45 protein-coding genes and 1 riboswitch (1 of these 46 running past the window's edge) are annotated in these 57,671 nt (G+C 47.1%); of the genes, 24 read left to right on the top strand and 21 right to left on the bottom strand.

From position 1 onward, the window contains the following. On the bottom strand, positions 1-2,480 hold the 5' portion of the coding sequence (locus KV201_RS18525) for a transporter substrate-binding domain-containing protein (protein ID WP_226060177.1). Its footprint begins 331 nt before the window's first position; only the first 2,480 of its 2,811 coding nucleotides appear in the window; the start codon lies at positions 2,478-2,480; its stop codon lies beyond the left edge, outside the window. 150 nt (positions 2,481-2,630) lie between these two features. Between KV201_RS18525 and cmoA the strand changes: the two genes are divergently transcribed. The 7 genes from cmoA to KV201_RS18490 all read left to right on the top strand — a co-directional run bounded on the left by cmoA (position 2,631) and on the right by KV201_RS18490 (position 10,872). Further along, the gene (gene cmoA / locus KV201_RS18520; protein ID WP_006081747.1) at positions 2,631-3,362 is read left to right on the top strand and encodes a carboxy-S-adenosyl-L-methionine synthase CmoA; all 732 of its coding nucleotides are present in this window, start codon (positions 2,631-2,633) and stop codon (positions 3,360-3,362) included. Then, the gene (gene cmoB / locus KV201_RS18515) at positions 3,359-4,354 is read left to right on the top strand and encodes a tRNA 5-methoxyuridine(34)/uridine 5-oxyacetic acid(34) synthase CmoB (protein WP_006086784.1); all 996 of its coding nucleotides are present in this window, start codon (positions 3,359-3,361) and stop codon (positions 4,352-4,354) included. Before cmoA ends, cmoB begins: the two co-directional genes overlap by 4 nt. A gap of 34 nt (positions 4,355-4,388) precedes the next feature. Continuing rightward, a complete protein-coding gene (locus tag KV201_RS18510; RefSeq protein ID WP_226060176.1) occupies positions 4,389-5,132 on the top strand; it encodes an ATP-dependent zinc protease in 744 nt (247 codons plus the stop codon). Between the two features lie 341 nt (positions 5,133-5,473). Next, positions 5,474-6,976, top strand: a complete 1,503-nt coding sequence (locus KV201_RS18505; protein ID WP_226060175.1) for an inactive transglutaminase family protein — start codon at positions 5,474-5,476, stop codon at positions 6,974-6,976. Positions 6,977-6,978: 2 nt separating this feature from the next. After that, positions 6,979-7,923, top strand: coding sequence for an alpha-L-glutamate ligase-like protein (locus tag KV201_RS18500; protein WP_226060174.1), 945 nt, complete (start codon positions 6,979-6,981; stop codon positions 7,921-7,923). Then, on the top strand, positions 7,898-9,760 hold the full coding sequence (locus KV201_RS18495; RefSeq protein WP_107947679.1) for a M3 family metallopeptidase: 1,863 nt from the start codon (positions 7,898-7,900) through the stop codon (positions 9,758-9,760). Before KV201_RS18500 ends, KV201_RS18495 begins: the two co-directional genes overlap by 26 nt. Positions 9,761-9,963: 203 nt before the next feature. Further along, on the top strand, positions 9,964-10,872 hold the full coding sequence (locus tag KV201_RS18490) for a LysR family transcriptional regulator (protein ID WP_226060173.1): 909 nt from the start codon (positions 9,964-9,966) through the stop codon (positions 10,870-10,872). Between the two features lie 183 nt (positions 10,873-11,055). Here the strand turns inward: KV201_RS18490 and KV201_RS18485 are convergent, their stop codons facing one another. The 9 genes from KV201_RS18485 to KV201_RS18445 form a co-directional block, all read right to left on the bottom strand. Next, positions 11,056-13,473 (bottom strand): putative metalloprotease CJM1_0395 family protein, encoded by a 2,418-nt coding sequence (locus KV201_RS18485; protein ID WP_226060172.1) that lies wholly within the window; start codon positions 13,471-13,473, stop codon positions 11,056-11,058. A gap of 5 nt (positions 13,474-13,478) precedes the next feature. Further along, complete coding sequence (locus KV201_RS18480; protein WP_006081755.1) at positions 13,479-13,742, bottom strand: hypothetical protein; 264 nt, start codon at positions 13,740-13,742, stop codon at positions 13,479-13,481. A 102-nt stretch (positions 13,743-13,844) separates the two neighbouring features. Further along, positions 13,845-14,960, bottom strand: a complete 1,116-nt coding sequence (gene thiH / locus KV201_RS18475) for a 2-iminoacetate synthase ThiH (protein ID WP_226060171.1) — start codon at positions 14,958-14,960, stop codon at positions 13,845-13,847. Then, positions 14,957-15,721 carry a thiazole synthase gene (locus KV201_RS18470; protein ID WP_006081757.1) on the bottom strand — a complete coding sequence of 255 codons (765 nt, stop codon included), beginning with the start codon at positions 15,719-15,721 and terminating at the stop codon, positions 14,957-14,959. The genes thiH and KV201_RS18470 overlap by 4 nt, the downstream gene beginning before the upstream one ends. 1 nt (position 15,722) lies before the next feature. Further along, on the bottom strand, positions 15,723-15,926 hold the full coding sequence (thiS, locus tag KV201_RS18465; protein WP_006081758.1) for a sulfur carrier protein ThiS: 204 nt from the start codon (positions 15,924-15,926) through the stop codon (positions 15,723-15,725). Between the two features lie 16 nt (positions 15,927-15,942). Continuing rightward, entirely contained in the window at positions 15,943-16,839 is an 897-nt protein-coding gene (locus KV201_RS18460) for a HesA/MoeB/ThiF family protein (protein ID WP_226060170.1), read from the bottom strand. Beyond that, a complete protein-coding gene (gene thiE, locus KV201_RS18455) occupies positions 16,832-18,745 on the bottom strand; it encodes a thiamine phosphate synthase (protein ID WP_226060169.1) in 1,914 nt (637 codons plus the stop codon). The genes KV201_RS18460 and thiE overlap by 8 nt, the downstream gene beginning before the upstream one ends. A gap of 2 nt (positions 18,746-18,747) precedes the next feature. Beyond that, the gene (thiC, locus tag KV201_RS18450) at positions 18,748-20,853 is read right to left on the bottom strand and encodes a phosphomethylpyrimidine synthase ThiC (protein WP_226060168.1); all 2,106 of its coding nucleotides are present in this window, start codon (positions 20,851-20,853) and stop codon (positions 18,748-18,750) included. 201 nt (positions 20,854-21,054) lie between these two features. After that, a riboswitch (TPP riboswitch) is annotated at positions 21,055-21,153 on the bottom strand. Between the two features lie 167 nt (positions 21,154-21,320). After that, positions 21,321-22,652, bottom strand: coding sequence for a hypothetical protein (locus KV201_RS18445; protein WP_226060167.1), 1,332 nt, complete (start codon positions 22,650-22,652; stop codon positions 21,321-21,323). Between the two features lie 495 nt (positions 22,653-23,147). On the opposite strand from KV201_RS18445, the gene KV201_RS18440 reads away from it, so the two are divergent. After that, positions 23,148-23,831, top strand: coding sequence for a hemolysin III family protein (locus KV201_RS18440; protein WP_226060166.1), 684 nt, complete (start codon positions 23,148-23,150; stop codon positions 23,829-23,831). A 132-nt stretch (positions 23,832-23,963) separates the two neighbouring features. Here KV201_RS18440 and KV201_RS18435 read toward each other — a convergent pair whose 3' ends face one another. The 3 genes from KV201_RS18435 to KV201_RS18425 all read right to left on the bottom strand — a co-directional run bounded on the left by KV201_RS18435 (position 23,964) and on the right by KV201_RS18425 (position 26,315). Then, positions 23,964-24,572, bottom strand: a complete 609-nt coding sequence (locus tag KV201_RS18435) for a tRNA-uridine aminocarboxypropyltransferase (RefSeq protein WP_226060165.1) — start codon at positions 24,570-24,572, stop codon at positions 23,964-23,966. Positions 24,573-24,720: 148 nt separating this feature from the next. Further along, positions 24,721-25,251 (bottom strand): NUDIX hydrolase, encoded by a 531-nt coding sequence (locus KV201_RS18430; RefSeq protein WP_226060164.1) that lies wholly within the window; start codon positions 25,249-25,251, stop codon positions 24,721-24,723. Positions 25,252-25,523: 272 nt separating this feature from the next. Then, positions 25,524-26,315 (bottom strand): tRNA (adenine(22)-N(1))-methyltransferase TrmK, encoded by a 792-nt coding sequence (locus tag KV201_RS18425; RefSeq protein ID WP_226060163.1) that lies wholly within the window; start codon positions 26,313-26,315, stop codon positions 25,524-25,526. 267 nt (positions 26,316-26,582) lie between these two features. Between KV201_RS18425 and KV201_RS18420 the strand changes: the two genes are divergently transcribed. The 3 genes from KV201_RS18420 (at position 26,583) to KV201_RS18410 (ending at position 30,463) form a co-directional block, all read left to right on the top strand. Beyond that, the gene (locus KV201_RS18420) at positions 26,583-28,691 is read left to right on the top strand and encodes a glycoside hydrolase family 97 protein (RefSeq protein WP_226060162.1); all 2,109 of its coding nucleotides are present in this window, start codon (positions 26,583-26,585) and stop codon (positions 28,689-28,691) included. 370 nt (positions 28,692-29,061) lie between these two features. After that, positions 29,062-29,976 carry a helix-turn-helix domain-containing protein gene (locus KV201_RS18415; RefSeq protein WP_226060161.1) on the top strand — a complete coding sequence of 305 codons (915 nt, stop codon included), beginning with the start codon at positions 29,062-29,064 and terminating at the stop codon, positions 29,974-29,976. Positions 29,977-30,013: 37 nt separating this feature from the next. Beyond that, complete coding sequence (locus KV201_RS18410; RefSeq protein ID WP_226060160.1) at positions 30,014-30,463, top strand: carboxymuconolactone decarboxylase family protein; 450 nt, start codon at positions 30,014-30,016, stop codon at positions 30,461-30,463. Positions 30,464-30,547: 84 nt separating this feature from the next. On the opposite strand, the gene KV201_RS18405 is transcribed toward KV201_RS18410, so the two are convergent. From KV201_RS18405 to KV201_RS18395, 3 genes are all read right to left on the bottom strand, one after another. Next, on the bottom strand, positions 30,548-31,555 hold the full coding sequence (locus KV201_RS18405) for a class I SAM-dependent rRNA methyltransferase (protein ID WP_006086803.1): 1,008 nt from the start codon (positions 31,553-31,555) through the stop codon (positions 30,548-30,550). A 321-nt stretch (positions 31,556-31,876) separates the two neighbouring features. Continuing rightward, positions 31,877-32,746, bottom strand: a complete 870-nt coding sequence (locus KV201_RS18400; RefSeq protein WP_226060159.1) for an alpha/beta fold hydrolase — start codon at positions 32,744-32,746, stop codon at positions 31,877-31,879. Positions 32,747-32,881: 135 nt separating this feature from the next. Continuing rightward, on the bottom strand, positions 32,882-33,175 hold the full coding sequence (locus tag KV201_RS18395) for a YciI family protein (protein ID WP_226060158.1): 294 nt from the start codon (positions 33,173-33,175) through the stop codon (positions 32,882-32,884). A gap of 661 nt (positions 33,176-33,836) precedes the next feature. Here KV201_RS18395 and KV201_RS18390 point away from each other — a divergent pair. Together KV201_RS18390 and KV201_RS18385 are read left to right on the top strand one after the other, a co-directional pair. Further along, positions 33,837-35,492 carry an MFS transporter gene (locus tag KV201_RS18390; protein ID WP_226060157.1) on the top strand — a complete coding sequence of 552 codons (1,656 nt, stop codon included), beginning with the start codon at positions 33,837-33,839 and terminating at the stop codon, positions 35,490-35,492. A gap of 288 nt (positions 35,493-35,780) precedes the next feature. Continuing rightward, positions 35,781-38,357, top strand: coding sequence for a glycoside hydrolase family 15 protein (locus KV201_RS18385; RefSeq protein WP_226060156.1), 2,577 nt, complete (start codon positions 35,781-35,783; stop codon positions 38,355-38,357). Positions 38,358-38,751: 394 nt separating this feature from the next. Here KV201_RS18385 and KV201_RS18380 read toward each other — a convergent pair whose 3' ends face one another. Continuing rightward, positions 38,752-39,603 carry a helix-turn-helix domain-containing protein gene (locus KV201_RS18380; RefSeq protein ID WP_226060155.1) on the bottom strand — a complete coding sequence of 284 codons (852 nt, stop codon included), beginning with the start codon at positions 39,601-39,603 and terminating at the stop codon, positions 38,752-38,754. A gap of 80 nt (positions 39,604-39,683) precedes the next feature. On the opposite strand from KV201_RS18380, the gene KV201_RS18375 reads away from it, so the two are divergent. The 3 genes from KV201_RS18375 (at position 39,684) to umuC (ending at position 43,052) form a co-directional block, all read left to right on the top strand. Continuing rightward, positions 39,684-41,075, top strand: coding sequence for an SLC13 family permease (locus KV201_RS18375; protein ID WP_226060154.1), 1,392 nt, complete (start codon positions 39,684-39,686; stop codon positions 41,073-41,075). A 289-nt stretch (positions 41,076-41,364) separates the two neighbouring features. Further along, positions 41,365-41,781: a translesion error-prone DNA polymerase V autoproteolytic subunit gene (gene umuD, locus KV201_RS18370; protein ID WP_226060179.1), complete on the top strand. Its 417-nt coding sequence runs from the start codon at positions 41,365-41,367 to the stop codon at positions 41,779-41,781. Next, entirely contained in the window at positions 41,778-43,052 is a 1,275-nt protein-coding gene (gene umuC, locus KV201_RS18365) for a translesion error-prone DNA polymerase V subunit UmuC (protein ID WP_226060153.1), read from the top strand. The genes umuD and umuC overlap by 4 nt, the downstream gene beginning before the upstream one ends. Before the next feature lie 171 nt (positions 43,053-43,223). On the opposite strand, the gene KV201_RS18360 is transcribed toward umuC, so the two are convergent. After that, on the bottom strand, positions 43,224-44,381 hold the full coding sequence (locus tag KV201_RS18360; protein WP_011846918.1) for a cupin domain-containing protein: 1,158 nt from the start codon (positions 44,379-44,381) through the stop codon (positions 43,224-43,226). A gap of 219 nt (positions 44,382-44,600) precedes the next feature. Here KV201_RS18360 and KV201_RS18355 point away from each other — a divergent pair, with 219 nt between their 5' ends. Continuing rightward, positions 44,601-45,227, top strand: a complete 627-nt coding sequence (locus KV201_RS18355; RefSeq protein ID WP_011846919.1) for a PolC-type DNA polymerase III — start codon at positions 44,601-44,603, stop codon at positions 45,225-45,227. A 158-nt stretch (positions 45,228-45,385) separates the two neighbouring features. On the opposite strand, the gene KV201_RS18350 is transcribed toward KV201_RS18355, so the two are convergent. Both KV201_RS18350 and KV201_RS18345 read right to left on the bottom strand, forming a co-directional pair. Then, positions 45,386-46,432, bottom strand: a complete 1,047-nt coding sequence (locus KV201_RS18350; RefSeq protein WP_011846920.1) for a LacI family DNA-binding transcriptional regulator — start codon at positions 46,430-46,432, stop codon at positions 45,386-45,388. Between the two features lie 105 nt (positions 46,433-46,537). Continuing rightward, positions 46,538-47,266, bottom strand: a complete 729-nt coding sequence (locus tag KV201_RS18345; protein WP_011846921.1) for a DUF3334 family protein — start codon at positions 47,264-47,266, stop codon at positions 46,538-46,540. Positions 47,267-47,623: 357 nt separating this feature from the next. On the opposite strand from KV201_RS18345, the gene KV201_RS18340 reads away from it, so the two are divergent. The 5 genes from KV201_RS18340 to crr all read left to right on the top strand — a co-directional run bounded on the left by KV201_RS18340 (position 47,624) and on the right by crr (position 52,639). Continuing rightward, positions 47,624-49,261 carry a methyl-accepting chemotaxis protein gene (locus tag KV201_RS18340; protein WP_226060152.1) on the top strand — a complete coding sequence of 546 codons (1,638 nt, stop codon included), beginning with the start codon at positions 47,624-47,626 and terminating at the stop codon, positions 49,259-49,261. 208 nt (positions 49,262-49,469) lie between these two features. Next, on the top strand, positions 49,470-49,865 hold the full coding sequence (locus tag KV201_RS18335) for an ACT domain-containing protein (protein ID WP_006086817.1): 396 nt from the start codon (positions 49,470-49,472) through the stop codon (positions 49,863-49,865). A gap of 28 nt (positions 49,866-49,893) precedes the next feature. Continuing rightward, positions 49,894-50,151, top strand: coding sequence for an HPr family phosphocarrier protein (locus KV201_RS18330; protein ID WP_006081819.1), 258 nt, complete (start codon positions 49,894-49,896; stop codon positions 50,149-50,151). A gap of 203 nt (positions 50,152-50,354) precedes the next feature. Further along, positions 50,355-52,058, top strand: coding sequence for a phosphoenolpyruvate--protein phosphotransferase (ptsP, locus tag KV201_RS18325; protein WP_226060151.1), 1,704 nt, complete (start codon positions 50,355-50,357; stop codon positions 52,056-52,058). A gap of 71 nt (positions 52,059-52,129) precedes the next feature. Further along, positions 52,130-52,639 (top strand): PTS glucose transporter subunit IIA, encoded by a 510-nt coding sequence (crr, locus tag KV201_RS18320; protein ID WP_006081821.1) that lies wholly within the window; start codon positions 52,130-52,132, stop codon positions 52,637-52,639. Positions 52,640-52,861: 222 nt separating this feature from the next. On the opposite strand, the gene KV201_RS18315 is transcribed toward crr, so the two are convergent. Next, positions 52,862-54,244, bottom strand: coding sequence for an MFS transporter (locus KV201_RS18315; RefSeq protein WP_226060150.1), 1,383 nt, complete (start codon positions 54,242-54,244; stop codon positions 52,862-52,864). A gap of 304 nt (positions 54,245-54,548) precedes the next feature. Here KV201_RS18315 and KV201_RS18310 point away from each other — a divergent pair, with 304 nt between their 5' ends. Both KV201_RS18310 and KV201_RS18305 read left to right on the top strand, forming a co-directional pair. Then, the gene (locus tag KV201_RS18310) at positions 54,549-56,417 is read left to right on the top strand and encodes a methyl-accepting chemotaxis protein (RefSeq protein ID WP_226060149.1); all 1,869 of its coding nucleotides are present in this window, start codon (positions 54,549-54,551) and stop codon (positions 56,415-56,417) included. A 61-nt stretch (positions 56,418-56,478) separates the two neighbouring features. Next, a complete protein-coding gene (locus KV201_RS18305) occupies positions 56,479-57,564 on the top strand; it encodes a porin (RefSeq protein WP_226060148.1) in 1,086 nt (361 codons plus the stop codon). Positions 57,565-57,671 lie beyond the last annotated feature (107 nt).

Raw genomic sequence — 57,671 nt, 5'->3', positions numbered from 1 at the left:
GGATGACCATGTTGATCATTGATTTGTTTAAAGCCATCCAGATCAATAAATAACAAGGCAAAATGCGCTTGCTCGCGCTGATGGGACAGCAAAGCTTGGGCTAATCTGTCATCGAGCAAGGCGCGGTTAGGTAACTGAGTCAAAGCATCGTGGTTCGCCACATGCAGCAAACGTTTTTCAGCGACTAATCGCTGGGTGATCTCACGATTTAAGCGGCGATTCACTAACAACACTGCCACCATCACTAAGCACAAAATAATCACGCCAAATACGATATAACGCAGCCATAGCAGATATTTAGCGCTCTCTGTCGCGACAGAAAATGACACCCAACGCGTATAAATTTGCTGTTGATGCTGAGCGTCAATCAAGGCTAAGGCTTTGTTAATCAGTGGCACCAGCGGCGCAAACTGAGGATAAACACCAATATGGCTATGCTGATCGGCAAGATCACTCAGCAGCGACATTTTCAGCGTCGGGTAGTGGCTGGTTTTAAGTTCAGACGCCAACGTCACCACTTTATCGATAAACACATCCGCATTGCCATTCGTCACCGCCGCCAATCCCGCCTGCGTATTTGGCACTATCACTAACTTGAGTGAAGGTTCAAGACTCATCAATTGCGCCACCAAATGATAGCCTTCGACCACAGCTACCCTTTGTCCTGCGAGCTGGGCAATATTGAATACCGAGACTTGCTCCAATTGCGACACTAATGCCCACGGCGATGGCCAATATGCCTCACTAAACGCTAAACGCTGCTGGCGCTCCGCCGTTTGGGCGACACTGCCGGCTAAACTTACCTCGCCCTTTTGCAGTGCGTCGATTAACGAATGCCAATCATCAAAGGCAACGGGCGTCAGCTTAAGTTTGAGCTGTTCCTTGAGTAATTTGACGATATCGCTATTGATCCCCGCAAACTCGCCCTGCTCATCCATAAACTCCATCGGCGGCCACTGCTTTAAATAGCCCACTTTAAGCTCGCCTACACTTTCCACATAGGCCTGTTCTGCAGGGCTTAGGCTGACATGGCGCTCAGCTTGGGTAAAAACATGATCTTTGGGATTGAGCATCCATTTATTTTCAATATCGGCAAACTCTTGATTGCTAATATTGTTAAAGCCATTGGCGATCCGCTGTGTCAGGCCCGGATCATCACTGCGAGTCAGCACATAAATGTTGGTGCTAAATTCGAGATTGGGATACTGGCTAAAGTCAGACCAGCCTTTATTGAGCAGTAAATAATGGGATGTCCATGCACCCGAAGCCACAAAACCAACAATCTCGCCCGATCTTGCGCCCGCGACCATGGCATCCATATTGTCGTAATAGCGCAGTGCCATTTGGGGTAAGGCTTTACGTAACTCCACCAGATAAGGCGCCGTCGGCACCACACCAATACGTTTACCTTTTAAGCTGTCTAAATCGGTCAACTGCTGCTGAAAGAGAAACAAGCGGCTCTTAACTGTATATAAGTGCCAAGCCCGATTAAGCCCAGTTTTGACATCATCACTCTCTGGATAACCAATGTGCGCATCGGCAAGACCTCGGCGCACATCATCCACACTGGAGTTCATATCGCCAGAAATAAAATCAACGGCGATACCCGTTTTCTCGGACCACAATTGCCACATGTCCACATACAAGCCATGGGGTAAACCATCGACCCCTAAGTCCACAAAAGGCTCGGCGCCCAGTTGCATGGAAATAACAATCCCAGCTTGTTGACGTTGATAGCCAAGCCATCGTCGCTCCGTTTGCTGGATAAAGTGCGGATCGAGCGCGGTGAAACCTTTATTAATCCTGTCAACTAAATCAAGATTGCCCTTTTTGACCGCAGGAACGAACTGCATCGCCTTTATCTGGATTCGCGCCGTATTGGGATAATTCGCGGCAATCTCTTGGGATGAAGCGGGATCTTTCAAATAACCTTCTAAGCCCGCAAACACCATAATCTCACCAGCGGCAACCCCAGCGAGTAATTTCTCACGACTTTCGTAGCGTTTAAACACGAGCTGAGGTTCGATACGGTGCAATTCTGCTTCGTGGGATGAAGCCGCCACCACACCAATTTGAAAGGGAATGAGTTCTTTAATGGACTTTTTACCCTGCAGGGATTTATGCAGATATAAAAAAGTGCCGACATCGGCGATGGGCTCAGCAAAGTCGAACTCTTGCTCACGCTCTGGGGTTTTCCCCATGCCGATATGCACTTGCGCCTTACCTTGCCGCAGTTGATCAAGGGATTCGTGCCAGTGGCGCGCCACAAAAACCACTTGGGTATGGCTTTGTTTCGCCCACTCTTTCCATAAATCGACCAGTAGTCCGGTCGGCTCACCATCGTTGTCGACATATTGATAGGGAAAGCTATCTTCACCCATCACCACGATTAATGGCTCGTCGGGCAATGGACTTGCCTGCCCTGTTATGCTCAAAAAACAGCTGCACAAGATCACGATTAAGTGGATCACAAACTTCAAGTTGAGCCCTTAGTACTTGATGTACATGTAACGATTTTGTTATCTATGGCGTATTAGACAAAAATTTATCGCAAATTACCAGTATGAGACTTGCTGCTAATCGATCGGATTCGTTAAAATGTCGAGTTGAATTCCCATGAAAAATCTCAGATGAACGTTTCTCAAGACACTATCTACGCTCAAGCGAGCGAGCATATTAGCGATTTCCAGTTTGATAACCGTGTAGCAGGCGTGTTCAGTGACATGATCCGTCGCTCCGTGCCTGGATATACGCAAATTATCAATACCATAGGCGATTTTGCAGATCGTTTCGTCATGCCAAATACTCAAATTTACGATTTGGGTTGCTCACTCGGCGCCGCGACCTTAAGTATTCGTCGCCAAATCCAAGGCCGTCAATGCCGCATTATCGCCGTTGATAACAGCGAATCTATGGTTGCCCGCTGCCAAGAGAACCTGAATGCCTATGTCAGTGATACAGACGTCGATCTGGTTTGCGGTGATATTCGCGATATCGATATTCAAAATGCCTCACTGGTGGTACTCAATTTTACCTTGCAGTTTTTACCGCCAGAAGACAGAGAAACCCTGATAGCCAAAATTTATCAGGGCCTAAACCCCGGTGGGATTTTAGTGCTGTCGGAAAAAATTCGCTTTGAAGATGCCCCGATCCAAACCCTATTGGAAGAGCAACATTTAGACTTTAAACGCGCCAATGGCTACAGCGAACTCGAGATCAGCCAAAAACGCAGTGCGCTGGAAAATGTCATGAAGCCTGACACCTTAACCACGCATCAACAACGCCTAACCAGCCAAGGCTTCAGTCACTTTAGTCTCTGGTTCCAATGCTTTAACTTTGCTTCTATGGTGGCCATCAAGTGATCAGCTTTAGCTCGTTTTACCAACAAATCGCCGATTCAAATCTACAACACTGGCTCGAAACCCTGCCGAGCATTTTAGGCAAGTGGCAACGGGATCATAAACACGGCAACTTGCCAAAGTGGGAAAAAGTGCTCAACAAGCTGCACTATCCTGCACCCGACCAAGTGGATTTTGTCGATAGCGTGACCGTCGGTAGCGGCGAGCAACTTAGCCCTGGCGAAAAAGAGAAGCTAGAAAACCTACTGCGCCTATTTATGCCATGGCGTAAAGGCCCCTTCCACATTCACGGTATCCATATCGATACCGAATGGCGCAGTGACTGGAAATGGGACCGCGTTAAGCAGCATATTTCACCGCTGAAAAACCGTACTGTGCTCGATGTCGGCTGCGGCAGTGGTTATCACATGTGGCGCATGTTGGGCTCAGGTGCCAAACGTGTCGTCGGTATCGACCCTTCGCCGTTGTTTTTATGTCAATTTGAGGCGGTAAAACGGTTAGCGGGCACACATCACCCTGTGCACCTGTTGCCTCTTGGCATTGAAGAGCTGCCACCGCTCGATGCATTCGATACGGTTTTCTCCATGGGCGTTTTGTATCACAGACGTTCGCCTATCGATCACTTGTTACAACTGCGTGATCAGTTGCGAACCGGTGGTGAGCTAGTGTTAGAAACATTAGTGATAGATGGCGACGAAAACGCCGTACTCGTGCCTCAAGATAGATATGGCAAAATGAATAATGTATGGTTCATTCCGTCCGTTGCCGCGCTGATGCTCTGGTTAAAAAAGTGTGATTTCACCGACATACGTTGTGTCGATACCGATGTCACTGCCCTTGCTGAGCAACGCCGTACCGACTGGATGCCCAACGAGTCACTGGTTGAATACTTGGATCCTAACGACATCACCAAAACGGTTGAAGGTTATCCTGCGCCCAAACGCGCCACGATTATCGCGGTGAAGAACCAGCCTAATCAGGATTTAATCAGTTGATCTAATATAAGATTTACCGCTAACAGGAAGCACTATGCTTAAGCAGCTGCTCGCTATTGTCATTGCCACCACTCTTGGGGGATGTGCAATGACAGAACCGACCACCCATGCCACAGTTCCCGTAGATGCTGCCACATTCAATACCCGTTTAGCCCAGCAACAAGACTCGCTGATTGAGGTCATCAATCAGCGATGTCAACCTCAAGATACGGCGCCTCTCGTGCAACTGCACGAGCAAGTGCAGCTACTACAACAGCAAGTCGCGAGTCTAGAAACACCCAAAGCTAAAACCGTTGCCGTGCCCAAACAATGCGCCCGCACGCCCTTAGGTGACAAGTTTATCTTAGGTGAAGTCGAAAGCGTGTTTGTGGATGAACTCAACACGTATTTTGCCACCCGAATCGATACGGGCGCCGAGTCTTCCTCTCTCGATGCGCGCAATATCACCCTGTTTGAGCGCGATGGTAATCAATGGGTACGGTTTGAGGTATTCACTCAGGGGGCAAACACTCCGCCACAACAGTTTGAGGCCAAAGTCGTGCGCTTTGTCCGCATTAAACAAGATGCGAGCGAGAAAGAAGATCGCCGCCCTGTGATCCACGCGCATCTTAAAATTGGTCAATATGCTGCAGAAACCGATCTCAACCTCACCGACCGCAGCCACCTCGATTATCCGTTACTACTTGGACGCAAGTTTATGAAAGACATTGCCGTAGTCGATGTCAGTCAACGTTACGTCCACGGCAAAGTAACACACCAAGTGACTTCGGCGCAGTGAGCACGTTTTGAACTAAATGGCCGAACTCAAGAGGCGTGAGAACCAAGAGCGATGAATGTCAAAGCTAAGCGTCAGGCGTTGACTTTGTATCAGCTTTCTATCAGTCACGCCGCTCAAACTCACCGTTCACAACGAGAGCTTAAAATTATTATTTTTCGACAACTTAACACGCAAAAAAATAGCTCAGCCAACGCAGGCGTCGTGACTATCACACTAGTGACTATCACATCAGTTTTTTAATAGACAATCCCGCGTTGGCATAACACTGAGTAGACGTAGCACTAAGTGACTAAACACTAAGTTGACCTAATACTAAGTTGTCCTAACAAGAAGGATCCATAATGCACTCACGCAACCCTTTCTATATCTTGGTGGCAGTGCTCTTTATTGTCGGCATCGGCGCCAGCATTTACCGCGGCGTCGAGCATAACGTGCCCTTTTTGCCCGGTAAGCAAGTTCAAAGCTGGGCCGTGGAAGCCAAAGTCAGTTTTCAAGGTACGGGTGAGCCTGCAGAAGTGTCTTTCTCTTTACCGCAAGATCCTGCCTACCAAGTGCTGGTCGAAAATGCCAGTTCACCGGGTTACGGTTTAACCATCAATCATAATGACAACGATCGCCGCGCGGTTTGGTCGATACGCCAAGCCCTAGGCACACAGGATTTATATTACAAAGTAACACTGGTGTTGACAGGGCATACCGAAATGCCAGCGACTCAAACACCCGCAGCGCCCGAAGCCTATTTATGGCCCGCGACTGAACAAGCCGCCGCAGAGCAAGTGATTGCAGATGTCTGGGCTCGCAGCGCGAGTAATATCTCCTTCGCCCAACAATTGATGGCATCGATAACCGAGCCTAAACGCAGCCAGAATGTCGAGCTATTGCTCGCAAGCCAAACGCCAACCCAACTGTTTTTACACATGCTACACACTAAGGGCATTCCTGCGCACAAGGTCAGCGGTTTGTATTTAGAAGATCAACGCCGTCGACAGCCCTTATCGCCCTTTGTTGAAGTCTTTCACGACGGTCAATGGATACTGTTCGATTTAGTCAAAGGCAAACAAGGTCGCCCCCAAAACCTGCTACTGTGGGAGCGTGCAGGCCACTCAGTGCTTGATGTCATGGGCGGCGTTAACTCGCAGGTGAACTTCGCTATGCTGCAGGACACCCGTTCTGCCCTTGCGACATCCATCGACATGATGAACAACAATGCGCTCGATTTCTCCCTCTACCAATTACCCCTTGAGGAGCAAAGCCTTTTTAAAGGGATCTTGCTGATCCCCATCGGTGTGCTGATGGTGGTATTTTTGCGGGTGATGATTGGCATTAAAACCTCAGGGACTTTTATGCCAGTATTAATCGCACTGGCCTTTATTCAAACCAGCTTACTCACCGGATTAATTGGTTTTTTGCTTATCGTTTCCTGCGGACTCGTCATCCGTTCCTACCTGTCCCATTTAAATCTACTGCTAATCTCACGGATATCGGCGGTGATCATCGTGGTGATTGGGATCATCGGCGTATTTACACTGCTTTCCTACAAGTTTGGTTTGAGTGAAGGCTTAACCATTACTTTCTTCCCGATGATTATTCTGGCGTGGACCATAGAACGCATGTCGATTCTGTGGGAAGAAGAAGGTCCGAGGGAGGTTATGCTCCAAGGTGGCGGCAGTTTGATGGTTGCCACCTTGGCCTACCTCGCCATGAGCGCAAGCTGGGTACAACATTGGGTGTTTAACTTCCTCGGGATTCACTTAGTGATCTTGGCCTTAGTATTACTTATGGGGCAATACACAGGTTATCGTCTGCTCGAGCTCAAACGCTTTAAATCATTGGCGGGTGCATAAACATGGGGTTCGCTTGGCCGTGGGAGCTACGCAAAAATGGCGTGCTTAATATGAACCAACGTAATATCGATTACATTGGCCGTTACAATCCGCGTAAATTTTATAAACGCGTCGATGATAAGTTGATCACTAAACAGCTGGCCTTGGCGAATGATATTGCGGTTCCTGATCTGATTGCGGTCGTACGCGAACAACACGAGATAACGCATATCCCTGAACGCATCTCAAGCCGAAGTGGATTTGTCGTCAAACCCGCCAAAGGCTCGGGCGGCAAAGGTATTATAGTGATCACTAAGGTCGATAATGGGCGCTACTTTAAACCCAGTGGCCACGAGATCAGCGCCTCTGAGCTTAACCGCCATGTCTCCAATATTCTCAGTGGGTTATTTTCACTCGGCGGTAAACCCGATGTTGCCATTATCGAAGGCCTAATCGAATTCGATCCTGTGTTTGAAGGCTACAGCCATGAAGGAGTACCCGATATACGCTTGATTGTTTTTAAGGGATTTCCCGTGATGGGCATGCTGCGTTTATCAACTGCGGCATCCGACGGCAAAGCCAACTTACATCAAGGCGCTGTGGGTGTAGGCGTTGACATTGCCACCGGAAAAGGGTTACATGCTGTGCAATTTGATAGACAAATTGAGTTTCATCCCGATACAGGTAAAAAACTCACCGACATCATAGTGCCCCATTGGGAAAGCTTGCTCCATACAGCTTCCAGCGCCTATGAAATGTGTGAAATGGGTTATCTCGGCACTGACATGGTGCTAGATCAAAGCAAAGGCCCTTTACTACTTGAACTCAATGCGCGCCCGGGACTGGCGATTCAGATTGCAAATGGAAAAGGTATTTTGCCTCGTCTTAAGCATGTTGAAGCCATGTCATCTCATTCTATGACAGTTGCAGAACGTGTTGCCTATGTTAAAACCCACTTTACTGGTTAGCCTGCTTGGCTTAAGCCTTTATGCTACGAATGCCGCCTATGCGGCGCCAAGTCCTGTTCCCCTCTTGGTTGAGCAATGTCTGCGTTTGCCAAACATTGAGCTCGCGTCAGCCTTCGCCAACGCGCGCTTAACGACGGCGCAATTAACCTTGGCCCAGCGCGCGCTTATTTTTGAGCAACAGACGATTGGGCTTAATAATATCAACGACAGGCTCAACTATTATCGTGGGTTTAACTTACCGAGTGAAGAACGCGAAGGTTTACTGCAATGCCAGTTACACCTCGCCGATACCCTGTCGCAACTTCTCAACCAAGCAGAATTAAGCCAACTGGCTTACGCCTTAGCCCAAGGTAATGCTGAACAAATACTGTTGAGCCAACAGCTTAAACACTTGCTACAACAGCATTGGAGCGCCGAGGAAAAAGCGAAACTGCATACGGCGCAGGCCAGCATAGGCCAAGGGTTAGGCAGCCAACAATTTAGTCTTGCCTTCAATGACAACCAATGCCAACCCGAAGCGACTCAGCAGCAACATCATCTGCATAAAGAAGAGGATAAAAGTGACGAGCCGAAGCGCAGTAGTGCAAAGCAAAGCGATTTTTCGGGCACTATCGTCAGCTACTTACTGACACAGGAAAACGCCGTATGTCGCCAAAATGTATGGCAGGCTTACCAAGCCAGAGCGAGTGAAACCAATCAAACGGCATTACAGCGAATTGCAGAGCAGCGCCAACAAGCCGCCACTGCCGCAGGCTTTACCGATTACAGCGCATTAGCGCTTAGTTCGCAGCAGTTATCATCCCCTGAGTTGGTCAAAGCCTTTCTTGATAGCCAAACCCAAGATTTGCAAGTGGCTCCCTGGGATATTGGACGTACACTGTCACAACAAGCATCAGCCAAAGGCCCCACATGGCAGACCTCAGACGTCTTGAGTCGCAGCTTTAGTTATCTGCAAGTGTTTGGTTTGCAGTTTGAGACCATAGCAACCGCCAACGCCGAGAAAACACCAACCGATCCTAATCGGCCGCATATCGTCAGGGTCTACCACCAGCAAAGATTGTTGGGTGAAATCTATGTGGCGTACAACCATAATCCACAGCAAAGTAGTCAACAGCAGACATTGCGCCAAAGTGTACTCGGCCAGCAATTTGGACAACAGGCGTTGGATCTTAAGCCGCAGTTGAGTAACTACAAAGACATTGAACAGTTAACCGAATCCATCGCAGAAGCAGTGACTTCCCTTGCTAAAGCGAGCCATTTCTACCTCAACAATGCCATGGGGCAGAGTCAGGATAGCCATTTTGTGGCGAGTCTCTGGTTAGCTGAAGTGCTGCGCCATCAACTCTTTCCGCAATTTGAGCAAAGCTATTTACAAGAGCGTGAAACACTGGCTAAAGCTTATTCGAAACAGCTCAAAGTCTTTCGCGCTAAGGTTGCAGTCAACTTTTATCAAGATGTAAATTCACAAGTCTATCCGGATCTCGGTGCAGAGTTTAGTGCTAGCTTCGGCCAAAATTGGCCGCAAACCAAGGATTATCCCTACAGCTTCAATGCTATCGCCAACGAAGGGCCGCTCTACTACCAATCGCTCTGGCAAGTATCGTTAGCCCAGCTGATTGATCAAGCAACATTAGGCTGCCAAGACAAACTTCAATTATTCAATTTGTTAGTCGTCAATGAAGACGCTTTAAACGTAAGTGAACAATTGAATGCCATCATTGGTGCGCCCGTTGATAGCGCTTCGCTGATCCAAAGGATCTCCAATAGCGCCGCTTCGGAGCATACTGGTAATTCTGACAATCAAGCTTTCAACGCCACAGGTTCTTGTGCGTTTTAAAAGTGAATGCATAAGCTGTGTTTGTGACTCGCTCGGGCGCAAACACAGTTAATCGTCATGATTCGCCTCTCGAACACCTCAATAACTTAGCACGACATAGCTAGCAGTATGTCGTGAGAATGACTGACTCTATGATATTTAATTGAAAAAGTCGTAAGAAGTGGCCACTATAAGCCTCAATCTATCGTTTTTTTGAGATTATAATGACTCGAGCTAAATCTACCTTAGAACAATGGCGTATTTTGCAAGCGGTGGTCGATTTTGGCGGCTATGCCCAAGCGGCCGAAAAACTCAACAAGAGTCAATCGTCACTCAACCATGCGGTTGCCAAATTACAGCATCAGTTAGGTATCGAACTACTCGAAGTCAAAGGCCGTAAAGCCTATCTCACCCAGCAAGGCGAAGTACTGCTGCGCCGCTCACGGCATGTCACCCAAGCCGTCAACGAGTTAGAACAGCTCGCGAGTAATCTCGAGCAAGGGTGGGAGCCGACACTCACGATTGCCCGTGAAATTATCTATCCGATGGAAAACTTAGTGTGTGCCCTCAATGCGTTTCTGCCCCACAGCCGTGGCACTCGCATCATCATGCTGGACTCTGTGATCACCGGCACCCAAGAGCTCATTCTGCAGAGTAAAGTCGATATTGCTATCTGTGCAGGGGTGCCGCCCAAAGGGTATTTATCCGAACCTTTATGTGAACAAGAACTCTACCTCGTTTGTCATCCAAGTCACCCACTCGCTGACTTAGGTTCGATTGAAGACGATAAGCTACTGGCACAGTATTTACAGTTAGTGATCAAAGATACCGGCGTGCAATCCAATATCGACATAGGCTGGCTCAAAGCTGAGCAGCGCTGGACCGTTTCTAACTTCCACGAAGCAAAAGTCATTTTAAACCAAGGTATTGGTTTCTGTTGGATCCCATCTTTTTTAGTCCAAGAGGAATTGGCATCTGGCAATTTAGTGCGTTTACATCTTGATGGCAGTCAAAAACGCCGCATCATGTTGAGCCTAGTGATCCCTAATAGAGATCAACAAGGACCAGCATCCAAACTGCTTGCCTCTTTGATTTTAAAACAGCATGGAATTGAACCGACAAATAACAATTAATAGCATGATAACCAAACGAGTTCTCAATTCGAGTGAGCAAGACGCTAAGAGCCTAGTGCTGACGCTTGCTTAGTGCTTAGTGCTTAGTGCTTAGTGCTTAGTGCTTAGTGCGAAAGAATAAATGCAGAGGGGTTGCTTGAAAAAAGAGAATGAACAGCAGAATGGGCATAGTTAAGCCTAATCTTACACACTAAAATCAACATAGCGCGCTGGTTGCTGACCCAGGTATTGCGGCTGAATAAATCCTGCTTCCTGCGAAGCATCATCCTCTGCACTTGACTCACTCTGCAGTGACGCACTGCGATTCTCAATCGCACTGATGCTTGAGGGCGACTCGTTTATCTCGTTGGTATCTTTTGCTGCCAGAGTTGGCAGAACAGTAGCGGATTGCGCATTATTAAGCAGCTCGTTTACAGAGGCTAGATTAGAAGGCTGAATATTGACTTGCTGCGTTACGTCAGCACGGACTGAAGGTCCAATACTGGCTTGTGCAACAGCAACATAATAACGACTTGCGGTACTATCTGGTCTTGGAATAAAACGTGTCGCTAAATCAGCAGAAGTTGATGCTTTTCCAAATGCTAAGGTTGCAGTCGGTGGCTCAATGGTTTCCACTGTCGTTGGGGTATTAACTGAGCCGCTGGCACTCGAAGTTCCTGACGGAGTTTCCGAACTAGTATTAGAGCTAGTATCAGTCGTCACTGCGGTTTTGGCCGTCTGCGCTTCAACCCTTTGAATGAGCTTATCGACTGCATCTGATACTGGTGTTGAGACGGCATTTTGGGGCTGAGCAATATTCCCTAACTCGTCAACGTTCCCCGTTACTACGGGTGTGTGTTCTTGCAACGGCGGTAGCGCTTTAATCTGCGCATCGGCGCCCACTAAGGTTTGGGTTGTTTGCAAGTCTACAATCTGTTGTTGCCGCTCTTCAGCAAGCTTCACCTTTGCTTCATTCATTTTTTGCAAAGCTTCAGCGGCAACGCGAATATCCGCAGATGAAGGATCAACCGGAGCCATTGCCGCCGCGTACACTTGCTTCATTTTGTTTATTGTTGCGAGTGGATCGCCTCCGACAGCAGAAACATCGATCTGCACTTCACCATCGGTAGCATAACGTTGGCCATCGGCACCCTTCTCATACTTAAAACTCGGACTCTGAGCATATTGCCCGCCGACTGTAGCATGGGCATGTTCATGGGCTTTAACCTCAGAGTCTCTGGCCTTAAGTGAATCAACCTGTTGTTGCTGTTGCGCCTGCGCTTTTTCTTGGGCTTGCTTTACTTGCTCCTGAGCCTGCTGTGCCTGTGATTGCGCTTGTGATTGTTGTTGCTTTGCTTGTTCCGCTGCCACAGCTTGCTGTTTCTGCGACGCTTCTTCCTGTGCTTGCTTTTCAAGCTGATTATCGTTTTTAGCAAAAACATCGGCTAAGGCTTGCTGACGATCATCTGGGTTAGACGCTATAGCAGGATCTTCTACCTGACTAACTTGAGCCTTAGCGTCACCGAAAACCTGGGTAAATTGTTCCAACACTGTCGGTTGAGCAACTTCATTGCGAGCGGATTGATCTGCTGCTTGTGCAGAGTTTGACTGCTCAACAGTCCCTGCACGCGCAGCTGAACTATTACTACTTATACTTCCAGAATTTCCAGAACTGTTATCTGAAGACGTAGAGGGGTTAACTGCCGCTGCGCCAGTAAAAACAGTTTGTGGCCCAAACACTGCGGCTAAATCAGGCGTTATGGGAGAAACACTGCCCGTACTCGATGGATTAAAAGCGGGAAGCTCTGTGCTACTCGTGCCAATTGATGAACTCGGAGGCGTAAAAATATCAGAGGGAATACTGCTCGTGACACTAAGACTTGGGCTCGTTGTAGAGATGGCATTTGCGCCAAGGCTACTTCCTATAGTTTTCGTGATTGATGAAAATACCAGAGTCGACACAGGTGCGGCAATTTGTCCCCCACGCACACCAGAAATGGATCTTGGTCCCGTTAATAAGCTAAAACTGGCATCGGCATGTAAACTCGCCCGATCTTTTAACCCATTGACTTGAGTAGCATTGGTTTTAGGAAGAGTAACCTGCGGCCTTGATTCAGCAAAAGGACTGGCCTTTAGTGCTTGGCTTGCGCCATTAAACGCTGGTAGTACAGGCGAAGCAGCATCAATGCCAGCGACATTTGAACTTATGGATGTCGCCGTATTTGTCCCGTTGAATAAAGGCGTTGATGATATAGCTGCAGGCGTTGCAGAAAATGTTTGAGCGCTCGATTGCAATGAACTAGCGGCCAAAGAACTCGCATTAAAAGACACATTTGGTGATGAGTGGAGAGATTGAGAAACGTGAGTTGCTAATGAAGCAATAGGCGCGGCTTGAACCGGAGCGGTTGAGGTTCCAGTAAAATGTGGTTCATAGGCACCACTCGCTTCAAATTTTGCAGAGCCTGCAGTGTGAGCGCTGGCTCCTTGATAAGTGCTATTAGCGTGACTCTGGATTAGGCTCTGGCTTTGAGTCTGGCTTAGATTCGAGCTTAGCGTCTTATCATATGTCGAAAATGAAGAGGATGGCGCTCCAACCTTAGGTGATAGCGCCACAACCGACATGATTTTTACACCTTAATATTAATGATCGAACCTATCGTTTCTGAATCTGTTTCAATCACTTCTGTTGAGGCTTCACCTTGTCTTAATGACTCATTTGCTGCCAGTAATGCCGACGTTTTATCGGGCTGGGCAACATCTCTGGCAGGCTCAGCCGGAGTTGCACTTTGCGTCTGTGTAGGTTTAGCCACATCTATCGTTGCTTGAGTGAGCCCAGATTGAGCACTTTGCAAGCCTTGCAGACCGGATGAATAAGCAGATTGGATTTGCATAACGGTATTCCTGCACGCTGTGATTAATGGGTCAATTATTGACCAGTAACGTGCAAAAGTACAGATTTTATCCGCATTCTCAGCATTTATTTACGTCCAGATTTATCCTGTGATCCAATTAGCTTCCCAATCCTTAAATACGGGATTAAAACCCTGCCGTTGCATCTGTTCGATAACTAGCTCGACACTGCGATCATCGCTTATCTCAAATTGATCGAGTTGACTGTCAGGCGCTTGATAGCCGCCCGGTTGTGTCGAACTGCCCGCACTGATTTGAGTAATCCCAAGTGGTAAAAGATTATCCCTCAACTCAGGGCTTTCCCTTGTCGACATGCTGATGTCAAGCTGTTGATTAAAAATTCTAAATGCGCAAATCATTTGCACTAAACCTAGATCCGATAGCATGACTTTTGGGGTGATCCCGCCAGTACAAGGTCGTAACCTTGGTAGCGAAATACTAAAGCGGGTACGCCAATAGCGTCGTTCTAAATAGTCGAGATGATATCCCATCATTAACGCATCTAAACGCCAATCATCCAGCCCCAGTAATACCCCAAGACCAATTTTATCAACGCCCGCCGCCGCAACTCTGTCAGGTGTTGCTAAGCGATAGGTAAAATCCATTTTTTTCCCCCAGGAATGGTGACTAGCATAAGTCTCGGGTTGATAGGTCTCTTGATAAATCATCACAGCATCTAAACCTAGCGCGACTAACTGGCAATAATGGTCCTCACTCATGGGCTGAACCTCCATCGCCACATGGCTAAATTGCTGCTTTACCAGCGGCAACATTTGCTTGAAATAATCGATGCCGACCTTAGTTTCATGCTCACCTGACACCAGTAAAATAGAATCGAAGCCCCTATCTTTGATAATGGCCATTTCGGCCATCAACTCCTGCTCATTCAAGGTCTTGCGTTTGAGTTTGTTACTCATGCTAAAGCCACAGTAATCACACTCATTAGCGCACAGATTCGAGACGTATAGCGGTAAATACATGCCCAGATTCGCGCCAAATCGCTGCCGCGTTAGCGCCGCAGAGTGCTGCGCTATGGTTTCGATATAAGGTTCCGCCGCAGGTGATAGCAAGGCCAGTAAGCTACGTAAATCCCCTGCTGGACTCACCAGCGCCCGCTCAACATCTTGGGCAGTACAAGAATACAAATCGAGTAACAGTTTATCCCGTGGGATGTTGGCAAATTCCGCTACAAAACTCATTGGTTTAAAAATCCCGTCAGAGGACTGGTATGTACCGCGCCCGTTTGTACTCGGCCAAGCCCAGCTTCAAAGGCCCGTCTACCGCATTGCACCGCCTCTTTAAAGCACTCGGCCATCACTATCGGCGACGCGCTGCTGGCGATGGCGGTGTTGACGAGCACCGCATCGGCGCCCAGCTCCATTGCCCGCGCAGCCTGCGAAGGTGCGCCAATGCCGGCATCGATCACCACAGGCACCCGCGCCTGCTCTATGATGATTTTTAAAAAGCTTTCAGTGACTAAACCTTGATTACTGCCAATCGGACTCGCCAGTGGCATAACCGCAGCGCAGCCTACCTCTTCCAAGCGGCGACAAAGCACAGGATCGGCATGCACGTAGGGCATCACGATAAAGCCTTTCTCACAGAGGATTCTAGCCGCCTCTAAGGTTTCTATCGCATCGGGCATTAGGTACTTAGGATCCGGGTGGATTTCGAGCTTAATCCAATGAGTTCCCAGCATTTCACGGGCAAGCTCAGCCGCAAACACCGCTTCCTTGGCGTTTCTCGCCCCCGAAGTGTTAGGCAATAGCCGTACACCCGCTTGGCGTAACGGCGTGAGTAAATCATCAAGCCCCATTTTAAAATCAATTCTTTTCATCGCAACTGTCACTAACTGCGATTTTGAAGCCGTTATCGCCTCAAGCATCACTTGGCTATTGCTGAATTTTCCCGTTCCGGTAAATAACCGTGATTCAAACTCCACATCGGCAATCGTTAACATACTAGCCTCCCGCTACAGCTGAAAAAAGTTCTAATTTATCTTCATGTTGGCAGAGAATCGATTGCCAGCGATTACGCGGAACCACCTCTGCATTCAACACGATAGCGACCGAATCGAGGGCTATATCTTGCGCGAGGATCACAGCCGCGAGTGAAGTCGGTTCCGTTAATGGCTGCGGGACATTATTTATGTGAATTAAAATCATATCAAACCTCCATACTTTATAGTTTGCTGGGCTTATCGGATGATGAACAAACCTCTTTTGGACCACATACGTCACAATGGGGATCCCGCGTTAATGTCGCCGCTGTCCATGAAAGTGATTTAGCGTCGAAGCGCCAAAAACGTCCAAACAAGGCACTTTTAGGTTCATCACAACTATCCATACTCAGCAAGAGTTGCATGGCCATCAAAGATTGCATTGACGCCATCACGCCCACGCTCGGCCCGAGTACGCCTTGGGTACTGCAGCTCTGCGACACTCTCGTCTGTGCGGGGAAAATACAGTGATAACAACCACCAGAGGGGAACCGCATTTGGTCGACCGCGAACAATTGGCCGCTAAATGCCGCGATTGACGCGCTGACTAAAGGTAAAGCCGCTTCGATACAGCTGCGATTAATGGCTTGGCGAGTCGCAAAGTTATCTGTGCAGTCAAGCACTAGCACTTTTTTGCCCTGTTGTTTTGCCAGTAAAATATCAGCAAAATGAAGAACCGATGTCGCAGCATTAAATGCCGTTTCATAGGCAGTAACAGTGCAATGCGGTGCTATGCCATTGAGCTTTTGCTTGGCAACTCGCGCTTTATTGAGCCCAATATCGGCATCGTTGAATAACAATTGTCTTGGCAGATTTGATACTTCAACTTTATCCATGTCGATTAAGGTCAAGCGACCAATACCTGCACAAGCCAGATACTGCGCCGCCAATTGTCCTAAGCCGCCAAGACCGATAATCGCGACACCAGCGTCGGCCAGTTGTAATTGCCCGGCCTCACCGACTTCTGGCAATAAGACTTGCCGAGAATAACGGATGAAATCTGAATCACTGAGTGTACGAGCGCATTGTGTACCGTCGCAAAGAACCTCTGCGTGAGCAAGCGGTGGGTTTTTACTCATGCTTTGCACCCAACCCATGCTTTACAGCCAGTTCTTCAGACAAGCTACATTGCTCCCAAGCTTGGCTCAGCTCTGCAAACGCTGCGACTGGATCCTTAGCTTTCGTTATTGCGCGCACCACAGCAATATTGCCCACCCCCGAGGCTTTCACCTTTGCCAGATTATCTAAATCAATACCGCCAATGGCGACCAAGGGATAATGGTCTTGGAGTAACGCCACATAATGTGTAAGTTTTGCGAGCCCTTGGGGCGCCGAAGGCATTTGCTTCGTCGTAGTTGGGAATATATGTCCAAGCGCTATGTAGGATGGCGAGTATTGGTGCGCCAATAACAGCTCGAAATAACTGTGGCTCGATATGCCTAGCGCGAGTCCCGCTGCTTGAATGGCCGCTAAGTCAGTAACGGCGAGATCTTCTTGGCCTAAATGTACCCCCAAGGCACGGTATTTTATCGCTAACTGCCAGTGATCATTGATAAAAAGCTGTGCATTAAAATGCTTGCCTAAGGCAATGGCCGTTTGAATTTGAGCTTCTAATTCGGAGCCAATTAACTCCGGTTCGCCTGACTCACATCTACTTAGCGCAGACTTGCCTAAATCAGATTCAGCTGGCGCTGCAGTAGTTAACTCGCTGATGTCAGTTTTTATCCGTAACTGCACAGTTTTAACGCCTGCCGCTAATAAACTTTCCAGCATGGTTAAGTCACTCACCACGGGATAAACACCAAGCTCGGCATCGAGCACTTTAAAACCGTGGGATAAAATATTTTGAGGTGGCGTCGAGGCTATTCTTACCTGAGCGGTTGCCTGATCTGTTGCGGATAAAACTGTTGCAACTAAATCACTTCTAACATCAAGATGTCGATTGAGGTGATGACGAATAAAATTGCCATCACACAGATTTATCTTGGCATAGCGGGACAAGTTATTAGGCCAACCCGTACGGGCCAACGGCCCTGGACCTTGCCCTAAACCAATCGCCGCGCTTAAGCCTTGACTCACATAGGCTTTGGCAACCACCACCGCATCTTGCAATACAAAACCCTGCGCTAACACGGCGGCAATGGCCGATGACAAAGTACAGCCACTACCATGGTTATGACGGGTATTAACCCGCTGGCTGGCTAACCAGAAGCGCCCATTTTGATGCAGTTTAGAGCTCGCGCGCACTTGACGACAAACTAGATAATCCTCGGCAAGCTCAAGATCCCAGCCATTACTCTTGTAAGCGATATCATGAGCGTTAGTCTGAGTTTGAGCATGAGTATCAGCAAGAATGTCAGTGCAACCAAAGCTCACATCGCCACCTTTAGCGAGCACACTGCAATCAAGGCTCTGGGATAAAGCCAGTGCCGCGGCAGCGAATTGCGCTTTCGTTGAAACATCACTGTGAGTTAACCGCCCAAGTTCAAGCACATTGGGCGTGATAAGTTCGATTAAACCTTTGAAAGGCTTAAAATCTAAGGCTGATTTGGCCGCACTTTTTATATCCTGACAGTTATCGACTGCTAATGCATCGCCACAACTGGCGACCATCACAGGATCGACAATCACAGGCACAGATGGATAGTGGATTTTAAAACTCGCGATCCAATCTGCCAGCAATGCCACTTGAGTTTGATCTGCCAGTAAGCCGATTTTAATTGCTTTGGGTGGCAAGTCGGAAAGTAGAGTCGTCAGCTGAGCCATTAACATCGCCGCTGATACGGGCTCGACTAAAATGACCGCCACTGAGCTTTGCGCCGTCACTGTGGTGATCACGCTGCAACCGTGACAGCCCAAATCTTGAATTGTCGCCAAGTCCGCCTGAATACCGGCACCGCCGCCACTGTCTGAACCAGCTATGGTCCAAACAAACGCGGGACGCTCGGTATTCATGGGCGCATTATCCCCATGAATACCCAACATAATTAGGCTTCCTCAGCTTCGGCGACAAGCTTGTCTTTCACGTGATAGATCTCGGCGCCCGAAGCAGCAAATTGTGCCGATTTTAGCGCCATTGCCGCTTCCAACTCCTGCGGCGTCTTGACTGTGACTTGCATGGCTTGGTCAGCAGCTTCAACTTGATCCGCCTTCGCTTGTGCCGCCTCTAAGCCAGCGGCATAGGCGCGCACATCTTGGGTGATTTTCATCGAACAAAATTTAGGGCCGCACATAGAGCAAAAATGCGCGACTTTAGCGGATTCCTGCGGTAAAGATTCATCGTGATAAGCACGTGCGGTTTCAGGATCGAGTCCTAAGTTATATTGATCTTCCCAGCGGAATTCAAACCGCGCCTTTGCCAGCGCATTATCACGAATTTGCGCACTCGGATGACCTTTCGCCACATCGGCGGCGTGGGCGGCAATCTTATAAGCAATCAAACCTTGCTTAACATCTTGTTTATTCGGTAATCCTAAGTGTTCTTTTGGTGTGACATAACACAACATAGCGCAGCCGTACCAAGCAATCATGGCCGCGCCTATGCCGGAGGTGAAATGATCATACCCAGGTGCGATATCGGTGATTTGCGGGCCAAGCGTGTAAAACGGTGCTTCATCGCAGTGAGCTAACTGCTTGTCCATGTTTTCTTTAATGAGCTGCATCGGGATATGTCCCGGCCCTTCGATAATGGTTTGTACGTCGTATTCCCACGCGATTTTGACTAGCTCACCTAAGGTTTCAAGCTCTGCAAACTGGGCAGCATCATTGGCGTCGGCAATTGAGCCTGGACGCATACCATCACCTAAAGACAGGGATACATCGTAGGCGACGCAAAGCTCACAGATCTCACGAAAATGGCTGTAGAGGAAATTTTCCTTATGATGGCTCAAGCACCATTTGGCCATGATTGAACCGCCGCGGGAAACGATCCCTGTAACGCGTTTAGCCGTCATCGGCACGTAACGAAGCAGCACACCAGCATGAATAGTAAAGTAATCAACACCTTGCTCAGCTTGTTCAATCAAGGTATCGCGGAACACTTCCCAGGTTAAATCCTCTGCCACGCCGTTCACTTTCTCCAGCGCTTGATAAATCGGCACTGTGCCGATGGGCACTGGCGAGTTGCGGATGATCCACTCGCGGGTCTCGTGGATATAACGCCCCGTGGATAAATCCATTACCGTATCTGCGCCCCAACGGGTTGACCAGACGAGCTTTTCCACTTCTTCCTCGATGGAAGAGGTCACCGCAGAATTACCAATATTGGCGTTCACTTTCACCAGAAAGTTACGCCCTATGATCATAGGTTCGGCTTCGGGATGGTTAATATTCAGCGGAATAATCGCGCGGCCACGGGCAACTTCGGCGCGGACAAATTCGGCGGTAATCGGTTCGCCGACTAAGGCACCAAAAGCTTCGCCCTTGGCTTTACGATTGAGGATTTCATCCTGTACTTCGGCAAGTGCCATGTTCTCGCGGATCGCCACATATTCCATTTCGGGAGTGATAATCCCTTGACGGGCATAGTGTAATTGGCTGACTCGTTTGCCCTGCAGCGCTCTGCGTGGGCGGACAATGGCACTCGAACCCGCCTCAAAACGCAGATGGTCTAAACCGTCGTCAGCGAGTCTTTGTTGGGTAAAATCTGAGGTCGCGCAGGGTAATTGCTCTGTATCGTTGCGGGCTAGGATCCAGTTTTGTCTTAATTTACCAAGGCCTAGACGCACATTGATATCGGCCTCAGGATCGGAATAAGGTCCGGCGCAATCGTACACTCGGATTGGCGGATTTTTCTCCATGATAGGCGCATCATCTGTTCCGCCGACAAGGGTGTCAGTCTGCAGGATTTGCCGCATGCCAACGCGAATATAGGCACTTGAACCTTCGAGATAAATCTTTTGTGAATTAGGATGTTGCAGTGGCGCTAACGTATCGATAAAGGCTTGGGCCTGCGCGCGGGTTTCGCGGCGACTCGGCGCCTTAGGCACGATTGATTGACTAGACTCAGCCGATTTATTAGGGATTGTCGATTCTGGCGCTGTGATTTCTGTCGCATTGGCAGCTACAGCTGGGTTTTGGTTTGAACTGGACATAAGCAATCTCACGTTAAAAAATGGAGTTGCTTGTCTGGAGAATTGAGTTGTTGATAGCTGGACATGGCAATCAACTTTTGTGGCCAACACTGGCTTCAAAAATTGAGTTACCCTGCTCAATAACAATTAAATCTAAACATTAAGGCTTAAAACATTGCTGAGTTAACAGGTGTTCAAGCCGTCTATTTTGGCGATTTAATATGTGTTATTACGCTTGTTTCCTTCGCAGGTTTTAACCTGATCAGGTTCAACGGATCCCGAATAAACGGTCTCAGCCAAGAGGCACTCCGACAAGATGAGTGCGCAGTATAGACAGAAGCGGCAGCAACAAACAAGGAAAAAAGTAATTAAAAATCTTAACTACCAATCCAAAATAAAGATTCATAATTCATTGTTTTTAATTGATTAAATAAAATTAAACTAAAAAATATATAATAAGCATGAAAATAGATCATAAAAGAAAGTCACTATTTATGGGGTTTGAGCATCATTTTATTTAATCGAGATTGAATGGCATCATCAATAGCTTGATTGATTTTTTTGCCACTGCAGTCAAATGGGAAACCTAAATTTTCGGCGTAAGGATTAACTTGAGTGCCGACTTGTACCACGCGATAACAAGTATCCCCTTTACGCACAATACGATTTGGATCTAAGGGTAAATCTAGACTCGTTGTGCCACCGAAATCATCGGCGTTAGGGACAAATAACACTTCCATCTCAGGGCTCATTTCACTCATATTCGATTTCCGGGTGAATTTATCGGCCTGTTCAATGACGAGATCATCGAGCGCTTGCTCGCGCTGACGTTCAAAATATTGCTGGGTGAATAAACTCATGCTTGAGCTTGTCGCTATTGTGCTCTCACCTTCTGCTGCGGGCGAACTCTTAGCGCCAAGCTGCGGCTTTATTTCTGTGGTATCAAGCGTATTAGTTGGTTTTTTTGCCGTCACTTCCGCGGGCTGTACTTCACTTTGGGCACTTGATTGAGATTGGCTCGATTGAGTGATGTCCGGTTTAACCGTATCTGGCTTCACTTTTCCCTGATCTACTTTTTCAGGCATGACCTTTTCAAGTATTGGCAGAGGCTTAACTTGAGTTGCAGGCGTGGGAACAGTTGTAGGCGTAACAGAACTTGTCATCTCAGTCTTATCCACGGCCTTGCTCTCTGTTTCTAGCGCAGCGCTTTCAGCCTTCTCTACCGCGGGAGCATAAATAAAGTAAGCTTTAAGCGCCGTCACTTTAGGGCCCCGACTTTCAGTTTCTGTTAATCCAAAGGGATTTAACTGTGGGCGCCACAAAATGCAGATAAGTAAAAATAAACACGCATGCACTAAGAGCACAAAAAATAGCAGACTTAATCCTTTGAAATACGGCTGACGAGCACGTAAAACTGATCCCGTCTCCAATGCCTGATCACTGGTTTGTATTATCCTAGACAGTTCAAGTTTTGATTCAGACTCAGCAACCAATTTATCTTGATGTTGATCTTGATGTTCAGTATGGATTTCTTGCAGTACCAAATCTCGGGCCTGCTCTTGATATATAGCATGGGTGTCATGCTCAGTGACTAAAAGGCCTGCACCGCGATTGAACGCTGACGGCACGGCAGTAGTGGTAAAAACAGGCGTTTGGGCAGTATCCAGATCACCGAGGTGATGATCAAATGCAATAAAAGTCTCGCCTTCTGGCGATGTGACCGAAAAAAGCAAAGCACTATCAGTATCATCTCCAATCGCTATTGCTGTAGGAGATACTGTCAATAAAGGCGCGGCTTTGGGTTGACGTTGAAAAGGCAAAATCCATCCTTAGGTTTTGTGTAGTCTCAATTGATTTCGATGATGCTTAACGTGGAACAATTGCACTCAAATCCAATATCGAGTTGCTGAATATTGAAAGAGAATTATCCAATGATTGCATTTACTTGCGAGTGCTCAACGCAGATTAGAGGAGGCAAACAGGGTAAAGTTCAACGCGAATGCAACACGTTACAAGCGCAGTGCTTATGCCAATGCTTAGTAAGACACTTGTCAGTCGAGACAAATAAGGCTGGGAATTGAGATCACAATCGCGCTAAATTGATGGGAAAATGCTTGCTAACTCTTACGTCTTGAAGCGGATAACATCATCAATGCGATACGCTGACGGGAATGCAAGACGGCGTTAAAAATCTAAAGGGCGAAAACAATAGAAGCCAGCCATATATTTAAGCTTACAAGTGTACGCTTAAATATGGTGATTTATTTTTCTAACTGATAGACTCAGTCATTATCGTTTGCGAGTGTGTATCTACTATGTCGAGTCAAAGTGTTATCGAACAACAAAACCCAGCTAAAAACCCTGCTAAGTCTGGGCCGTATAGTATTAAAGAAGAAATCGCTAATAGCGTATCCCATGGCTTAGGCGTCATCGCAGGCATAGTGGCATTGGTACTGATGTTACTCAAAGGGCAAGATCATCTAACGCCAATTCAACTAACGGGCGTTGCCATTTATGGTGCGAGCATCATTGTGCTTTTTCTATGCTCGACCTTATACCACAGCGTTAGCCATTCAGGCTGGAAACATAAACTTAAGATCGCCGATCACTGCGCAATTTACTGTTTGATTGCAGGAACTTACACACCTTTGATGCTGATAAGCCTACAGGGGACGCAATCGATAGTGATTTTAACGGCGATTTGGTCGCTTGCGATTGGTGGGATCCTATTTAAGACGCTATTTATTCACAAATTCAAAAAGTTAAGCTTAGTCTTGTATCTCGCCATGGGTTGGCTATGTGTCACTGTGATGGGCGATTTAACGGCGGCCATGTCGGAGTTAGGTTTTAATCTATTGATCTTAGGCGGGTTATTTTACACTTTAGGTGTTGTGTTCTACGTCGGGAAACGCATTCCATTTAACCATGCCATTTGGCATTTGTTTGTGCTTGGCGGTGCCATGAGTCATTTTCTGTGTATTTATCTGACTGTTATTTAAATGGCTATGATTTACCTGATGGTGATTTAACTGGCTCTTATTTAACTGACGGTGATTTATCTGTGGGTCAAAGCTGAAAGTCGTTAATTATCTATTCAAGCACTTCCTCAAACGTTCTCTCGAACATCGCAATCAAGTACGGCTATTCAATTCAGTAAATAGCGACGCTAATAGCGTCGCTTGTTCTGCTCTGCCACACTGGCGCCAAAGCGCAATAATGCACTCTGCAGTGCACAAGCCTCCTTCTTGCTGATTACGCCGCAATATAAAAGCGGATTCAGGCATAAGTGGCGGCAAACTAACTCGTGCAGCCATTTTAAGATAGGCGCTCTGGCGCAGCATCTTACGCGCCTCCTGCCATGTCGCATCTAAAATCACCACTTGGCTCGGCATTCGCTGTTCTGCTATGAGTGTGGATTGCGCAGGCGCTAACAACATTTGTGCGTTCGAGAGCGTCGACTCAGCTAAATCCGTATCTAAGGCATTTTGATCAATGGGCACAGCGGGCTCAGTATCACTTGCAGGAAACAACAATTTAGCCTGCTGCGATGCCAACATAGCCACTAAATCGTTATCAGGTGCCGTTCTCGACCAGACGATGCTTTTCACCTCTTCAGGAAATGCGGCTAACGCGAGTTGGCCAGTATTTGTTTTGCGGCTTAACTCGCGTTCGTGGGTCAATAAAATAATCTGCATTGCCTTCCTTGCTGCGGCAAAAGAATGAGAAATAACATTAAACATCTAGCGATGTTAGGAACAGGCTCGAAGCTGTATCAGCTTAAAAGATCAGGTTGAAATAACGACGTTTAATCGCTAACCAAACCCTGCTCACTCAGTTATGTGTGAAATAAAATCATATATTAAACACATGATTTTAAAGTGATAAAACTTAAAAACATTCCAACACTATCTGTTTTAGCAGAAAAGTTTCACGCTCTATTGATTGGCCTTTATGGGGATGATTGCGCTGAATGTCTTCATTATGGGCGATAGCTTGATGAATATTAAGCCATTCAGGCCGCATGCCATTTTTTATCTCATGGGCTTCTAATCGAGTCTCACCTAAACCACGCTCGCCCAGTGCGGTGTCGATACGGCACACGTAACAGAATGACTCCATGTGCACTACGTTCGCCCCTTCACGGTACCAAGGCCGAAACTCTTCGTAACGGCCAAAGGGCGCTAACACTTGAATGTCTAGGGCGCCGGTTTCTTCCTGTAGCTCGCGGATCAGTCCATCTTCGAGGCTCTCGCCGTCGTCAATCCCGCCGCCGGGTAAGCTGTAATCGCGATATTTTTGGGTATAAAGCAGCAAAATGTCTTCACCCGATAACACAATCGCGCGGGCAGCTCTGCGATAAAAAACGCGTGCCGTCTGTAGGTTTACCGCTGGATCTTGGGTGGTTCTCAATAAACGCATAGTCGTAGCCATTTGCCGAAAAGGAGTCGCAGCATAAACGAAAATGTGCCAAATGCAGATCAAAAACTGTAGCAGAGGCAATAATCACACTCAGTCCAGTCCGAGTGATTGATAGATTTTAGCGATTACAAGCTTAATTATTAACGGCTTAAGCTAAAATCGTTTTACCCATGATATTAACAACGAGATCGCGATGCATCATCTCTTTCGTATGATTCTCATCGTAGTTGCTCATCTTTGCTGCCCATAGTAATGCCCAAGCGGCAAAATGCTCAAGAGCATTCAAACTCACAATGCTCACTCAAGAGCTGGACCAATTGCTGCTGATAGGCATCAATAATCTCTGGTGTTTGCTTATGCGTGGGCATGCGTTGGTAATGACCAATCACCTGCGACAAATAACGCTGCGCTCGCGGCAAACTTGCTTCATCTAGCATCTGCCACATTAACGAACCTGTAGCACTGATAAGCAGACCATTTGGAGCCGCGATTGTACTGACATGGAGGATTTCGTAGAAACGTTGATTCTCTTCCAATAAATGTTCCGACTTAAGCCCTAGCCCTAAGGCAGTGAGTGATTGCCTGACATAGTAATTATGATGCACGGGACACAAAATGAATTCGAGGTGCCGCTGTGGGTGCAGGGCTAGAATTGCCCGCACTAAGTCCACCAGCAGTTCACCACCCACACCAGCGATGATAATCAACTGTTTATCCTTGTCACTGGTTTGCGCGAGCGGTAAAGCCGCAACATCAAGGCAATGCACTTGCCACTGAGTATGACGACTTAAATTTGGATCCATGTCTAGGTTTAAGTGTGGGTCTAAGTTTGGATCTAAGTGTGAATTTAGGCCTGATATGTCAGCGGGGAAGAAACGCTGTAAACGCAGTTCAAGCGCCTGCATCAGCGAAGGGACACAATCGACAAAGTGTACATGGCGGGCAGCGCTCCTTTCTAGCAACAGCATACCGAGTAAACCATGATCGCAGCAGCAATCCCAAATATGATCGTAATGACCACTGATCATGCTGTTTATCTGTTGTAAACGTTGGCTAATTTTCACGGTTTGACCTTACTGCTGCGGCTCCAAATACTATAAATCCCACTGTAAATCCCACGCTAAATTGCATTTTTAAGCAAAAAGAAAGCGCGCATATTACCCGAGTCAAAAGCAAACCACATCTTTTGTTCGTGCCCTCGCAATGCTTCTCGTCACTTCTGTTACGTCACGCCTTAATGTGGTGAATACGTATGCAGGCCGTTGCGGTTAAAAAGCCATCGCCACTAGTATGCTGTGAGTCACATTCATTATAAAAACAAGGATCAAGGAATGTTCATCAAGACCTGCCCTATTCAGTTAATTGACGGCTCGCGTTCAGCGCGCCAAAAGCTATCGCAAGCGCTATTGAGCCCTACGGTTATCGCCCTTGCGGTTACGAGTCTCTTTAGTGCCAACGTATTTGCCAAAACCGTTACCGTCAGCTCACCCAACCAACAAATTCAAATCAGCTTGAGTGACGATACTGGCCGCCCTGAATATAAAATCGATTTTCACGGCAAGACAATCATAGAACCGAGCCGCTTAGGCTTAGTTTTTCAATCCCTTGGTGAACTCGGTCAAGGATTGCAGATTAACAGCAGCGAGAAAAAAAGTGCCGATGACAAGTGGCAACAACCTTGGGGCGAGCAGGAATGGATCCGCGATCAGCACAATCAACTGACCGCAGTATTAAGCAACGGCAAGGTGCAGCTCGAAGTCGAGTTTAAAGCCTTTGACGATGGTATTGGCTTTCGCTATCACTTAGCCCAACAAGCCTCCTTTCCCGCTAATTCGCCGATCTTAGTTACAGACGAGTTAACCGAGTTCAATGTCGGTCAAGCCGATAAAGCCACCGCTTGGTGGATCCCTGCCCGTGGCTGGAATCGCTACGAATATTTGTATCGCACCACAGCGCTGAAAGAAGTCGATAGAGTCCACACGCCCTTCACCTTTAAACTCGCGAACGGTACGCACTTAAGTATTCACGAGGCCGCCTTGGTGGACTTTGCCGCCATGACCTTAGATCAGCAGCGCGATGGCAAGCTTAAGGCCGATCTCACGCCTTGGTCCGATGGCATTCGCGTCAAAACTCAAGTGGGCTTTTATACGCCGTGGCGCACCATTCAAATTGCCGACAACGCGACTGGGCTACTCAATTCGCACCTTATCCTTAACCTCAATGAGCCCAATAAACTCGGCGATGTTGCTTGGGTAAAACCGGGGAAATACGTCGGTATTTGGTGGGGAATGCACTTAAATGAAAATACTTGGGGTTCGGGTCCAACCCATGGCGCCACCACCAGCGAAACCGAACGCTACATGGATTTCGCCGCTAAATATCAGTTTGATGGTGTATTGGTAGAAGGTTGGAATGAAGGTTGGGACGGTGACTGGTTCCACAATGGCGATCAATTTAGCTTTACTAAGGCCTATGCCGATTTCGATCTGCCCGCCATCACAGCCTACGGGGCGAAAAAAGGGGTGCGTTTAATCGGCCACCACGAGACAGCAGGATCAGTCACCCATTATCGCGATCAAATGGCTGATGCCTTTGCCCTGTATGAGAAGCACGGTGTGACCCAAGTCAAGACGGGCTATGTCGCTGATGGTGGCCAAATCAAGCGTATCGATGACAAAGGCATTACCCGTCACGAGTGGCACGACGGCCAGTTTATGGTGGGCGAGTATCTGCACAGCGTCACAGAAGCTGCGAAACACCATATCAGCATCAATAGTCACGAGCCAATCAAAGACACGGGTCTGCGCCGAACCTATCCAAACTGGATCTCCCGTGAAGGTGCCCGCGGCCAAGAGTACAATGCCTGGGGTAGCCCACCAAATAGCCCTGAACATACGGCCATGTTACCGTTCACCCGTATGCTCGCTGGCCCAATGGACTTTACCCCGGGGATTTTTGACTTAGCACCTAAGGGGTTAGATGCGCAAAACCGTGTGCAAACCACTTTGACCAAACAGCTCGCCTTGTACGTTGTGCTCTATAGCCCAATCCAAATGGCAGCGGATCTGCCGCGCAATTATGAAAAGCACTTAGATGCCTTCCAATTTATCCGCGATGTGCCCACAGATTGGTATCAGAGTGTCGCGCTTGCCGGTGAAGTCGGCGACTATGTGGTCTTTGCCCGCCAAGCGAAGGATCAAGGTGATTGGTACTTAGGCGCACTCACGGATGAAACCGCGCGCAAGGTCACGGTCAAACTGGATTTCCTCTCCCCGAATAAACGTTATCAAGCGCAGATTTACCGCGATGGCGCAAAAGCCGATTGGAAAACCAATCCCTATGATTATGTGATTGAGACTAAAGAAGTGAGCGCTAAAGATAGTCTAAACCTCGCACTCGCCAGCAGTGGCGGTACGGCAATACGCTTTAAAGCACTTTAGATTTCATCGTGTTCAGTTCAGCGCGCTAACTTAATTGCTTAAGCGAGTGTGAAAATACAGAGTAAAAAACAGAAAGTCACCAAGGATGTACCTTGTCCTTGGTGACTTTTATTGCCAGATAGCACCGGTTTATCCCAATACAAAACGTAAACGTTAATCCTCTTCGAAGCGTCTTAGCAGATGTTGGCGTAAATTCAGTTGGTGCCCAATAGGCCGACAAATCGGTATGAACCGAATACACAGGCTTTAAATGCACTCGCAAACTAGCCAACACCACAGACTGTTCAATCCAGCCCAAGGCAAATGCGTACAATCAACACAGGTGCAAAAATGCCTCAGTTAGATTAATCTGACCTTCCTTTACTTGCTTATGGTGCTCGTCTTGCGGTACACAGCCGATTTATTAGAAATGCGCAGCTTTAAGCGTTTCGAGACCGAACTCGCGCACTTAGGCTTTACGCATTTTAAACCCTTAGCGCCACTTCGCCCTTGGGTGCAGCGCTACTTTCATTTGCGCGTAGCGACTGATTTACCGCAGAGCATTGAGCAGACATTTTATCCGGACGGCGGCACTAGCCTGCATTTCTATTTCCCAACGCCAACGCTAACTCAAACGCTCAGCGGCGAAGAACCCCAAGTGTTGTTTCACTGTGGTCAAAGCCGACATTCCCACGCCTTTTTGCTAGGAATCGAGCTGCTGATAGTTCGCTTTCACCCCGGCGGCGCGTTTCATTTACTCGGCATTGAACTGCAAGATATTAAGTCTACGACATCAGTGACGGCTATTGATGCGACGCAATTGCAGCTAACAGGATTGGATCAACTGCTATCACAACTGGCGCAAACCAATCAACCAGCCCGACGCATCGCATTACTTGAGCATTGGCTATTGCAACTCAACCAGCGGCAATTTACTGCGGCCTTATCTCGGCATGAATGCGCGAGGATTGGCTTAGTGCAGGCGAGTTTGCCAAAGCTTATTCAAACCCAAGCCAGTTTAGAGGATTTCTACGGACAACTGCCCCTAAGTCGTCGTCAGTTTGAACGAAGATTTAAACAAGAAACCGGATTGTCGCCAGCGCAGTTACTGCAGTTAAACAGAGTCAAAGTCGCCCGTAACCTACTCAGTCAATCACCTAACCTCAGCCTAGTGCAAGTTGCATTCGATTGCGGATTTTACGATCAAGCCCATCTACATCAACACTTTGTGCGAGTGACACAGCAAACGCCAGGACAATACAAAAAGCGTAAAATGTCGCAAATCTCCAATCCTACGTCGCGCTAACCGCTTAGATTGAAGCCTCAGCTTATAGGAGGCTTTTATGTCAGAACGTATACCACGCCAGCAAATTTATCAGCTACAACCCGCACTCGCCAACGCACTGTTAAGCTTAGACAAAGCAGCCGGCGACTCCCACTTTGCGCCATTACTGGTGCATTTAGTCAAGCTCAGAGCATCGCAACTCAATGGCTGCGCGTTTTGTCAGCGAAGGCACGCCGAGGAAGCCAGAAGTGACGGTGAAGAACAGCTGCGTTTAGATTTACTTGCCGCTTGGCATGAGGTCGATGGAATCTTTAATAAACGGGAACGTGCAGCGCTGCTCTGGACAGAAATCTTAACCCAAGTTGCTACAGCACCCGTGCATGACAGTCAGTATGCGGCGCTTGCAGAGCATTATTCCGAGAAAGAAATTGTCGACCTCACCAGCTTAATCATTGCCATTAATGGCTGGAACCGCATCGCGATCGCCTTCCACTTGCAACCCATATAGCAGCAAATAAATGGACAATAAAAAGGGCACCTAATGCAGTGCCCTGTTTGTTGGTATCACTATGCCGTTGGTATCGCTATGCCGTTAACTTAACGTCAGCGCCACTATTTTAAGTGGATGATTGTCATCGAACGAGGGGAAATCTTCATGGGGATCAAGCCAAGTGTGCGCAGTGACTGTACGACCTTGTTTTTCAACGCAGCGTACTAAACTGTCAAACCATGCTTGGCGCTCAACTTTCGCCACATTGTTGCAGCAAACGATAGTGCCGCCGACTTTAGTCGCCATTAATGCAGGCTTAAATAAACCTTGATAATCATTGATCAAATCGACAATACCGAAAGCACTCTTGGCATAACGCGGCGGATCGAGGAACACGAGATCAAACTGGGTTTGCGGCAATTTTGGGTAGCTCGGTAATTTTTGATTGCGTCGCCCTCCCACACTTAAACCAGCCAATTGGCGCAATGCCGGAAACGCATCACTCTGCACAAACTCACACACATTGGACACCTGATTTAACGCCGCATTCGCCTTGCCCGTGGCTAAAGCAAAGGAAGAAAAATCGACGTTCATCACCCGAGTCGCGCCGCCGATGGCTGCTGCTGTACCAATGCCGCAAGTGTAAGAAAACAAATTCAGCACGGTTTTATCTTGGCTGTTTGCCCGTACATATTCACGACCAATGCGCATATCGAGGAATAACAGCGGATCTTGCCCTTCATGACGCAGTTTAGTGCTGAACTTGATGCCATTTTCCTGCATGACTCGCTCAGAACTCGCGATCTCTGTCAGTGCGGGTGATAACGCGTTCAATACGCGGGAATTGCCTAATGAGCGGTCGTTATACACAATCGGCAAATCGGCCTGTTGCAGCAAAACGGCGCTAACATCGGCTAACTCTTCATCGGTTAAGGTCTGATGAAAACTCTGCACTAGCCAAGCATCGCCGTAACGGTCGACATTCAAGCCACTCACGCCTTCTACTGTGCCATGGAACACCCGAAAACAATCGGTTTGATCCTGTTCTGCTTGTTGTAAAAAATCATGGCGTTTCGCCAGAGCCGTCGATAACAGCGTTTGAATAGACATAAAAAGCGGGACTCGCGCAGCGGAAACCTGCGTAAGGTTTCAAGAAGGAAAACGGCATAATAACAAACTAGGTCGCAGAATATCGGATAAATTCACCAAAAGAGCGCTAAATTGCAGGCTTTGGCCCGATCCAACAAAGGCGCGACGAACTTAGCATAGATCTCTCGATATCACGGTTGGATAAAAAGTCAGATACCGCTCATGCTGATCAGTTTGGATAATCATTAGCTGGAACTGTAGCGCTCGCGTTTAGCTAGCGTCAGTGCGCTCTTAACCTAAGCCGTTTTCTGAGTGCCCTTTCATTCTTAGTCCATCTCAAACTCACTTCACCCGTTTGTGATTTAGTTCACTGAGCCCTTGATGTATAAGGCTAAAGCATGCAGATGGATTTTCTAACGGCAGCAGATGTCCATATCGCTTATCTTCTAAAAATACTGTATCCGGCGTGAGCTGTTGCCAGCGCTGCCAGGTCGCTTCAGAAAAGAACACTGACGGTTTCCCTCGGATGGCGACGCAGGGAAGCTTTATCTGCTTCAATATCGATAATACATTCGGCGGTTGAGTGTAGTTATGCGCTTCCCATCGTTTAGGAAACTTCAACATGAATTGGCCATCATTGTTTTGATAAATCCCGAATTGAGCTAAGGCGATAAAAGCCTCATCATCAAAGCGTTTGTATAGCTTACTCATTTTGCAATATTCGATATATTGCTCCCGAGTTTCCCATACATCGCGCTTCTTTAAGGTGTTTTTTGCGGGCGCGGTCAGATTCATTAACGATTTAGGCATTAACTTAGCAAACCAAGCGATAGGGAGCGATACCATTGCAGGTTCAATTAGTATCAGTGCTTTAAACAAATCAGGTCTTTTATTGGCGGCAAGAATGGTGCTGGTTGCTCCCATTGAATGGCCAATTCCGACAATCGGCGCACTGCAATGCCGCTCAATATGCAAGATCAAGTCATCGGCATAAAGCTGCCAATCTCGGCGCTTAGGTGGCATACCGGCATCAGGCCATGTCGGCCTTAACTCAAGTGCATTAAGGCTAAACACTCGCTTCAACTTGACCAATAAGGGCGCATAAACGCCTAATGGAAAACCATTGGCGTGGTAGAAATGGGCGGGTTCGCCAATATCTGAAAAGGTTTTAAAAACCTGAGCCTGTTGTAATTCAGTCCAAATTTGATCCATCAAATCCCACTTATCGAGTCCCACTGTTATAGTTCAACGGATTCAATCGTACCAATCTAAGCAGCTAGGCACCTTACGCTCAAGCTACGAAATCTAACCTGCCGATATTAGCCTCCACGACGGCCTAAAAGGTTATTAAATCACTTCAATTAACTGCTCTAATCCGGGCGCGGTTTTAGTCGGCACAAACTCTATTACCTCAAACTCGGCAATATCGGCAATGCAGAACGGATCTTGCTGCAAAATGGCCTCTAGCGCCGCGCGACTCTCAGCCTTAGCGAGAATGACACCGCCAGTACGTGGCACTTTACGACCCGAGGCAATAAAAGTCCCTGCGGCATAATACTGCTCAAGGTAGGCAATGTGTGCGGCTAAATGTAACTCCACTTCGGCAATAGGCTTTTTATAGGTGAGCGAAACAACAAACATAGGTATCCTCTTATTCACAAGTTTGGGGCATAGGGTTCCCCCAGCTGACTATATAGTGCGGTCCTAAAGTGTCAAATGAACTTAGCTTCCTGCAAAGTTAAAAATAGCCAACAGCAGGTTGCGCCCCTGTTTACCAGAAGTTATCAACCCATGATGAATACGTATGTAAGCAGTTGTGCACAAATCCACGCCGAGGCTACTATAAATCCGCTAGTTTCACCCTCTGCTTGTGGGGTTTGAAATCTGTGAGGTCGTTTCTGATAGGGTTATATACAAGGATTGCTATCAGGCTTAAGTTCTTTCTGCTGACTGGCTTTGAGCCACTCTTTTGGACTGACTGCTTTAATTAAGGTTTAGGTCCAATTTAGAAATGAATTTATTGGCGAATATACTTCTGAGGGAGAGGTATATTCGCTATTTTTTCACGGAGTAGACTCATTCATAGCATGCGCGAAACCATAGTGAACAAGCTTTGAATCAGACTCTTAGCAGTTCTGAGACGCGCTGGCTTTTACTGGATACCTTTGATACAAACCTCTTAGCAGTGATGAATAGCGATCCACATAAAAGCAAAGTACAGTGCCAATCCATTGCTCGGCAAAACAATTAAAACAATAAGCACTCAAGGCAGAAATACTGCCGGCAACATAAAGGAAGTTCAATGTCTTCGAATCATCAACAGGCTAACCAAAAAGATAGCCATCAAGGTGTCGCGACTCAGGCGCCGCATTCATTCAAGCAACAACCTGAGCTGAATTTCTGGCAAATTTTTAATATGTGCTTCGGTTTTTTAGGCATTCAATTTGGTTTTGCCCTGCAAAATGCTAACGTCAGCCGCATTTTCCAAACCTTAGGTGCATCTATTGATGAAATCCCCATTCTGTGGATTGCCGCGCCGCTGACGGGTTTATTGGTTCAACCTATTATTGGTTATTTGAGTGATAAAACCTGGGGACGCCTTGGCCGTCGCCGTCCTTATTTTTTGATTGGCGCGATTTTTACCACTCTTGCTATTTTTATCATGCCGCACTCGCCTACCCTGTGGATTGCCGCGGGCATGTTGTGGATTATGGATGCCTCGATCAACATCGCCATGGAGCCGTTTCGCGCTTTCGTTGGTGACAATTTACCGAAAAGCCAGCGTACCCAAGGCTATGCCATGCAAAGCTTTTTTATCGGCATTGGCGCTGTGGTCGCGTCAGCTTTACCCTATATTTTGACTCACTTTTTTGCTGTCGCCAATACTGCACCAGCGGGTGAAATCGCCGACTCAGTGCGTTATGCCTTCTATTTCGGTGGCGCAGTATTATTGCTAGCGGTCACTTGGACTGTCGTATCGACAAGAGAATATTCCCCCGAAGAGTTAGCCGCCTTTAACGCAAAACAAGTCGATGCTGAGGATGAAACTTTAGCTCGCACTCGTACCCGTAAGGATTATCAATTTGCGTCCTTCGTGTGGATGGGTCTCGGCGCCCTGCTCACCTTCGCTATTTGGGCGCAGGATTTAGATAAGCAACTGTATATCTTAAGCTTAGGGATTTTCGCCTTTGGCCCATTGCAACTGTATTGCGCGCTGCGTTTGGGCAATTCACAACCCGCTGAACGCAATAAGCTCGGCATGGTATTTAGCGTGGTCGATGACTTATTCCATATGCCCAAAGCCATGCATCAACTGGCGATAGTGCAGTTTTTCTCTTGGTTTGCGTTGTTTGCCATGTGGATTTACACCACAGCTGCCGTGACGTCTTACCATTTTGGCAGTAGCGATGTGTTGTCCCAAGCCTACAACGACGGCGCAGATTGGGTCGGCGTGCTGTTCGCCTCTTACAATGGTTTTGCCGCGATTGCCGCGATTTTCATTCCTATGCTGGCTAAGCGTATCGGTATCAAACTGACGCACACAGTCAATATGTTCTGTGGCGGTATAGGCTTGATTAGCTTCTTCTTTATTAAAGACCCAAGCCTGTTATGGCTGCCTATGATAGGTGTCGGTATCGCGTGGGCGTCAATATTATCTGTGCCCTACGCCATGTTATCGGGCATGTTACCCCCGCAAAAAATGGGCGTTTACATGGGGATCTTTAACTTCTTCATCGTGATCCCGCAGCTTCTTGCCGCCAGTGTGCTGGGTTTAGTGCTCAATGGTCTGTTCGATGGTCAACCTATTTATGCGCTGATTACTGGTGGCGTCTTGATGATGTGCGCTGGTATTGCCGTACTTTTTGTTGAGCAAGAGATTGCGGATCAAAATGGCCAAAGCGCCGCCGTAAATAGCAAAATCAACTTAACCACAAAAGCCGCAAACAAAGTTAACTGATAACAGTTCACTGAGAGCAGTTCACTGAGAGCAGTGACGCCCAATGAGGTGGTACTCAATTAAGCTGCGCCCATTTAAGTGCTGAACAGTTAAGTGAGACTTTTTAGATGCTAAGCCGTTAGTAACAGGCAGTTAGATGCTAGTTCGTTAGATAACAGTCAGTTAGTCGACATACATCCAGATACGTTAAGCGCGGTGAACTCGGCAATTTGGCGATTCACCGCAGCATGAAGCCTTTATATCAATTCAATCACTATAAAAATATAACCATTATTTGGGGAGAACGAGATGGAATCGAGTCCTACACCGCAGCAGGATCTGCACACCAACCAAACCCGTCACGCGCAAACGTTAACAAGGCGTAGCCGCCTAGCGCTTGCCGTCGCCGCAAGTCTATTAGGGACAATAGGATTCACAGCCTGTTCACCCACATCGAATTCAGCCACACCAAGCATGAGTGTCAATGCCGCATCAAATGTGCATCTGGTTGCGCCCGGCGCACCGGGTAAAGCACCGACTTGGGCATTTTCGGGTAAAACCGGTATTGGAACGTCGTACGAGCCTTACACCCAAGGTCAATACCAAGATGCCAAGCAAAATCCCATTAGCCGCGTTTGGTTCTCCCTCGCCCAAGGTATTTTAACCGAAACCATGTATGGTCTGATCCATAATGCGCAGCTCAAAGAACTGCAATTTGTGGTCACGGGTAATGGCTTTGTCGATACCGAAAAAGATAACACCATCAGCAGCATAGAATATTTAGATACCGATGCTAAGGGTCGCCCGCAATCCCTTGCCTATAAAATTATCAATAAAGATGTTGAAGGTAAGTATCGGATTGAAAAGCATATCTTTACCGATCCCGACCGCGACACCCTAATGATGCGCGTCACCTTTACCGCCTTTGAAGACGGCATTACGCCGCATTTGTATGTCAATCCGCATATCGATAACGCGGGCGCCAATGATATCGGCCGCATCGACACTCATACTGACAATCATGCCAACACTCATGCTAGTAATCAGGCGCTGGTGGCCTATACCGCCGCCAAAGACAGCAGCGTGATGACGGTGAAATCCGATCTCAATTTTGTGCAGGCAACGACAGGCTTTGTCGGCGTCTCTGATGGCCTAGCCGATTTGGCCGATAACGGCACACTCGATACGCCCTATCAAACGACTAGTGCGCAAGATAAATCGACCGTTGGCAATATCGCCTTTACTGCGAGTTACCCTACGCTCATCAAAGCCAAACCCGTCACCTTTAATCTCGCCATAGGTTTTGGTAAAGATGAAACCCAGAGTTTAGCCAATGCCGATGCCACCTTAACCGCAGGTTATGATGCAGTGCTGAGCGCCTACAAAGGCGATGCCACCCATGTCGGCTGGCACGATTACTTAAGCTCGCTGCCCGCCATCGCAAACATGGCCAACAACACCACAGATAGCGGTAAGCTACTGTATACCAGTGCTATGGTCTTGAAAGCGCAGGAAGATAAAACCTATGCGGGCGCACTGATCGCCTCGTTATCCAATCCTTGGGGCGATACGGTTTCAGCAGCCGTGCCGAGTACTGGCTATAAAGCGGTATGGCCGCGTGACTTTTACCAATGTGCCATGGCATTCCTCGCCATGGGTGACACGCAAACGCCCAAAGTGGCCTTCGAATACCTGAAAAAAGTGCAAGTAACCGAAAAGACGCCCGGGTTTACGGGTACGCCGGGTTGGTTCCTGCAAAAGACCCATGTGGATGGCCAAATTGAATGGGTTGGCGTGCAGCTCGATCAAACCGCCATGCCTATCATGCTCGGCTGGAAACTCTGGCAAGCGGGTGTGCTCACCCCTGATGAGATCAGTCACTGGTATCAAGAGATGCTAAAAGGTGCAGCGGACTTCTTGATCAGTGGCGGTGAGGTCAATCTGGATTGGAATCACACTCAAATCACCCCGCCTAAAACCCAGCAAGAGCGTTGGGAAGAACAGGCTGGTTACTCCCCCTCAACAACGGCCGCAGTGATCGCCGGTCTTGTTGCCGCGAGTGACATCGCCAAAGAAGCTAAAGATATTACTTCAAGCGCCCGTTATCTTGCTGCCGCCAAAGACTTAAGTAATAGTTTAGAAAAACACTTAGTCACCACCCAAGGACGACTAAAAAACAGTGCAGGCGTCAGCGCGCCCTACTATTTACGTTTGAGCCCAAATGGCGAGCCAAATACTGGCGATACACTGGCGGCGAATAACGGTAAAAAAGGTTTAGATCAACGTCAGATCCTCGATGGCGGATTTTTAGAACTAGTACGTTATGGCGTGCGCGGTGCAACTGATAAGCTGATCAATCAAAGCCTTCAATTGATTGATAACACTGAACTTGACTCTAATTTGCGCCTTAAATATGAGTTTACCGCTAAAGATGGCAGCAAAATCCCCGGCTTTAGACGTTATGGCAACGATGGCTACGGTGAGGATACGGTTTCTGGCAAGAATTATGCGGAGTCGGGCAGCAACAGCGCCAATCAACGTGGCCGAGTCTGGCCCTTCTTCACCGGCGAGCGCGGTCATTTTGAATTAGCACTCGCCCAAGCAAAAGGCGAACTAACAGGCAATAACGCCCAGCAAACCAAGCAGCAGTTGGTAAACACCTATGTGCAGGGCATGGAAACGTTTGCGAATGCGGGCATGATGTTAGCCGAGCAAGCGTGGGACGGTGTTGGCGATGTCACTCGCTACCATTACCAACTCGGACAAGGCACCAACTCAGCCACGCCGCTTGCCTGGACCCATGCCGAATACATCAAACTGGTGCGTTCTATGACCGACGGCCAAGTCTGGGATCACTACCCTATCGTCCCAGCGGCATTGAAATAACGAGTTGAAGTGGCTTTTTGAAATAGCGTATTGAAATAGTGTTTTGAAATAGCGCATTGGAAAGTGTGCTGAAATAACACGCTAAAACAGCGCATGAGCTTAACGATGCTTTAGCTTTAATAAATTAAGGGCTAGAACAACTCACAAATGTTGTTCTAGCCTTTTTTCTATCTGGCTGTGACCTATCCGACTCATGTTATTCCAATGCTGTTCCATTCATGCTTTATCAAAAGGTTACATCAAGCACATCACCAAAATAACGTCATCATATTTTTATATCAGCAACTGACCATTAGCCATTCCAAATCGTTAGCTTTAACATCACTTTAGAAAAATCGGAACTCAGCATTCGTAATGCCTTGAATGCAAAGGCCACAATCGATCATACATTGTTTTAGTTGTTACCCGTCACGGGGTCAGAAAACCGATTCACCTTGCTTTTCATCGGCTTATGCTGCGGATAATCTTGCGGCGTGCAACCAAATTGCATTTTAAAAGCTGCACTGAAACTGCTGACGCTCAGATAACCTAGACTATGTGCCACCCTAGTCGTGCTCTCTCCTTGGCTTAAGCTTTCAAGCGAGTTTAATAGACGAAACCTTTGCCGCCATTGTCGATAAGTGAGCCCAGTTTCAGCTTTGAATAGTCGCTCAATCGTTCTCACACTCGCGCCGCCCATTTCGGCTAACTCGGTCAGGGTGTAATTCACTGTTGGGTGCCGGATCAACTTTTGGATCAAGCGGCTGAGTCTTGGATCTGAGCCCGCGGGTAAATGGGCATCTAGGCTGTCCAGAGTTTCGAGCTCATCAATGGCGACCAAACCCAGCCGATGCAGTTGTCCACTGTTCATAAGATGTGAACTCTCACAAAGTTTGAGCACCAGTTCGCGCATCAGCGCTGTCATCGTCACCATCACCACTTTTGTATCCTGTGACCTAACATCATAGCTAGGATCAATATAGATATTGCGAGTGTGGGCGTGGGTTTCGCAGTTCACTTGATGGGGCAAATTACAGGGGATCCACACCGCATGGGTTGAAGGTACCACCCAGACGGCATTTTCACTGCGGACACGTAACAAGCCTTTGGCGGCCCAAAGTAGCTGCCCCCGCGGATGTGAATGAGGCTCAATGCCCGCTTCCGCCGCCATATTGCGAGTATGGGTCAGTACAGGTCGATTGGCATCTGTGATAAACGCCACGTCACTGGGCGTTAACAATGTCGCTTTAGGAACAGGTTTTGACATATTACCCTCTTAAAACGCCAGACCAAGTCAGTTATCTTAGTTGGCATCTTTTACGTATTCAACCCAATAGGTCGGTAAACATGAAACGTTTTATTGGCGTTAAACCGCTAGCGTTTTTCAGTGCACTGTTGATCGCTACTTTACTTGCACTTTTTCCGCGGAGTCAGCATCCCGCGGTGTTTTCCTACAGCGCTGGCGTAGTATTAGTGACCTTGATGTTTTGGAGCACAGGTTTTTTCCCGCCCTTTATGGCGGGGTTAATATTTTTTACCCTTGCCACCATTTTCAAACTCATTGAGCCGAGTGTACTTTTTTCAGGATTCGGCTCGACTGCGGTGTGGTTAATCATTTCAGGGTTTGTGATTGGCAGTGCCATCACTCAGTCTGGTTTAAGTCGCAGAATGGCCAGTTTGATTGCCCCCATACTGACCTCAAGTTATCCACGCTTGATTGCGGGTTTGGTCTTTAGTGCCGTGCTGCTTGGCTTTGTGATGCCCTCATCCGTTGGCCGTGCGGTGGTCATGGTGCCAATTGGTATGGCGTTAGCTGAGCAAGTCGGTTTTGCTCGTGGTAGTCATGGGCGGATAGGCATTGCGACCGCCTTGGCACTGGCGTGTAACATGCCCAGTTTTGCCGTGTTGCCCGCGAATATTCCCAATATGATATTGGCGGGTTCCAGCGAGAATCTATTCAATATCCACTTTGGTTATACCGAGTATCTCTTACTGCATTTTCCGATCCTTGGTTTGCTCAAATCAATATTGATTGTGGTGCTAGTCGTCTTCCTATTTCCTGCAAAAATAGATGAAAATCGGCCTGAACGCATTATTGAAACAGAAGCTTATAACCTTGGTATGCAAAAGAAAGTCACAGTATTACTTGCGATAACGTTGCTGTTTTGGGTGACAGACTCACTGCATGGGATCAATCCGGCATGGGTTGGACTGACCACAGCTATCTTGTTATTGCTCCCCAAATGGGGAGTGCTTGAGCCTAAGAGTTTTAATAGTTCGGTGGATTTTGCGACCGTCATTTTTGTCGCAGCGGCCTTAGGTCTGGGAGCATTGGTCAATCAATCTGGACTTGGCACTGCGCTAGGCCAATTGTTCAGTGAATGGCTACCATTGCAGCAAGGGGCATGGTTCCTGAATTTCATGTCGTTGTCGCTGATGGGGACGCTGACGGGATTAGTGGCAACGGTTCCAGGTGTGCCGACAGTGTTGTCCCCCATGGCGGCAGATTTTGCCAATGCAACTGGCTTCTCCACCCCAGCGGTATTAATGACGCAGGTGATCGGTTTCTCAACCGTGATTTTTCCTTATCAGGTTGCCCCGTTGATTTTGGCGATGCAATTATCCCAAGAGCCCTTAAGCAAACTACTTAACATCACCTTACCGCTGGCGGCAATCACTCTAATTGCACTTATCCCACTGGATTATCTATGGTGGCTATGGCTCGGTTGGATTAACTAAATTGCGTTAACTAAAGTGGGCTAACTAAAATGCGTTAACTAAATTAAATTGACGAAACACTCACCCTTGGCGGTATTCATGCCGCCAAGGGTACTTTAGAGCAGGCATCATCAATTGCCCAGCACCTCGACACTCATCGCTCGACAGCGCATACGATCAGCACACAGCTTAAAACAAGTTCGACTTTGCGTTTGGGTCGATAACACAACTGTCCCCACATAAATTATTTCGATAAGTTTCATTGTTAGACTATACTGTTCATACGTACAGTATATTGTGATTTATTATGATGATCCTAGGCCGCTTCGCCAAACATACCCAATATCGGCTCTCGCTATTTAGCTCCTTGATTGCCGCAGGATTTCCGTCACCAGCCCAAGACTATGTAGAACAAACATTAGATCTCAATGAGTTATGCATCAAGCACCCCGCCGCCACGTTTTTTGTCAAAGTCCAAGGGGATTCGATGATCGACGCGGGGATTTTCTCCGGTGATATTTTGGTGGTGGATCGCTCATTACAGCCGGCCCACGGGGATACCGTTGTCGCAGCGGTGAACGGTGAGTTTACCGTAAAGCAATTACAACTGCGCCCTGTGGTGCAATTGCTGCCACGTAATGCCTTATTCTCCCCGATTGCCATCAATGATGAGTCTGAGTTAAACATCTTTGGGGTGGTGACCAACGTGGTGAAAAAGCTCAAATGACGCCCTCACTATTCGCCCTCGTCGATTGCAATAATTTTTATGCATCCTGTGAGCGGATGTTTAGGCCAGATTTAGCTGGCAGGCCGATTGTAGTGTTATCCAATAACGATGGCTGCGTCGTCGCCCGCTCGGCAGAGGCAAAACAACTTGGCATCAAGATGGCGGTGCCTGTGTATCAAATCGCAAACCAACTCCGCCAGCATCACGTCGCGGTATTCTCCTCCAACTATGCACTCTATGCCGACATATCAAATAGAGTCATGACCACCTTAGAGCAAATGGTACCGAAAGTAGAAGTGTATAGTATTGATGAAGCGTTTTTAGACCTTTCTCGTCTCGATAAATGCATTGATATTCATCAGCTTGCCTTAGATATTTATCAACGGATACCGCAGTGGATTGGGATCAGTGTTTGCGTCGGCATTGGACCGACAAAAACCCTCGCTAAACTGGCAAACCATGCCGCGAAACGTTATCCCGCGACGCGGGGCGTGGTTGACTTGCGCGACCGTGAACGCCAACGACGGCTGATGGCGCTTATCCCTGTCGACGAAGTCTGGGGAATAGGCCGTAGGCTTACAAAACGCTTGAACATCATGGGTATAAATACCGCGTTGCAATTGGCGGATGCGCATCCAAAGCTTATCCGCGACACCTTTTCTGTCACCGTTGAGCGCACGGTACGCGAACTTAACGGCATTGCCTGTGATGACATACAAGAGGTCGCCGCCACTAAGCAACAAATTATCAGCTCCCGATCCTTTGGCAGCCGTATTGATAATTTAGAAGCGATGCAACAGGCAATCAATGAATACACTTTTAGAGCCTGTGAAAAACTGCGCTCCGAGCGCCAGTACGCTAAAGCGATGTCAGTATTTGTGCGTACTAGCCCTTTTAGCGATGCAACTCCCCAGTACAGCAAATCACTGTCGGGCAGTTTAGTTCGCCCCAGCAATGATACGCGGGATTTTGTCACCCTTGGCCAAAGCCTACTGCAACGCATTTGGCGTGAAGGTCATGCCTATGCAAAGGCCGGTGTCATGTTAGGGGATTTTTTTGGTACAGGCGTGTTTCAGCTCGGATTATTCGATGACGTCACGCCTAGGCCTAAAAGCAAGGAGTTGATGCAATTACTCGATAAAGTGAACCACAGCGGTCATGGAAAAATATGGTTTGCAGGGCAAGGTATTGACCCGACTTGGGGAATGAAGCGTGAGCACCTTTCTCCTCGTTACACCACCCAATGGGCACAATTGCCCATAGTGAAATAATCAACAAATCCAATGGCTAAATGACCGCCTGCGAATTACAGACCCCACCTAACGCTAAAATCCATATAACACTAAAACCCATCTAGATCTAAAAAACATATACCGCTAAGCCCCGTTGGGTGTTAACGCTAAAGTGGCATTAACACCCATCAAGCTTTGGCTCATTCCGCCTTAACACTCTTCATCGCTGAGATCTTCAAAGTACCAGTAGCCTAGATTCACCCACTCGGTAAGTTGCGTGAGCAAATCAGCATGGGCTAACCAAGGGGCTAAGGCGGCTTTATCTAACTGATTGCTATCACATAGTAATGGGATCACTGCGGCCAATTCGGCTGAAAGCTGATACTTATCACCATTAATATAGACAACGCCCTGTGCCACATTAATATCAAAATACAAACAGCGCAGCCCGCCGAGGCGAATAAGCGGCTGCTCATCGAGCCAAGCGAGCACTTCGTCTTGCGTGATGTCCAATGGCTCATCGGGTAAATCTAAGGCGCATTTTGACTGAGTTAAATAGCGGCCCGAAAACTCGCTCACCAGTTCATCGGTCAGCATATTGGTCAGTTGGGTGCGTAACCGCGCTAAATCGCCATTATCGACACAACCACTGCGGGTGGTCAGCTCGCGGTCTGGATCTGAAATCTGCTGTGCGCCTAAATCCTGTTCAGACAAATGATCGGCCAAAGCACTTATCATATCTTTGGCAGAGGCGGTGCGATAACCCACAGAGAAACTCAAAGACTGCTCTAAGGTTATGCCGTCATGGGGGAATCCAGGGGGAATATAAAGGATGTCGCCAGGCAACAACTCAGTATCGATAATCGGGTCAAAGGCTTCGGTGTGCAGCAAAGCGGGATGGGCGGCAAACTCTTTGTGCGGCCCCAGATCGCCCACACGCCAACGGCGACGTCCGGAGCCTTGGCAAATAAACACATCATACAGATCGATATGCGGCCCCACGCCACCGCCAGGCGTCGCAAAACTCACCATCACATCATCTAAACGCCAGCGCGGAATAAAATCGAAGCATTGGATCAAGGCTTCCGCATCGGGCACCCAGTTATTCAAAGCTTGGACGATCAGAGTCCAATCCCGTTCACCGAGATGATCGTAGGAATCAAAGGGACCAAATTCCGCCTGCCATTGGCCAGCTTGTTGGTACACCCGCCGAGATTCCACCAGCTCATCCATGGCTAAGCCAGCTAATTCTTCGGGCGAAACTAAATCTTGAAAATGCTTGAATCCTTGGCGGATCACCAAGGGTTTTTTCTGCCAATACTCTGCTAGAAATTGCGCGGGCGTTAAGCCGTTAATATCGAGTTGCATGGGTTGCTCACAAACCAAACTGTTATTCATAGCAGCAAATGCTAACAGGAAGCGAAACCAAGAAAGCTCGACCGGATCAACAAAGCATTAAGTCTTTTGTCAGCATCAATGTGATAGTGAATTTACTAACGTATTGAATTACAATCGGCTTATCAAAAAGCATTTCGCCACAAACAGCGCTAATGCTGACACATCATTTATTGAGTCCATGTAAGATCTATGCCTACATCAGCTGCTAACACTTTGGTCGTGCTCGACTTTGAAACCACGGGGCTGTCGCCCAATCAAGGGGATCGCGCGATTGAAATCGGGGCTGTGCTGATTGAAGACGGCGTGATCACCCAAAGATTTTCTGAGTTAATGAACCCAGGATTTAGAATAAGTCGCTTTATTGAAGACTACACTGGGATCAGCAATCAAATGCTCAGGGACGCGGCGCCCTGCAATGAAGTGATGGCGCGTTTTGCGGATTTTATCGCCGATCACAATTTAGTTGCCCACAATGCGGCGTTCGATCAGCGCTTTTTAGATGCGGAGTTTGCCCAAATTCGCCATCGTTATCTTGGGCAATTTGGCTGTTCCTTGCTGGTGGCGAGACGTTTGTATCAAGCGGCACCCAATCATCAGTTAGGTACTTTAGTGCGCTATAAACAGTTACCAACCGATGGCACTTTTCACCGCGCCTTAGCCGATGCCGAAATGACCGGCCATTTGTGGCTGGCTATGCTGGCAGACCTTCAGCAAGAGTTTGGACTCTGCTCACCGACCTTTGAGTTACTGCAAAAATTAGCGAAGAAAACCAAAGCAGAGGTGCCGAAGTTTTTACGCCAATACGCCGTCAAGTGATCTAAAAAGCAACGCAGCTAAGAGGTATCAAAAAGCAAAAAGCCGATAAATCCAAGGATTATCAGCTTTTTGTTTCAATAGGTACGATTTAACTATTCAATCGGTTGCCAACAAATAGCAGTATGCTAGAGCTACGAACGCCTAGCGATAATAGCCATCTATAGCGGCTTAAGCGGCGCGCTATCAATGCCGCAGGAGCTGCGAACCACTAAGGTTGTAGGAATAAGCTGCGCACTCACCTCTTGTCCGCGGATAAGTTTGAGTACACTGTCGACTAAGATCTCACCGGCTAATTGGGTGTTCTGCTTAATAGTCGTTAATGGCGGATTGGCAAAACTCGCCACCGGAATATCGTCATATCCGACTACAGCCACTTGCTCTGGGACTGAAATGCCCTTTTCTTTCAACGCCCGAATCGCGCCGATGGCAATCAAATCGCTGGCCGCAAATATCGCATCAAACTTAGCGCCTTGGGCAATCAACACCATAGCGGCATCGTAGCCTGAACTTTCGGTGCTGATGGCCGACACTTGCTTAGTGCGATCAACCGGGATATTCGCCGTTTGCAGCGCCTTCACATGGCCTAAATATCTGTCCCTAAACTCAGGGCTGTGGCTCGAAGCATCACCTAAAAAGGCAAAAGCGTTGCGGCCAAGGGAAATCAAATGCTCTGTCGCAATCAAGCCGCCTTGATGATTATCACAGCCAATCGACAACACAGACTTATTGTTATGCTCGGCGCCCCAAATCACAAAATGGGTATTCTGCGCTAACAGTCGCTCCAGCTTTTGCTCGTAATCCATATAGTCGCCATAACCGAGCAGAATAATGCCATCGGCTTTATTGCTGTCTTCATAATCGGCGTGCCAATCACTGGATAATTGCTGAAAAGAAACGAGTAAATCATAACCCTGCTGCGCCGTTGCTCGGGTAATGGAACCTAGCATAGACAAAAAAAAGGGATTGATTAAGGAGTCATCATTGGTGGGGTCTTCACACAATAACAGCGCTAAGGTATGGCTATTTTGGGTGCGAAGATTACTGGCGTTTTTATCAACCTTGTAATTCAGCTCTTTAGCAATGGCTTGAATACGTTGACGGGTCTCTAAATTGACTAACGGACTGTTTCTAAGGGCACGGGAAACCGTAGACTGGGATACGCCAGCACGATAAGCAATATCAATCGAGGTCGCTTTCGATGCCATAGAGAGGAGGTTACCTTAGTGATTATTTTGCGTCGATACTAAAACAGTTCCGCTAACTTGTATAGACGAATGCGTTAACATCCGTCTTACACTTAGATTTTCTGCTTAAATGCCAAGCTGATCGAGCAAATCATCGGCGTCATTATCAATGGCGCGAGTCGCAATGGCGGGTTTGTCGGCCATCTTCACCCAAGGCGAAACATTCGACGTTGAGTCCTTATTACTGCCTATCGTACTGTGCTGCTCTAACAGGCTGTCGGGGTCGAATTCTTCATCGTAAACAAATTCATCTAAACGAATGAACTCAGTTTTATCCATGGCAAATTCGAGGTAGAAAATATGATTATTTTCAGTTCTAAACGACACTCTACGGGCGACCGCATCATCTAAGTTAGCATCGATTGAAATAGTTAACTCTTTATTAATCGTCAACATTTTTGGCTGACTTTGGCTGATTGACGTTTGCAATTCTTTTGAAATTTTATTAATAAAATCCCCTAAAATTTGGTTCATCAACTCACCCATCACGTTACTCACTTCATCTGACGTATGCGAAAACGCCAACTCAGATTCAGGCATACCCATGTTCAGCATGTAGCGACGGTAGATTTCAATCGCCGCCGAAGATGAAAAGTTAATGACGACTAGGCCCGAAAAACCACCATCAAAAATCGAGAAACAACCGAGATCGGGTTTTAGACGCGTGCGCGCGATACTTTGTACCATACCTGCGTGGGTAACATTACTGGCACTGGTGCTAGAGAGTACGTGGGCGACTGAGTGACATAACTTCAGTAAAATATCATCCGACGTTACGATAGTATTTGTGGTCATAATCGATTCTCAAACTGAATAATGCATTAATCTTGCGCGTAAAAGCGTAAAAAATCAAAATTAAAACAATTGATTAGCCTAATTTAGCAAGGCCGTAAAGTTAACATAACGCTAACTTATTGATATTTAATAGGTCAGATAAAACCTGCAACGTGCAACGACTTAAAAAACTGCATAACTTAATAAGAACATGCCCCATAGTGCAACAGATTAAAATTCCCTATCATCATTTCCTGCTTTAGATCAAAGAAACTTATATTTTATAACGGCTTTTACTGAATTTATGTCACAGATGATTCAATTGAGATTGATTCGCAGGTATATTAAGCAACAATTATTAGCCTTTGAGAAACCCCAATGATCACGTTTTTGCGCCGATTTACCATCTTGCAACGCTTAATGATGATGCTTCTTATGGCCGCGATAGGGACTGTGTGTTTTGCCAGTTTTTCGATTAAGGAGCAGTACAGCAATTTAATTGAGCAGAAATGGCTACAGATAGACGGTCAACTCGCAAGCATGTTAAGCGTGATAGATATACATCGTCAGGATGCGCTCAAAGGTAAATACAGCGAAGAAGACGCCAAGAAAGCTGCCGCTGAGTTAATCAATCAGACTCGCTATTCTGGCTCAGGCTATTTCATTGTTATTGATGATAATAATCAAATCCTCGCCCACGGTGACAATGCAAGTCTTGTTGGTACCTCAGCATTAACATTTAAATTACCCAATGGCACTAATCCATTGGCCACTATGCTGCCATTGGTGCGGGCTAAATCTAAAACCACCCTCGAATACCCCATAGCCGATCCTATGACTCGCGCTATCGAAGATAAGCTCGCCGAAGCCCGTTACTACCCACAATGGGGCTGGACAGTGATGACAGGTGCTTATCTCAGTGACGTTAAAGCGAGTTTAAAGTCAGTTATTATCGATTACCTGATTATCATGTTTTTGATTTCAGTGCCGATTTTTGCCTTCTTCCTTGTGCTTAATCATTCCATCACCTCGCCATTGAATGATGCTATTGATGCCCTTGAAGATATTGCCCAAGGCGAAGGCGACTTAAGTCAGCGGATTAATGCCCAAGGTAAAGATGAAATTGCCCACCTTGCCCGCGCCTTTAACATGTTTGCACAAAAAATTGGCGACATGGTCGGCCATTTACAGCCCTTAGGCCAAGCGTTAGACACAGACGCAAAACAGCTCATGATTGCAGTTGAAGAGTCCAATCAAAGTGCTGAGCATATCCACAGAGAAACGGGCAGCGTTGCCACCGCTGTCAATCAAATGCTCTCGACCACCCATGAAATGGCGAGCAACACTCAGCAAGCGGCCGATGCGGCGAACAGCGTAAAAGAACAGGCGCAGCAAAGCCAAGTGGTGATTGACAACACGGTCAGCAACACTGAAAAGCTGGTGGCAGAATTAAAAGCCTCTGAAGTTATTACCCAAAAACTGGGCGTCGCCTCACAGCAAATCGGTAGCATTCTCGATGTGATCCGCAGCATTGCTGAGCAGACCAACTTGCTCGCCCTTAATGCCGCCATTGAAGCTGCGCGAGCGGGGACCCATGGCCGCGGTTTTGCTGTAGTTGCCGATGAAGTCCGCGCACTCGCCACTCGCACCCAAGACTCGACCAATGAGATCCAAAAAATCATTAGCGAGATCCAATCTGGTGTCGGCTCAGTAATGAAGAGCAACAATCAAACTCAGCTGCAATCCGATGAGCTGCAAGCCCAAGCCCACGAAGCCGGTAAAGCCATGGCAGCGATTCTGCAATTGATTGCCCATATCAGTGACATGAACACCCAATTAGCCAGTGCCACTGAAGAGCAATCACTGGTGACCGAAGAGATTAATCGAAATATTTGTAATATTTCGGAATTAACTGAAGTCTCAGTCAAAGCCAACGAGAGCAACAGTCATGCGGCTCAGTCACTGCAAGACATTAGCCAAGACATGTCACGCACCTTAGGCCAGTTTAAAATCTAACTAAAGTGTATGAGAACAGCATGACTTGTCGACTGGGGCGCCATAGGGCGCCCTTTTCTTCGGGTAAACCTTCTGGTAACGCTTGTTAACCGCTAGCTCACCAACAATGAATTTCAACGAAAAAATCCCATTAACCACAAATTCTCTGTCACGCTAACGTTTGATATGCGGTATGCTTTAGCCTTAAAAATCCAACCGAGACACTGCCATGCGAATGACCTTAGCCGTTCACCCTGAACAGTACACTATTCATAGCTTTAGCCCGAATGCCGTATTGCCCAGTGAGGTTTTTGCACAGGACATGTATTTCATTGGTAAAACCCAAGAAGGTTTATCTTTAGTCATTTCCAGTGAGATGCAACTCGACAGCCTAGAGCAAGAACCGGGCTGGTGTTGTTTTGAAGTGCTCGGGCCACTCGGATTCTCGATGACAGGCATTTTATCTAAAGTGTCTGGCACCTTAGCGGACGAACAAATCAGTATTTTTGCGATTTCCACCTTTGATACCGATTACATCCTCGTGAAAAATAATCGCCTCAAAAGTGCCATCGCCGCCTTGAAAAAACAGGGCTACCACATCATAGAATCGAAAGACGAAGTGTAATACCCCATTAAATATGAGCTCATCCACTATGTACGAAAAATCTGTCACCATTACCGCCAAACATGGGATTCACACCCGCCCTGCAGCTTTACTGGTTAAAGAAGCCAAAACCTTTGACTGCGATGTCATGGTCGAATGTAATGGTAAGCAAGCCAGCGCTAAGAGTCTGTTTAAGCTACAAACTTTAGGGCTATATTCTGGCGTCACGGTAAGAGTGTTTGCCGAAGGTGAACAGGCACAAGCCGCGGTTGAGAAAGTCTCCGAGCTGCTGATCACGCTAAGCTAGGCCTTTATCCTATTTACTAGTGCACTGATTAGCGCACTAATATCTAAGTGCCTACATGTAGGGCCTACCGACGAGGGATAAGTTGAAATGGATTCTGTACGTGCCAATAGTTTACATGCCAACGCTTTACAAACTCAACGCCACTCAACTAGACTCGCTAGCGCTAACGGGCACTCAGTTCAGTGGTTAATTTAGGAAGGGATATGTCAATAACGGGGATTATAGTGTCATCGGGAATTGCCTTTGGTCAGGCACTTCACCTTATTCACACCGAACACCACCTCGATTATCGTCCTATTCCCCTGTCGAAAATTCCCCAACAACAGGGCAAGTTTGCCAAAGCCTTGCAAGAGCTGCAGGCACAATTAACCCACAGCCAAGCTGCGCTCGATAGTGATTCAGAAAATTATCAACTGATCGAAGCCGATTTATTGTTATTGGAAGACGATGAATTAATCGAGCAAGTGAACGATGCGATTCGTACCTTACAACTGTCGGCAAGTGTGGCGGTTGAACGCATATTTGCCCATCAAGCCAACGAGCTGCAATCCCTAGATGATCCCTATTTAGCCAATCGAGCCCAAGATGTACGCTGTTTAGGCCAACGCGTTGTCGCCGCGATCAATGGTCATTTAAACCAAGGGCTCGAAAAACTCGACAGACCCACCATCTTGTTGGCGCAAGATTTAACCCCCGCCGAATTTGCCTTATTGCCGAGGGAAAACCTCTGCGGTATTGTGCTCAAAACTGGCGGTTTAACCAGTCATACGGCGATTTTAGCCCGAGCTGCCGGCATTCCAGCCATCTTAAGTTGTCAGTTTGATGCCGATTCGATCCCCAACGGTACGCCCTTAGTACTCGATGCGCTCAATGGTGAGCTTTGCGTTAATCCCAATCCAGATCAACAGGCAAGACTTACCGTCACCTTTCACCACGAACAGGCAAGACGGGCGGCGCTGCAAACCTACAAAGATGGCCCAGCGCAAACCCAAGATGGCCATATCGTGGGGCTTATGGCTAACGTGGGTAATCTCAACGACATCACCCATGTCAGCGATGTTGGCGCCGATGGTATAGGTTTGTTTCGCACTGAATTTATGCTGATGAACGTCAGCACCCTGCCCGATGAAAAAGCCCAATACAGCTTATATTGCGATGCATTGCACGCCCTAGGCGGTAAAACCTTTACCATCCGTACCTTAGATATCGGTGCCGACAAAGAACTGCCTTGCCTGTGCCAAGAAATAGAAGATAATCCCGCCTTAGGGCTACGCGGTATTCGCTATACCTTGGCACACCCCGACTTATTTAAAACCCAATTGAGGGCTATTTTGCGCGCCGCAAACCACGGCCCAATCCGCTTGATGTTCCCTATGGTTAATCAAGTAGAAGAATTAGATGAAGTGTTTGCACTGATTGCCCAGTGCCAAGATGCCTTGGAAGAAGAAGAGAAAGGCTACGGTGAACTCAGCTACGGTATCGTTGTCGAAACCCCCGCGGCGGTATTCAACCTCAATGCTATGTTGCCACGACTCGACTTTGTCAGCATTGGCACCAATGATTTAACCCAATATGCAATGGCAGCCGATAGGACCAACCCGCAGCTTACCCGCGACTATCCGTCCCTTTCGCCTGCCATTTTAGCGTTAATTAACATGACAATAGTCCAAGCAAAAGCAGCCAATGTGAAAGTGTCGCTGTGCGGCGAACTGGCCAGTTCACCACAAATTGCACCGCTGTTAATCGGCATGGGGCTGGACGAACTCAGTGTTAACTTAAGCTCACTGTTAGAAGTCAAAGCTGCCATTTGCCAAGGCAACATCCAACAATTTTCGGCGCTGGCGCACACTGCATTACAACAAGATAGAATTGCAGGTCTACAGCAGTGTATAACAAGCTATAAATAGAGACATTTATTCGTTATGCTGCATTACAGAACAAAAACAATGACAAAAACAAGCAAAAGAGGCTCTAGATTATGGGATTTTTAAGCCGAATAAGGCGCTTGGTATCGGGTCAGACTCAGTTAGCTGGCGGTATCATGGTATATGCCCCCGTTTCCGGCGATATCGTCGCTATTGAAAAAGTCCCCGATGTGGTTTTTGCTGAGAAGATTGTCGGTGATGGCATTGCTATCGCCCCAAAAGGCGAATTAATTCTTGCGCCTATCGACGGCACCATCGGAAAGATTTTTGAGACAAATCATGCCTTCAGCATTGAGTCTCCCCAAGGTTTAGAATTATTTGTGCACTTTGGCGTCGGCACAGTCGAGCTGAGGGGCAAAGGTTTTAAACGTTTAGCCCAAGAAGGCCAAGAAGTGAAAGTCGGCGATCCGATTTTGTCTTTCGATATTGATTATCTTAAAGACCAAGTCGACAGCCTACTCACCCCAGTCGTGCTGGCAAACATGGAAGACGTCAAATACCTAGACAAGGCCCAAGGCAGTGTCACCGCAGGTAAAGACGTGATCTTTACGGTACAGCTCTAATTTAACCGTTTAACATGCATCGGTTGTGTTTTGAATAACAAAAGGCTGGCTCATAATCATGAGTCAGCCTTTTATGTTTTTGAAAACCGAGCCTTCACACGGTATTTGAATTCGCCAAGCTGTAGCAGTCTCGATACACAGCATTTAGAACAATCCATTTCGGTCGTTTTCACGCTCAGCCATCACGTTAGCTGCAACGAACTGATACATAGCTCTAGTACACTAATCCGCTTTAAACATGGCAAAATCGGGTCGCGGTAGTCTATCTAAAATACTGTACAGATAAATCACCAATACCGAGAGTGCGGCGCCCGTCAAAAACAGCCACTGACCGCCAAAATGATCCAATATAATACCGCCGCCAAGGGGCGCGAGCGCAAAGCCTAAGTCATAGAATGAGGCGGCGCCAAAGTAAGCACCCCGAAGATGATCAGGGGCTAAGCGGTCGATATGCACATTCATAGTGGGGAACAAAATCGTCTCGGCGACGCTCATCACCACAATTGCGCCTATCCAACCCCAAAATAGATCCAGCGGATTAAATGCCAGCCAGATTTGTGAGCAGATCAGTAACAGCAATCCGATTTGAATCCGTTTGACGAGCGGAAAACGGGCCATGAGTTTCAATAGCAAAAATTGAGTTGAGATAATCACCATAGCATTAGTGAAAATCATGCCAGAGATTAACGTCAGCAAATCAGGCGCACCAGCCCGAGTGAGATATTGGATTAACGAACTGTCCATTTGGGCATAAATGAACATACATAAAATATTGGCGAAAATTAAACATTGCAGCAGTTTATCTTGCAATAGAATGGCGACAATTTGCTTACGGCTCACGACTGCCGCTTTTTTCGTGCTAGCCTCAGTATCACTCGATAAGCCATTCACGCCACGATTAACACCATCACTTGTCATGTCATTTTCACCGTCACTTGCACCATCACTTTCAGTGCCACTCGTAGCGTCACTTAAATTATCATTCGATGAGGCGCCAGCCGCCAAAGCAACATCCTGACGGGTTTGATGGTTAAATCCCCAATATAACAAGGCTAACAATACGGCAAAGGCCACTGCAGTAAGGTAGAAACTGGACTGCTTGCCCGTAAGACCAAGCCATACCCCAAGCATAGGGCCAACGGCGCAGCCCACGTTGACGATGAAATACAGCGACTGCATCGCCAATTCGCGCGTCTTAGGATCGGCAATGATGTCGCCAATAGCCGCCGATGTCAGTGGTCGCCATAATGAAGTCGCCATAGAGCAAAGGGTCATCACAACCACATACCCTTCGACAGAATTGGCTTCAGCCAATAACGAAAACGAGATGATATAGAGGATGCCCGTCAGGTACATCAGCTTATGACGACCTATTCTGTCGGACAATGAGCTACCAACAAAGCTCGTAAATACCGAAATAATCGCGGCGCTGGACAAGACCATGCCGACCTCAGTGGCACTTAGCGCGAATTTCTCATATAAAATAACGGCCAAAAATGGCCATACCATGTAATAACTGCCACGGGTGATAAAAGACCCAAACAAAAATATCCACATTAAGCGCGGAAATTGCTTAAATCGCTGCCAAGAAACATCGCTGTGCATTTTAATCCTTTAAAAATCGCGCTAGAGTCAACGCCAGATATCAAGCTGATTTTAATGAGAAAACAATATATAACAGGCAGCTTAAGTTAAACAAGTGTAAAAGGAGATATGGAGTAACCAAGAGATAATTCATCCAGTAATACAGCAACTGCAGCGGTAGCAATTTAACAAAAATTACAACCTAAAATGGGACCATAAACACTTGTTGATCACAAAAACTAAAAAATAAATATGACGACTTGTTTTAGAATGAAATGATGACTATACCTCTAAGAAAGCTTTTTGATATTCAAGAGGAAAAACAATGAAATTTAGTCATAAGATTGTAGCTGCATCCTCTATATTACTTTTAGTCACAGTAACGCTGTTAACATCCAAACAATACTCTTCAATTCAAAATGAAATGAAGTCACAGGTTGAAGCCAGTGTTACCGAAATTGTCGATGGGGTTAGAAATACTGTTTCATCGGAAATTGAATCCCGTAAACAAATGGCCGCTTACACGACAAGTCTATTGGAGCAAGATCTCAGCCCCACACATATTACTTCTGTTATTACTCGTCCAGTTGTTAAAAACACCTTTATACTTGTCGGATTCGGCTACGAAAAAGATGGTAGCAACATAAATAACAACCCTAGCTGGGACCCTGGTGCTGGATGGAACCCACGAATTCGTCCTTGGTACATAGACGCAAAAAAATCCGATAAACTGATTATCACTGCGCCCTATGCTGACTCAGCATCTGGTGAAATTCTCGTCTCAATTGCAACACCGGTAAAAGATAATGGCGAGTTCATTGGGGCTATTTTCTACGATGTCAGCCTCGTTGGTCTAGCCAAACTCGTCAATGAAGTTAAACTCTTTAATGCAGGCTATGTCTTTATTATTTCTGGAGATGGCACGACAATCGCGCACCCAGAGTCAAAACGAAATGGCACGCCAATGAGCGACTATTTGCCACATGTTGAAGTGACGGAGAAGCCACAAAAAGTCACCATAGATGGTAAAAATTATACCTTAGATTTCTCTCGAGTTTCAGGAGAGGACTGGTATGTCGGCGTTATCTTAGATGAAGATATAGCCTATGCTGCAGTCACAAACCTACGCAATAGTTCTATTCTCTATTCCGTTATTGCCTTAATCATCAGTATCACAGTACTACTATTTTTGATTATCCGTTTAATGCGTCCATTACAAATCTTAAACGATGCGATTCAAGATGTTGCCTCAGGAGACGGCGATCTAACCCAACGCTTGAATACACAAACAGATGCTGAATTCTCATCTTTAGCCATTGGATTTAATACATTTACGACCAACCTACAACAACTGATTATTGAATCTAAGTCAATTGGGCAGCTCATTCACCAAAGCTCAGAGTTGACATCGTTAGAGTTACAACAATCGACAAATGCCATGAACTCGCAGATGCATGAATTAGAACAACTTGCGACAGCGATGCACGAAATGGCCACCACGTCTTCAGACGTGGCCCGTAATGCTCAAGGGGCGTCATCCGCTGCAAAAGAGGCTGATGAAGCGACAAATGTGGGTTCCAAAGTCGTCAGTGATACCACAAATGCTATTAACGCTCTGTCATCAAAAATCGATATGGCTGTCGCTGAAGTAAACACCTTAGGGTCAGCAACAGACAATATTGCCACTATATTGAAAGTCATCAATGACATTGCAGATCAAACGAATTTATTAGCCTTAAACGCAGCCATTGAGGCAGCAAGAGCAGGTGATTCTGGTCGTGGTTTTGCTGTGGTCGCAGATGAAGTCAGAACCCTCGCCCAAAGGACTCAACAATCTACAACTCAAATCCGTAACATGATAGAGCAACTCCAAACAGGAGCAAGGGCTGTTGCAGAGGTCATGAGTCAAAGTAAAGATAATGCAAAAGATGCGGTCACACTCGCCCAAGGTGCGAATACCGCGTTAGACAAAATTCGTGAAGCAATATTGCAGATCAGCGATATGAATCTACAGATTGCTTCTGCAGCCGAAGAACAAAGTTTAGTTGCCGAAGAAATTAATAATAATACCATTAGAATTAAAGATTTATCTGTCCAAGTATCAGACACTGTGATTCATGCCAATACGGCTATGCATACGCAAACTCAGCACATCAAAGAGCAAGATACCATCCTTAATAAATTCATTGTTTAGGTATAGTAAGTCATGGATTCATCCATGACTTACGGTGGAAATCTTAATAAAGGTACTCATCATGAGCAGAATCGCATTGTTCGTACTAGGCACTATTCTTCAAATACCGCTACAGGCTAATGCCCAAGAAACGGAAGAGTCAGATCGACTGCAGCAGCTAGAGCAAAGAGTGAAGGAATTGGAGCAACAAGCGAAAGCTGCACAAACCAGTCCATCAATGCAATCCTCCTTACGCAATAGCCACTTTTCTCTCTACGGCTCGCTGCGTCCAACCTTAGAATACCAAGACAAAGCAAACGATGTATGGGATATAGGTGATGCCCTCTCTCGTTTAGGGGTCAAAGCTGATACCGAGTTTGCCCCAAATTGGCATGCTATTGCCCAAGGAGAATGGAAGATTCGCCTCGATGATAATGGTCGATTCGGTGAGGCGCGCCTCGCATTCGCCGGAATAGGCTCTCCCTTTGGTCAGATAACCTTTGGACGTCAACGGCCAGTGCAATACACTTTAGTCGCTGAGTACATTGATATATTTAATAATGCAAACAGCCCGTTTGGTTACAACCAAGAGAGTCCATTCTTTGTTAATAATGCTTTGATATACGAACTGAAACTCAAACCCGTTACTGTAATGGCCTCTGCAATTTTTGATGGCAACTCTGGTGGCAGCGGCGCTGATACTATTAATGTCGGCGCCGGTTTTGACAAGAATGGATTACACTTAGGCGCCGCATATTTACAACAAGATGTCTATGCCAACGCGAATAGAACTGGAAAAGAACAACTGACAGGCGCGGTTATCTCATATGAGTTTAGCTCTGGTATATATGCTGCTGTTGGCTATCAGGCTAAAGATTACGAGTTTGAAACTGCAGTCAACCGCACTGGTAGTACTTTTGACAGTGCACTGGCTATCCCTTTTGCTAACGCCTATAAGCTAAAATTAGGGTATTTTTGGTTTAAAGATGGGATAGAAGATACTAGCAGTCAGGATTATGATGGCTATAACCTCACCTTAGAATGGCAAATTGCGGCAAATGTCCGTACACATTTAGAATACTTACAACAAAATAATGATCAACGCAAAGATGACACTATTATCGCCTTAGGCATTCGCTATGATTTTGATTTAAATTGGGAGTTCTAGGGTCTGTTGATCTTTGCTGTACAAATGTTGTTCAGCAATACATCGGCAGCCACATTAACATAAACGCCAGTGACACCATACTGGCGTAATTTCTTGCTAGCTTGTCA

The sequence above is a fragment of the Shewanella sp. SR1 genome (assembly GCF_020447145.1).
Classification (GTDB): domain Bacteria; phylum Pseudomonadota; class Gammaproteobacteria; order Enterobacterales; family Shewanellaceae; genus Shewanella; species Shewanella baltica.
Note: the sequence above shows the minus strand (reverse complement) of the source record. Positions and strands in the feature narration are given on the sequence as shown.

Excerpts from the sequence above, each read along its gene's own strand:
- KV201_RS18435 (WP_226060165.1), bottom strand. The coding sequence starts at position 24,572 with ATGTTTAATGTTATTTCTCATTCTTTTGCCGCAGCAAGGAAGGCAATG.
- KV201_RS18330 (WP_006081819.1), top strand. The coding sequence starts at position 49,894 with ATGTACGAAAAATCTGTCACCATTACCGCCAAACATGGGATTCACACC.
- KV201_RS18415 (WP_226060161.1), top strand. The coding sequence starts at position 29,062 with ATGGTGCTCGTCTTGCGGTACACAGCCGATTTATTAGAAATGCGCAGC.
- KV201_RS18405 (WP_006086803.1), bottom strand. The coding sequence starts at position 31,555 with ATGTCTATTCAAACGCTGTTATCGACGGCTCTGGCGAAACGCCATGAT.
- KV201_RS18335 (WP_006086817.1), top strand. The coding sequence starts at position 49,470 with ATGCGAATGACCTTAGCCGTTCACCCTGAACAGTACACTATTCATAGC.
- thiH (WP_226060171.1), bottom strand. The coding sequence starts at position 14,960 with ATGAGTTTTGTAGCGGAATTTGCCAACATCCCACGGGATAAACTGTTA.
- KV201_RS18420 (WP_226060162.1), top strand. The coding sequence starts at position 26,583 with ATGTTCATCAAGACCTGCCCTATTCAGTTAATTGACGGCTCGCGTTCA.
- umuC (WP_226060153.1), top strand. The coding sequence starts at position 41,778 with ATGACGCCCTCACTATTCGCCCTCGTCGATTGCAATAATTTTTATGCA.
- ptsP (WP_226060151.1), top strand. The coding sequence starts at position 50,355 with ATGTCAATAACGGGGATTATAGTGTCATCGGGAATTGCCTTTGGTCAG.
- KV201_RS18345 (WP_011846921.1), bottom strand. The coding sequence starts at position 47,266 with ATGACCACAAATACTATCGTAACGTCGGATGATATTTTACTGAAGTTA.
- KV201_RS18395 (WP_226060158.1), bottom strand. The coding sequence starts at position 33,175 with ATGTTTGTTGTTTCGCTCACCTATAAAAAGCCTATTGCCGAAGTGGAG.
- KV201_RS18400 (WP_226060159.1), bottom strand. The coding sequence starts at position 32,746 with ATGGATCAAATTTGGACTGAATTACAACAGGCTCAGGTTTTTAAAACC.
- thiC (WP_226060168.1), bottom strand. The coding sequence starts at position 20,853 with ATGTCCAGTTCAAACCAAAACCCAGCTGTAGCTGCCAATGCGACAGAA.
- KV201_RS18315 (WP_226060150.1), bottom strand. The coding sequence starts at position 54,244 with ATGCACAGCGATGTTTCTTGGCAGCGATTTAAGCAATTTCCGCGCTTA.
- KV201_RS18375 (WP_226060154.1), top strand. The coding sequence starts at position 39,684 with ATGAAACGTTTTATTGGCGTTAAACCGCTAGCGTTTTTCAGTGCACTG.
- thiS (WP_006081758.1), bottom strand. The coding sequence starts at position 15,926 with ATGATTTTAATTCACATAAATAATGTCCCGCAGCCATTAACGGAACCG.
- KV201_RS18305 (WP_226060148.1), top strand. The coding sequence starts at position 56,479 with ATGAGCAGAATCGCATTGTTCGTACTAGGCACTATTCTTCAAATACCG.
- umuD (WP_226060179.1), top strand. The coding sequence starts at position 41,365 with ATGATCCTAGGCCGCTTCGCCAAACATACCCAATATCGGCTCTCGCTA.
- crr (WP_006081821.1), top strand. The coding sequence starts at position 52,130 with ATGGGATTTTTAAGCCGAATAAGGCGCTTGGTATCGGGTCAGACTCAG.
- KV201_RS18495 (WP_107947679.1), top strand. The coding sequence starts at position 7,898 with ATGTTAAAACCCACTTTACTGGTTAGCCTGCTTGGCTTAAGCCTTTAT.
- KV201_RS18485 (WP_226060172.1), bottom strand. The coding sequence starts at position 13,473 with ATGTCGGTTGTGGCGCTATCACCTAAGGTTGGAGCGCCATCCTCTTCA.
- KV201_RS18470 (WP_006081757.1), bottom strand. The coding sequence starts at position 15,721 with ATGTTAACGATTGCCGATGTGGAGTTTGAATCACGGTTATTTACCGGA.
- KV201_RS18350 (WP_011846920.1), bottom strand. The coding sequence starts at position 46,432 with ATGGCATCGAAAGCGACCTCGATTGATATTGCTTATCGTGCTGGCGTA.
- KV201_RS18430 (WP_226060164.1), bottom strand. The coding sequence starts at position 25,251 with ATGCGTTTATTGAGAACCACCCAAGATCCAGCGGTAAACCTACAGACG.
- KV201_RS18390 (WP_226060157.1), top strand. The coding sequence starts at position 33,837 with ATGTCTTCGAATCATCAACAGGCTAACCAAAAAGATAGCCATCAAGGT.
- KV201_RS18385 (WP_226060156.1), top strand. The coding sequence starts at position 35,781 with ATGGAATCGAGTCCTACACCGCAGCAGGATCTGCACACCAACCAAACC.
- KV201_RS18480 (WP_006081755.1), bottom strand. The coding sequence starts at position 13,742 with ATGCAAATCCAATCTGCTTATTCATCCGGTCTGCAAGGCTTGCAAAGT.
- KV201_RS18360 (WP_011846918.1), bottom strand. The coding sequence starts at position 44,381 with ATGCAACTCGATATTAACGGCTTAACGCCCGCGCAATTTCTAGCAGAG.
- KV201_RS18310 (WP_226060149.1), top strand. The coding sequence starts at position 54,549 with ATGAAATTTAGTCATAAGATTGTAGCTGCATCCTCTATATTACTTTTA.
- thiE (WP_226060169.1), bottom strand. The coding sequence starts at position 18,745 with ATGTTGGGTATTCATGGGGATAATGCGCCCATGAATACCGAGCGTCCC.
- KV201_RS18355 (WP_011846919.1), top strand. The coding sequence starts at position 44,601 with ATGCCTACATCAGCTGCTAACACTTTGGTCGTGCTCGACTTTGAAACC.
- KV201_RS18410 (WP_226060160.1), top strand. The coding sequence starts at position 30,014 with ATGTCAGAACGTATACCACGCCAGCAAATTTATCAGCTACAACCCGCA.
- KV201_RS18505 (WP_226060175.1), top strand. The coding sequence starts at position 5,474 with ATGCACTCACGCAACCCTTTCTATATCTTGGTGGCAGTGCTCTTTATT.
- KV201_RS18340 (WP_226060152.1), top strand. The coding sequence starts at position 47,624 with ATGATCACGTTTTTGCGCCGATTTACCATCTTGCAACGCTTAATGATG.
- KV201_RS18440 (WP_226060166.1), top strand. The coding sequence starts at position 23,148 with ATGTCGAGTCAAAGTGTTATCGAACAACAAAACCCAGCTAAAAACCCT.
- cmoA (WP_006081747.1), top strand. The coding sequence starts at position 2,631 with ATGAACGTTTCTCAAGACACTATCTACGCTCAAGCGAGCGAGCATATT.
- KV201_RS18500 (WP_226060174.1), top strand. The coding sequence starts at position 6,979 with ATGGGGTTCGCTTGGCCGTGGGAGCTACGCAAAAATGGCGTGCTTAAT.
- KV201_RS18460 (WP_226060170.1), bottom strand. The coding sequence starts at position 16,839 with ATGAGTAAAAACCCACCGCTTGCTCACGCAGAGGTTCTTTGCGACGGT.
- KV201_RS18380 (WP_226060155.1), bottom strand. The coding sequence starts at position 39,603 with ATGTCAAAACCTGTTCCTAAAGCGACATTGTTAACGCCCAGTGACGTG.
- KV201_RS18510 (WP_226060176.1), top strand. The coding sequence starts at position 4,389 with ATGCTTAAGCAGCTGCTCGCTATTGTCATTGCCACCACTCTTGGGGGA.
- KV201_RS18490 (WP_226060173.1), top strand. The coding sequence starts at position 9,964 with ATGACTCGAGCTAAATCTACCTTAGAACAATGGCGTATTTTGCAAGCG.